The 48842-nt window shown below is 65.4% G+C and carries 45 protein-coding genes; 23 read left to right on the top strand and 22 right to left on the bottom strand.

What is annotated here, in order from left to right:
* Positions 1-466 precede the first annotated feature (466 nt).
* Together N5E02_RS06435 and maiA are read left to right on the top strand one after the other, a co-directional pair.
* The gene (locus N5E02_RS06435) at positions 467-1456 is read left to right on the top strand and encodes a fumarylacetoacetate hydrolase family protein (RefSeq protein WP_279946087.1); all 990 of its coding nucleotides are present in this window, start codon (positions 467-469) and stop codon (positions 1454-1456) included.
* A gap of 14 nt (positions 1457-1470) precedes the next feature.
* On the top strand, positions 1471-2139 hold the full coding sequence (gene maiA / locus N5E02_RS06430; protein ID WP_065179111.1) for a maleylacetoacetate isomerase: 669 nt from the start codon (positions 1471-1473) through the stop codon (positions 2137-2139).
* 44 nt (positions 2140-2183) lie between these two features.
* Here the strand turns inward: maiA and N5E02_RS06425 are convergent, their stop codons facing one another.
* The 3 genes from N5E02_RS06425 to N5E02_RS06415 form a co-directional block, all read right to left on the bottom strand.
* Positions 2184-3644 (bottom strand): UdgX family uracil-DNA binding protein, encoded by a 1461-nt coding sequence (locus N5E02_RS06425; protein WP_279946086.1) that lies wholly within the window; start codon positions 3642-3644, stop codon positions 2184-2186.
* Complete coding sequence (locus N5E02_RS06420; RefSeq protein WP_065179113.1) at positions 3625-4908, bottom strand: putative DNA modification/repair radical SAM protein; 1284 nt, start codon at positions 4906-4908, stop codon at positions 3625-3627. Before N5E02_RS06420 ends, N5E02_RS06425 begins: the two co-directional genes overlap by 20 nt.
* A 128-nt stretch (positions 4909-5036) precedes the next feature.
* On the bottom strand, positions 5037-6164 hold the full coding sequence (locus N5E02_RS06415) for a PilT/PilU family type 4a pilus ATPase (RefSeq protein WP_279946085.1): 1128 nt from the start codon (positions 6162-6164) through the stop codon (positions 5037-5039).
* A gap of 121 nt (positions 6165-6285) precedes the next feature.
* Here N5E02_RS06415 and N5E02_RS06410 point away from each other — a divergent pair, with 121 nt between their 5' ends.
* From N5E02_RS06410 to N5E02_RS06360, 11 genes are all read left to right on the top strand, one after another.
* The gene (locus N5E02_RS06410; RefSeq protein WP_005415160.1) at positions 6286-6651 is read left to right on the top strand and encodes a DUF4398 domain-containing protein; all 366 of its coding nucleotides are present in this window, start codon (positions 6286-6288) and stop codon (positions 6649-6651) included.
* The gene (locus N5E02_RS06405) at positions 6648-7532 is read left to right on the top strand and encodes a hypothetical protein (RefSeq protein WP_279946084.1); all 885 of its coding nucleotides are present in this window, start codon (positions 6648-6650) and stop codon (positions 7530-7532) included. The genes N5E02_RS06410 and N5E02_RS06405 overlap by 4 nt, the downstream gene beginning before the upstream one ends.
* A 324-nt stretch (positions 7533-7856) precedes the next feature.
* A complete protein-coding gene (locus N5E02_RS06400) occupies positions 7857-8093 on the top strand; it encodes a YdcH family protein (protein ID WP_005407964.1) in 237 nt (78 codons plus the stop codon).
* A 300-nt stretch (positions 8094-8393) separates the two neighbouring features.
* Complete coding sequence (locus tag N5E02_RS06395; RefSeq protein ID WP_279946083.1) at positions 8394-9764, top strand: pyridoxal-phosphate dependent enzyme; 1371 nt, start codon at positions 8394-8396, stop codon at positions 9762-9764.
* 123 nt (positions 9765-9887) lie between these two features.
* Entirely contained in the window at positions 9888-11060 is a 1173-nt protein-coding gene (locus N5E02_RS06390; RefSeq protein ID WP_253136782.1) for a cystathionine gamma-synthase, read from the top strand.
* A 42-nt stretch (positions 11061-11102) separates the two neighbouring features.
* The gene (locus tag N5E02_RS06385) at positions 11103-11891 is read left to right on the top strand and encodes an ABC transporter permease (RefSeq protein ID WP_081280921.1); all 789 of its coding nucleotides are present in this window, start codon (positions 11103-11105) and stop codon (positions 11889-11891) included.
* Positions 11881-13218 carry an ABC transporter ATP-binding protein gene (locus tag N5E02_RS06380; protein WP_065179116.1) on the top strand — a complete coding sequence of 446 codons (1338 nt, stop codon included), beginning with the start codon at positions 11881-11883 and terminating at the stop codon, positions 13216-13218. Before N5E02_RS06385 ends, N5E02_RS06380 begins: the two co-directional genes overlap by 11 nt.
* The gene (locus N5E02_RS06375; RefSeq protein WP_065179117.1) at positions 13208-13969 is read left to right on the top strand and encodes a class I SAM-dependent methyltransferase; all 762 of its coding nucleotides are present in this window, start codon (positions 13208-13210) and stop codon (positions 13967-13969) included. The genes N5E02_RS06380 and N5E02_RS06375 overlap by 11 nt, the downstream gene beginning before the upstream one ends.
* Positions 13962-16043 (top strand): glycosyltransferase, encoded by a 2082-nt coding sequence (locus N5E02_RS06370; protein ID WP_065179118.1) that lies wholly within the window; start codon positions 13962-13964, stop codon positions 16041-16043. Before N5E02_RS06375 ends, N5E02_RS06370 begins: the two co-directional genes overlap by 8 nt.
* Positions 16040-16906 (top strand): glycosyltransferase family 2 protein, encoded by an 867-nt coding sequence (locus N5E02_RS06365; protein ID WP_065179119.1) that lies wholly within the window; start codon positions 16040-16042, stop codon positions 16904-16906. Before N5E02_RS06370 ends, N5E02_RS06365 begins: the two co-directional genes overlap by 4 nt.
* Before the next feature lie 5 nt (positions 16907-16911).
* Entirely contained in the window at positions 16912-18051 is a 1140-nt protein-coding gene (locus N5E02_RS06360; protein ID WP_279946082.1) for a hypothetical protein, read from the top strand.
* Between the two features lie 117 nt (positions 18052-18168).
* On the opposite strand, the gene N5E02_RS06355 is transcribed toward N5E02_RS06360, so the two are convergent.
* The 4 genes from N5E02_RS06355 to N5E02_RS06340 all read right to left on the bottom strand — a co-directional run bounded on the left by N5E02_RS06355 (position 18169) and on the right by N5E02_RS06340 (position 22766).
* Positions 18169-19977, bottom strand: a complete 1809-nt coding sequence (locus N5E02_RS06355) for a DUF2142 domain-containing protein (RefSeq protein ID WP_279946081.1) — start codon at positions 19975-19977, stop codon at positions 18169-18171.
* Positions 19974-20957: a glycosyltransferase family 2 protein gene (locus tag N5E02_RS06350; protein ID WP_065179122.1), complete on the bottom strand. Its 984-nt coding sequence runs from the start codon at positions 20955-20957 to the stop codon at positions 19974-19976. The genes N5E02_RS06355 and N5E02_RS06350 overlap by 4 nt, the downstream gene beginning before the upstream one ends.
* Positions 20958-21078: 121 nt before the next feature.
* Positions 21079-22020: an electron transfer flavoprotein subunit alpha/FixB family protein gene (locus tag N5E02_RS06345; RefSeq protein ID WP_279946080.1), complete on the bottom strand. Its 942-nt coding sequence runs from the start codon at positions 22018-22020 to the stop codon at positions 21079-21081.
* Positions 22020-22766: an electron transfer flavoprotein subunit beta/FixA family protein gene (locus N5E02_RS06340; RefSeq protein ID WP_065179124.1), complete on the bottom strand. Its 747-nt coding sequence runs from the start codon at positions 22764-22766 to the stop codon at positions 22020-22022. Before N5E02_RS06340 ends, N5E02_RS06345 begins: the two co-directional genes overlap by 1 nt.
* Before the next feature lie 280 nt (positions 22767-23046).
* On the opposite strand from N5E02_RS06340, the gene N5E02_RS06335 reads away from it, so the two are divergent.
* From N5E02_RS06335 to rfbD, 6 genes are all read left to right on the top strand, one after another.
* A complete protein-coding gene (locus N5E02_RS06335) occupies positions 23047-23421 on the top strand; it encodes an EamA family transporter (RefSeq protein ID WP_279946079.1) in 375 nt (124 codons plus the stop codon).
* A 91-nt stretch (positions 23422-23512) separates the two neighbouring features.
* Positions 23513-24388 (top strand): class I SAM-dependent methyltransferase, encoded by an 876-nt coding sequence (locus tag N5E02_RS06330; protein WP_279946078.1) that lies wholly within the window; start codon positions 23513-23515, stop codon positions 24386-24388.
* Between the two features lie 131 nt (positions 24389-24519).
* Entirely contained in the window at positions 24520-25575 is a 1056-nt protein-coding gene (gene rfbB, locus N5E02_RS06325; protein WP_279946077.1) for a dTDP-glucose 4,6-dehydratase, read from the top strand.
* Positions 25576-25589: 14 nt separating this feature from the next.
* Positions 25590-26477, top strand: coding sequence for a glucose-1-phosphate thymidylyltransferase RfbA (rfbA, locus tag N5E02_RS06320; RefSeq protein ID WP_005415188.1), 888 nt, complete (start codon positions 25590-25592; stop codon positions 26475-26477).
* Positions 26474-27031, top strand: a complete 558-nt coding sequence (gene rfbC, locus N5E02_RS06315; protein ID WP_004141806.1) for a dTDP-4-dehydrorhamnose 3,5-epimerase — start codon at positions 26474-26476, stop codon at positions 27029-27031. The genes rfbA and rfbC overlap by 4 nt, the downstream gene beginning before the upstream one ends.
* The gene (gene rfbD / locus N5E02_RS06310; protein WP_164093341.1) at positions 27028-27921 is read left to right on the top strand and encodes a dTDP-4-dehydrorhamnose reductase; all 894 of its coding nucleotides are present in this window, start codon (positions 27028-27030) and stop codon (positions 27919-27921) included. Before rfbC ends, rfbD begins: the two co-directional genes overlap by 4 nt.
* Before the next feature lie 103 nt (positions 27922-28024).
* On the opposite strand, the gene N5E02_RS06305 is transcribed toward rfbD, so the two are convergent.
* The 8 genes from N5E02_RS06305 to N5E02_RS06270 form a co-directional block, all read right to left on the bottom strand.
* The gene (locus N5E02_RS06305; protein WP_164230059.1) at positions 28025-29428 is read right to left on the bottom strand and encodes a mannose-1-phosphate guanylyltransferase/mannose-6-phosphate isomerase; all 1404 of its coding nucleotides are present in this window, start codon (positions 29426-29428) and stop codon (positions 28025-28027) included.
* Positions 29429-29439: 11 nt separating this feature from the next.
* On the bottom strand, positions 29440-30786 hold the full coding sequence (locus tag N5E02_RS06300) for a phosphomannomutase (protein WP_164230057.1): 1347 nt from the start codon (positions 30784-30786) through the stop codon (positions 29440-29442).
* An 88-nt stretch (positions 30787-30874) separates the two neighbouring features.
* Positions 30875-31267 (bottom strand): GtrA family protein, encoded by a 393-nt coding sequence (locus N5E02_RS06295; RefSeq protein WP_049465333.1) that lies wholly within the window; start codon positions 31265-31267, stop codon positions 30875-30877.
* Positions 31264-32550 carry an NAD(P)/FAD-dependent oxidoreductase gene (locus tag N5E02_RS06290; RefSeq protein WP_279946076.1) on the bottom strand — a complete coding sequence of 429 codons (1287 nt, stop codon included), beginning with the start codon at positions 32548-32550 and terminating at the stop codon, positions 31264-31266. Before N5E02_RS06290 ends, N5E02_RS06295 begins: the two co-directional genes overlap by 4 nt.
* Positions 32551-32552: 2 nt before the next feature.
* A complete protein-coding gene (locus tag N5E02_RS06285; RefSeq protein ID WP_204324509.1) occupies positions 32553-33512 on the bottom strand; it encodes an NAD-dependent epimerase/dehydratase family protein in 960 nt (319 codons plus the stop codon).
* Positions 33509-34246: an SDR family oxidoreductase gene (locus N5E02_RS06280; protein WP_053505585.1), complete on the bottom strand. Its 738-nt coding sequence runs from the start codon at positions 34244-34246 to the stop codon at positions 33509-33511. The genes N5E02_RS06285 and N5E02_RS06280 overlap by 4 nt, the downstream gene beginning before the upstream one ends.
* 2 nt (positions 34247-34248) lie before the next feature.
* Positions 34249-35553: an FAD-binding oxidoreductase gene (locus tag N5E02_RS06275; protein ID WP_065179130.1), complete on the bottom strand. Its 1305-nt coding sequence runs from the start codon at positions 35551-35553 to the stop codon at positions 34249-34251.
* Entirely contained in the window at positions 35553-36995 is a 1443-nt protein-coding gene (locus N5E02_RS06270; RefSeq protein WP_081280926.1) for a UbiA family prenyltransferase, read from the bottom strand. The genes N5E02_RS06275 and N5E02_RS06270 overlap by 1 nt, the downstream gene beginning before the upstream one ends.
* A gap of 171 nt (positions 36996-37166) precedes the next feature.
* Between N5E02_RS06270 and N5E02_RS06265 the strand changes: the two genes are divergently transcribed.
* Together N5E02_RS06265 and N5E02_RS06260 are read left to right on the top strand one after the other, a co-directional pair.
* Complete coding sequence (locus N5E02_RS06265; RefSeq protein WP_065179132.1) at positions 37167-37898, top strand: CoA transferase subunit A; 732 nt, start codon at positions 37167-37169, stop codon at positions 37896-37898.
* A gap of 1 nt (position 37899) precedes the next feature.
* Positions 37900-38532, top strand: a complete 633-nt coding sequence (locus N5E02_RS06260; protein WP_065179133.1) for a CoA transferase subunit B — start codon at positions 37900-37902, stop codon at positions 38530-38532.
* A gap of 38 nt (positions 38533-38570) precedes the next feature.
* On the opposite strand, the gene N5E02_RS06255 is transcribed toward N5E02_RS06260, so the two are convergent.
* Positions 38571-40619 carry a glycoside hydrolase family 99-like domain-containing protein gene (locus N5E02_RS06255; RefSeq protein WP_065179134.1) on the bottom strand — a complete coding sequence of 683 codons (2049 nt, stop codon included), beginning with the start codon at positions 40617-40619 and terminating at the stop codon, positions 38571-38573.
* A gap of 118 nt (positions 40620-40737) precedes the next feature.
* On the opposite strand from N5E02_RS06255, the gene N5E02_RS06250 reads away from it, so the two are divergent.
* Positions 40738-41325 carry an alpha-ketoglutarate-dependent dioxygenase AlkB gene (locus N5E02_RS06250; RefSeq protein WP_279946075.1) on the top strand — a complete coding sequence of 196 codons (588 nt, stop codon included), beginning with the start codon at positions 40738-40740 and terminating at the stop codon, positions 41323-41325.
* A 75-nt stretch (positions 41326-41400) separates the two neighbouring features.
* On the opposite strand, the gene N5E02_RS06245 is transcribed toward N5E02_RS06250, so the two are convergent.
* Genes N5E02_RS06245 through N5E02_RS06230 form a run of 4 tightly spaced genes read right to left on the bottom strand, consistent with a single transcriptional unit; the run spans position 41401 to position 44919 of the window.
* Positions 41401-42042 (bottom strand): ABC-type transport auxiliary lipoprotein family protein, encoded by a 642-nt coding sequence (locus N5E02_RS06245; protein WP_065179136.1) that lies wholly within the window; start codon positions 42040-42042, stop codon positions 41401-41403.
* Positions 42039-42965 carry an MlaD family protein gene (locus tag N5E02_RS06240; protein WP_005415199.1) on the bottom strand — a complete coding sequence of 309 codons (927 nt, stop codon included), beginning with the start codon at positions 42963-42965 and terminating at the stop codon, positions 42039-42041. Before N5E02_RS06240 ends, N5E02_RS06245 begins: the two co-directional genes overlap by 4 nt.
* A gap of 3 nt (positions 42966-42968) precedes the next feature.
* Entirely contained in the window at positions 42969-43796 is an 828-nt protein-coding gene (locus N5E02_RS06235) for an ABC transporter ATP-binding protein (protein ID WP_061480218.1), read from the bottom strand.
* A 1-nt stretch (position 43797) separates the two neighbouring features.
* Positions 43798-44919, bottom strand: a complete 1122-nt coding sequence (locus tag N5E02_RS06230) for an ABC transporter permease (RefSeq protein WP_279946074.1) — start codon at positions 44917-44919, stop codon at positions 43798-43800.
* A gap of 92 nt (positions 44920-45011) precedes the next feature.
* Between N5E02_RS06230 and N5E02_RS06225 the strand changes: the two genes are divergently transcribed.
* Entirely contained in the window at positions 45012-46271 is a 1260-nt protein-coding gene (locus N5E02_RS06225) for a threonine/serine exporter family protein (protein WP_046428410.1), read from the top strand.
* 109 nt (positions 46272-46380) lie between these two features.
* On the opposite strand, the gene N5E02_RS06220 is transcribed toward N5E02_RS06225, so the two are convergent.
* A complete protein-coding gene (locus N5E02_RS06220) occupies positions 46381-46764 on the bottom strand; it encodes an H-NS histone family protein (RefSeq protein WP_005415203.1) in 384 nt (127 codons plus the stop codon).
* A 224-nt stretch (positions 46765-46988) separates the two neighbouring features.
* Positions 46989-48692 carry a proline--tRNA ligase gene (locus N5E02_RS06215; protein ID WP_065186252.1) on the bottom strand — a complete coding sequence of 568 codons (1704 nt, stop codon included), beginning with the start codon at positions 48690-48692 and terminating at the stop codon, positions 46989-46991.
* Between the last annotated feature and the right edge of the window lie 150 nt (positions 48693-48842).

The raw sequence follows: 48842 nt of genomic DNA, 5'->3' as shown, positions 1-48842 counted from the left end.
GACACTCCCGCCACCGGACCCACCCCGCCTTCGACAGTTTCCCGCGATCTGTCGGAATGGCATGGGGTCAGATCCGTTTTCCGCAGGAAAACGGATCTGACCCCGGAATTTCATTCGAAATCTGACAGATTTCATCCACGCATAGCGTGGATCTATTGGCCACCGGTCTACTGTCGAAGGCGGGGTACTGTGGGTTTGCGGGGTGTGAGCGGCATGGATGCCGCGACCAAGCCCCCATGGATGGGTTTACAGCGTCCCCGCAAACCCACAGTGCCTCGCCATCCCACGGAATGCCCGCTGTTGCTGTTGCTTCGGCTGTTGCCCTGGCTTGAAGCAGGTGCAGGGCTGCAAGCCCTGCCGAAGCCCCCACTACGGTAGGGTGGGCCGATGCCGCGCTGCAGCTTGGCGCCGCCGCAGATTTGATTACACTTGAAACTTGTTTGCCCACGACTCCGGACACCCACCCATGAAGCTTGGTTCTTTGAAGGAAGGCGGCCGCGACGGCACCCTGATCGTCGTCTCGCGTGACCTGCGCCACGGCGTGCGCGCCACCGGCATCGCCGCCACCCTGCAGCAGGCCCTGGAGGACTGGAGCCACATCGCACCGCGCCTGAACGCCCTGTACGAATCGCTCAACGCTGGCGACGCCGATGGCGTGTTCGACCTCGATCTGCAGGCGCTGGCCGCACCGATGCCGCGTGCCTATGAGTTCGTCGATGGCAGCGCCTACCTGCCGCACGTCGAGCGCGTGCGCCGCGCCCGCGGTGCCGAGGTGCCGGAGAGCTTCTATACCGACCCGCTGATGTACCAGGCCACCAGCGCAGGCTTCTACGGCCCGCGCGATGCGGTCAAGGTGGTCAGCGAGGACTACGGCATCGACCTGGAAGCGGAGATCGTGGTGATCACCGACGACGTGCCGATGGCGGCCACCCCCGAACAGGCCGCCGGCCACATCCAGCTGGTCGGCCTGGTCAACGATGTCTCGCTGCGCAACCTGATCCCGGGCGAGCTGGCCAAGGGCTTCGGCTTCCTGCAGTCCAAGCCGCGTTCGGCGCTGTCGCCGGTGTTCGTCACCCCCGATGAGCTGGGTGCTGCGTGGCAGGACAGCAAGGTGCACCTGCCGCTGCTGACCCACATCAACGGCCAGTGGTTCGGTGCGCCGGAGGCGGGCGTGGACATGCAGTTCAACTTCGCCCAGCTGGTCGCGCATGCGGCCAAGACCCGCCCGCTGGGTGCCGGCACCATCGTCGGCTCGGGCACCATCGCCAATGAAGACACCAGCAAGGGTGCCTCGTGCTTCGCCGAGCAGCGCGTGGTCGAGACCCTGCGTGACGGCAAGCCGAGCACGCCGTTCATGTCCTTCGGCGACGTGGTCCGCATCGAGATGCTCGACGCTGCCGGCAACAGCATCTTCGGTGCGATCGAGCAGCGCATCGAACAGGCGGCCAAGCCCTGAGCATGGAGGCGGCGATGGAGATCCCGGTCGACGACGGCATCGTGCTGTACACCTACTGGCGATCCAGCGCCGCCTACCGCGTGCGCATCGGCCTGGAGCTGAAGGGCCTGGCCTGGGAGGCGCGGCCGGTGCATCTGGTGCGCGACGGTGGCGAGCAGCACCATGAGGCTTATCGCGCGCTCAATCCGCAGCAGCTGGTGCCGACCCTGCTGCATGATGGGCACACGCTGACCCAGTCGCTGGCGATCATCGAGTACCTGGAAGAGCGCTTCCCACAGGTGCCGCTGCTGCCGGCCGATGCTGCGGGCCGCGCGCGGGTGCGGGCGCTGGCGCAGCTTGTGGCCTGCGATATCCATCCGATCAACAACCTGCGGGTGATGCAGTACCTGGAACGCGACCTGCAGCTGCCTGCCGACGCCCGCACGCAGTGGACCCTGCACTGGATCGCCGAAGGCTTTGACGCGATGGAAGCGATGCTGGCCAACAGCCGCGACACCGGCACCTTCTGCCACGGCGACCGTCCTGGCCTGGCCGACATCTGCCTGCTGCCGCAGCTGTACAACGCACACCGCTTCGGCCTGGACCTGACGCCGTACCCGACCCTGCGCCGCATCGAAGCGGCGTGCCAAGCGCTGGAGGCATTCGACCGCGCGCGCCCGGAACACCAGCCCGACGCCGCCTGAAAAAAAGGGGACGGAGGGGATTAAGTCGTATATGCACTTACGACTTAATCCCCTCCGTCCCCTTTCTGTTGCAATCGGGCCAGGTCATCGCGGAACAACCGGTAGGCCTCCTCGCGGCGGGCATCGTCGGTCTGTCGCAGCACCCATGCCGGGTGCACCGTGGCGTAGCCGCGCGTGCCGTCCTCGAGGGTGTGCCAGCGCCCGCGGTCACGCGAGAGGTCGAAATCATGGCCGAACACCGAGGCTGCCGCTGTCGCGCCGAGGCACACGATCACCTGGGGCCGCACGCGCGCGATCTCACCCATCAGCCAGGGCCGGCAGGCCTGGATGTGACGGCTCTCCGGCCGCTTGTGCAGCCGCACCTTGCCGCGCCGTTCATGGTGGAAGTGCTTCACCGCGTTGGTGAGGTACAGCGTGGCGCGATCGATCCCCAGTTCCGCCAATGCGCGGTCCAGCACCTGGCCGGCAGGTCCTGCAAATGGCTGCCCACGCAGATCTTCGGTGTCACCGGGTTGCTCTCCGACCAGCATCACCCCGGCCCCTGCCGGCCCCTGTCCGAATACGGTCTGCGTGGCCTGCTCCCACAACGGGCACTGGCGGCAGGCGCTGGCCTGTCCGCGCAGATTGTCCAGGCTGCTGGCTTCGGCTGCCGATGCCGGAGGGTTCGCTCGCAGCGGAATCCTGCGTTGCGGTGCCTGTGCGGGACGGTCATGCATTTCCTGCACGCGGTCGGCCGCATCGCGCACCAGGAGTGGCAGCAACTGTGCTTCAGGCAGATGGCGCCAGTACTTGGCCGGCATCTCCTGCATCATCATCCGCGTGTTGAGCCGGGCCGGATTGAAAATGCTGGCGTAGTAGGTCTGCCACAGCGACTCGCGTGCATCCTCGGCCGGGGCATCCTCGCACCGTGCACCGGGGCCGAAGGCAAGCGCCTGCCCATCCCAGGCGACGCTGCGCGAAGGCGTGAGGATGGCCCAGCGCATGCCGGTGAAGCGGCGCGCGAAGAACGGCGCGACCCGGTCGACGATGTGGTGCTGTGGCTCGAACCAGGCGATGAACGCATCAGGCTGGCCAGGCACTTCGCGGAAGCGCACGAACGCCTTCATCTTGTGCGTGTCGCGGCGGACCGCCTGTGCCATGGTCATCGCCCGCAGTACGTCGGCATCGGCAGGGTTTGACAGCACCGAGCGTTCGCCATGGGCGATGCGCCACAGCAACCGGTACAGGAGGGCCATGCGTTGTCCGTCGCGATGGCACAGGCAGGTGGCCGCCAGTTCCAGGAAGTCGCGCGGTACCGTCGGTGCGCCAGCATCGGCCTGTGCGGGCGCCGAGGTGACCGCTGGCGCGTCCAGCAGCGATGCGTCGCTGCCCTCGAGCCAGTCCAGCTGCTCCGGCGCGACGCCGCGCAGCAGGGCTTCGCGCGCACCGCTGCGCCAGGCCTCCGGCGACCATGGCGGATCCACCCGCAGCGACCAGCGCTGCGCGTCAGGCCGCGGACGGGGCATCGAACAGCGAACCCTGTCGCGGCGGCGGGGCCAGCTGCGCGCGCAGCGCCGCCGGGTCGTCCAGTGCTTTGCGCGGGTGATGGTCGGCCAGCAGCACGAACGGCAGCAGCTTGCTCATCGGTGCCTTCAGGCGTGCGAGGTCGGCCACGCGCAGCCGCCCGTGACGGCGCGCCATCAGCACGCGCTTGACGTTGCGCACGCCAAGGCCGGGCACGCGCAGCAGCATCTCCTTCGGTGCCCGGTTCAGATCGACCGGAAAGCGCTCGGGGTGGCGGATCGCCCAGGCCATCTTCGGGTCGATATCCAGGTCGAGCATGCCGTCCTGGGTGGTATCGGTAATCTCATCCACGCCGTACCCGTAGAAGCGCAGCAGCCAGTCAGCCTGGTAAAGGCGATGTTCGCGCTGCAGCGGTGGCGGCTGCAGTGGCAACTGCCGGCTGGCGTCCGGAATCGGGCTGAACGCGGAGTAGTAGACCCGGCGCATGCGGTAATTGCCGTACAGGCTGTCGGCGCTGGCCAGGATCTGCCGGTCGTTTGCCCCGTCCGCGCCGACGATCATCTGGGTGCTCTGCCCGGCCGGTGCGAAACGGGGAGGGCGCGGGCGAGTGCTGCGGCTGGCCGTCGGTGCCACCGCTGCGGGGGCCTTGCGAGCTTCCTTGGCTTCCTCGATGCGCCAGCGCAGTTCGCCCATCGCGCCACGGATGGAATGAACCGTCTTCTCCGGCGCCAAGGCGCTCAGGCCGGCTTCGGTCGGCAGTTCCACGTTGATGGACAGGCGGTCGGCATAGCGCCCGGCACTGGCCAGCAGTTCCGGCGAGGCCTCGGGAATGGTCTTGAGGTGGATGTAGCCGGCGTAGCGGTGTTCTTCGCGCAGCTGCCGGGCCACTTCCACCATCTGTTCCATGGTGTAGTCCGCATTGCGGATGATGCCGCTGGACAGGAACAGGCCCTCGATGTAGTTGCGCTTGTAGAAGTCCAGGGTGAGCGTGACCACCTCATCCACGCTGAAACGTGCACGGGGCACGTTGCTGGAAACCCGGTTCACGCAATAGGCGCAGTCGTAGACGCAGAAGTTGGTCAGCAGGATCTTCAGCAACGACACGCAGCGGCCATCGGGCGTGTAGCTGTGGCAGATGCCCATGCCCTCGGTGCTGCCGATACCGCCACTGGCGCGCGAATCGCGCTTGCCCGAACCGCTGGAGGCGCAGGAGGCATCGTACTTGGCGGCATCAGCCAGAATGGCCAGCTTGCGGATGGTTTCCATTGAGGAAACCTACGGATGAGCGGTCTCATTGGATGAGACCGCCCCTGAATTCTTCAGAAAAAGGGGACGGGGGATCAAGTCGCAAGTGCACAAACGACTTGATCCCCTCCGTCCCCTTTTTCGTGGGATCAGAAGCCGTGGGTGATGCTGGGTGCGCCTGCCGAGAAATCGGCGTACGGGTCGTGCTCGCCGCTACTGCCTTCGGACAGGCGGAACTTCAGGGCCAGGCCATCGCGCGAATCGGCCGCGCGCAGCGCTTCCTCCTGCTCGATGGTGCCGGCCTTGGCCAGCCGGAACAGGCACTGGTCGAAGCTCTCCATGCCTTCTTCCAGCGAGGCTTCCATCGCCGCCTTGATCTCGTGCACCTGGCCGCGGCGCAGCAGGTCGCGGATCATCGGCGTGTTGATCAGTACCTCGGTGGCCGGCAGGCGACGGCCCTCCTTGTTCTTCACCAGGCGCTGGCTGATCACCGCACGCAGGTTCAGCGCCAGGTTCATCAGCACGTTCTTGTGCGCGCTTTCCGGGAAGAAGTTGAGGATGCGCTCGATGGTCTGGTCGGCGTTGTTGGAGTGCAGGGTGGCCAGGCACAGGTGGCCGGTCTCGGCGAAGGCGATCGCCGCCTCCATCGTTTCCGCATCCAGGATCTCGCCGATCAGGATCACGTCCGGCGCTTCACGCATCGCGTTCTTCAGCGCGTTGTGGAAGGCGTGGGTGTCCAGGCCGACCTCGCGCTGGTTGACGATCGACATCTTGTGCTTGTGCAGGTACTCGATCGGATCCTCGATGGTGAGGATGTGACCGGTGGTGGTGCTGTTGCGGTGGTCGATCATCGACGCCAGCGAGGTGGACTTGCCGGAACCGGTGGACCCCACCACCAGCACCAGCCCGCGCGGGGTCATGATGACGTCCTTCAGCACCTGCGGCAGGTTCAGCTCCTCGATGCTCGGAATCCGGCTGCGGATGGCGCGGATGACCATGCCGACCTCGCCCCGCTGCTTGAACACGTTGACGCGGAAGCGCCCGGCATCGGGCAGCGCGATGGCCATGTTGAGCTCCAGCTCGCGCTCGAACTGCGGCACCTGGCCCTCGTCCATCAGCGAGTAGGCGATCTTCTTGACCATGCCCTGCGGCAGGCCGGTGTTGCCCAGCGGATAGAGCTTCCCTTCGATCTTGATGTAGACCGGTGCCCCGGTGGTCAGAAACATGTCCGAAGCGTTCTTTTCGGTCATCAGCTTCAGGAAGTAGCCGATATCCATTGCGAATTTTCCCCAACGAAACGGCCGACGCCCGTTGCCAGCACGGTGTCGGCTTGACGACAATGGCCGTGAACCGACAACCGGTACGGCCTCCCCAATGAAACGACTTAGCTTCGCACGAATGCGCCATGGCCTGTATGTGATGGCGTTTGCATTCGCACTGTCTGCCCCCGCCTGGGCGCAGGACGCTGCCCTGGAACTGGCGCAGGCCCGGCAGGCGGTCGACAAGGCCACCCAGGCCGATGCCGACCAGTACGCCCCGGACCTGATCGGGCTGGCCCGGCAGGGGCTGGAGCAGGCCCAGCGCGCCGCCGGCGACCGCCGCGAGCGCAAGAACGCCCCGGCGATGGCCCTGCGCGCCGCCGCCGATGCCGACCTGGCCCGCGTCCGCAGTGAGGAAGCCACCGTCACCGCGCAGCTGCAGCTGCGCCGCAACGAGGTCAACCAGCTGCAGCGCCAGCTGTCGACCGGGGAGGACCGCCGGTGAAGCCGATGACCGCCGCAACCCTGGCCGCGCTGCTGGCGCTGCCGACCCTGGCCACGGCCGCCGACAACCCGATGGTGGCGCAGCTGAGCCAGCGCCTGATGGTTATCCAGGCCAACCCCGATACCGCTGAGCTGGGCGCCTTCGAGCGCATGCAGGCGCAGCAGGCGATCGCCACCCTGGACAAGGCCAAGCGCCGCGACCAGGAGCTGGCCACGTACCTGGCCGAGCGCCGGGTGGAGATTGCCGAGACCGCCGTGCGCACCGCGCTGGCCGCGCGCGAGGTCGACCGCCTGGAGCGTACCCGCAGCGACCTGCTGATCGAGGCCAGCCGCCGCGATGCCGCCCGTGCCCGCCAGGAAGCCGAGCAGCTGCGCATGCAGGCGCAGATGCAGGCCGAGGAGGCCGAACGCCTGCGCCAGGCGGCCGAGGCCGAGACCCTGGCCCGCCAGGACGCCGAGAATGCCCTGACCAGCGTGGCCGGCAAGCAGCAGCAGCGTCTGAGCGCTGCCCAGCAGAACGCTGCCAGGCTGGCCCGGGAGGAAGCCGAGCTGGTGTCCGGGCAGAAGCTGCCCGGTTCGAAGTTCGACGCTCGCGGTGAGGTCTTCACCTTCGGTGGTGACGCGTTCGCCGCAGGCGCCTCCAGCCTGTCGGGGGGCGCCCGCAACCAGGCCAAGGCCCTGGCCGAGTACCTGAACATCGGCAAGAAGGGGCGCCTGCGCATCGAGGCCTACGACAGCGCCAACGGCGTGGGCCAGAAGCGTGCCGAAGCGCTGCGCGACGCCCTGGTCGCGGGTGGTGTCGCCAGCAACCGGATCCAGGTCAGCGGCAAGAAGGCTGCGTCCACCCGGGCGCGCTCGGCCGAGGTCATCATCGCGCCGTAATGCATTGATATTGTTTGTTTTTCGTTGCGATGAGCATTCAGCCTGAACCCCGCCCCGGCGGGGTTCGGTCTTTTTGACGCAGGGGTCTTGTACCCCGCCTTGAGCAAGCGTAGGGTCAATCGTCCGGGACGCAATGCCGCGGACCGGACGATGGGAGGGCCGGGCCGATGCAAGCAGGGCGCGAACCGCAGCAGATCGACGTGCGCAGGCCAGTGCCGCAGGTCGTTGCAGGCGTCCAGGTGGCCATCGGCCGGCACTCCTCCATGAACAACGCCCCGTGCCTTGTGGCCGGGGCGTTCGTGTATCTGTCGAAGGAGGTCCATCATGTTTGAAGATCAGCCCCAGAGCGAGATCGACGCACGTCGCGCGCGTGATCCGGAGTTCAGGGCACTCCATGACCAGCACCGCAAGTTGAACAAGAAGTGCATGGACGCGGAGCTGGGTGTACTCCCGATCGATGATGTCACCCTGGGTCGCATGAAGCGCGAGAAGCTGCTGGCCAAGCAACGACTTCTGCGAATGTACGAAACACCGCTCCCAACGACGTCCCCCACGCTTTGACGCACCCCGTCACGCCCGGAACGGCGTGACCCGGCCATCGATGGCCCGGCCGGGCGCTCCTGCCCCGGCATCGCGGCACCGCCGATGAGGCGGCCGCGCCAAGGCACCACAGGCGGTGGTGCCTTGGCCTGCGGGCACAACTCACCGATGCGGGCGGTACCGGTCTCCTCGTCGACCCGGGGCCGTCCGCATCCCTCTACGGGACGGCGGGCGGCATGCCCGCGCCGACCTGACATTCAGCGCCATCCGTCGGATAATCATCGGTCCGGCCCTGCGTGGCGCGAATCGAAAGTCCTCCGAATGCCCATCCATTCTTCCGTCCTCGAACTCATCGGCCAGACCCCGATCGTCAAGGCCCAGCGCCTGGACACCGGCATCTGCGAGCTTTACCTGAAGCTCGAGAGCGCCAACCCGGGCGGTTCGATCAAGGATCGCATCGGCCTGTCGATGATCGAGGCGGCAGAGCAGCGGGGTGACCTGAAGCCGGGCGCAACCCTGGTCGAGGGTACCGCCGGCAACACCGGCTTGGGCCTGGCACTGGTGGCCCAGCAGAAGGGCTACAAGCTCATCCTGGTTGTTCCCGACAAGATGAGCCGGGAAAAGATCTTCAACCTGAAGGCGATGGGCGCCGAAGTGCGCCTGACCCGTTCGGACGTCGCCAAGGGCCACCCGGAGTACTACCAGGACCTGGCCAAGACCATCGCCGAGCAGACCCCGGGCGCCTACTTCATCAACCAGTTCGGCAACCCGGACAACCCGGCAGCGCATGAGTTCGGCACCGGCCCGGAGATCCTCGAACAGATGGGCGGCGACCTCGACGCCATCGTGTTCGGCTGCGGCAGCTCCGGCACCATGACCGGCCTGTCGCGTGCGTTCGCCAGGCTGTCGCCCAAGACCGAGCTGGTGCTGGCCGATCCGGTCGGCTCGATCCTGGCCGAGTACATCAACGACGGCGTGCTCAACGACAAGTCGGGCAGCTGGCTGGTGGAGGGCATCGGCGAGGACTTCCTGCCCTCGATCTCCGACTTCAGCCGCGTCAAGAAGGCCTATGCCATCAGCGACGCCGAGAGCTTCCACACCGCGCGCGAGCTGCTGGGCAAGGAAGGCATCCTCGGCGGTTCGTCCACCGGCACCCTGCTGGCCGCGGCACTGAAGTACTGCAAGGAGCAGACCACGCCGAAGAAGGTGCTGGTGCTGGTCTGCGATACCGGCAACAAGTACCTGTCGAAGATGTACAACGACTACTGGATGCTGGACAACGGCTTCCTGGAGCGCCCGCAGCACGGTGACCTGCGCGACCTGATCCTGCGCCCGTACGGCCAGCGCGACACGGTGGTGATCGGCCCGAACGACCTGTTGACCACCGCCTACCAGCGCATGAAGCTGTATGACGTGTCGCAGCTGCCGGTGATGAACGGTGAGCAGCTGGTCGGCATCGTCGATGAAAGCGACGTGCTGCTGCATGTCTATGGTGACGAAGCGCGCTTCCGCGACACCGTGGCCACCGCGATGGTCAGCAAGCTGGACCGGCTGGACGTGAAGTCGCCGATCGAGGCCCTGCTGCCGGTGTTCGACCGCGGGCAGGTGGCGATCGTGATGGACGGTGACGCCTTCCTCGGCCTGATCACCCGCATCGACCTGCTGAACTATCTGCGCCGTCGCGTGCAGTAAACCTCTGATCGCTGCCGTTCACCGCTGAATTCCGGTTTATTCGCGTCAAAGCTCGTTAAGGCTGCGCTGATAGACTCCCGATCCTTTGACGGCGCCGCACGTCGGCGCCATTCAGGAAACGACATGTCCAACTCCTCTTCGCCCGACCGCGCGCTGGCCCTGGCCACGCTGGCCATCCATGGCGGCCAGTCGCCCGATCCCAGCACCGGCGCGGTGATGCCGCCGATCTACGCCACCTCGACCTATGCCCAGTCCAGCCCGGGCGAGCATCAGGGCTTCGAGTACTCACGTACCCACAACCCGACCCGCTTTGCCTATGAGCGCTGCGTGGCCTCGCTGGAAGGCGGCACCCGTGGCTTCGCCTTCGCCTCGGGCATGGCGGCCAGCTCGACGGTGATCGAGCTGCTGGACGCCGGCAGCCACGTGGTGGCGATGGACGACATCTACGGCGGCAGCTTCCGCCTGTTCGAGCGCGTGCGCCGCCGTACCGCCGGGCTGGACTTCAGCTTCGTCGACCTGACCGATCTGGCGGCCTTTGAAGCCTCGATCACGCCGAAGACGAAGATGGTCTGGATTGAAACCCCGACCAACCCGATGCTGAAGATCGTGGACATCGCCGCGGTCGCTGCCATCGCCAAGCGCCATGGCCTGATCGTGGTGGTGGACAACACCTTCGCCTCGCCGATGCTGCAGCGCCCGCTGCTGCTGGGCGCCGATCTTGTGCTGCACTCGGCCACCAAATACCTCAATGGCCACTCGGACATGGTCGGTGGCATGGTCGTGGTCGGCGACAACGCGCCGCTGGCCGAGCAGATGGCGTTCCTGCAGAACTCGGTGGGTGGCGTGCAGGGCCCGTTCGACAGCTTCCTGGCCCTGCGTGGCCTGAAGACCCTGCCGCTGCGCATGAAGGCGCATTGCGCCAATGCGATGGCGCTGGCCAAATGGCTGGAAACTCATCCCGAGGTGGACAAGGTGATCTATCCGGGCCTGCCGTCGCATCCGCAGCATGATCTTGCCCGCAAGCAGATGGCCGGCTACGGCGGCATTGTCTCGATCGTGCTGAAGGGTGGTTTCGAGGCCGCCAAGCGTTTCTGCGAGAAGACCGAACTGTTCACCCTGGCCGAGTCGCTGGGCGGTGTGGAAAGCCTGGTCAACCATCCGGCGGTGATGACGCATGCCTCGATCCCGGTGGCGCGTCGGGAGCAGCTGGGCATCAGCGATGCGCTGGTGCGGCTGAGCGTGGGTGTGGAAGAGCTGGGGGATCTGCAGGTGGATCTGGAAAGGGCCCTGGGTTGATGGCGGCCCTGTCTGCCCGATCCCTTTGGAGAACATGACTGAATGATTAGTGGCGCACAACGCAAGATCGAGCTGTTCTGGGCTCTGTCTCGACGGGAAATTACGGCCCGGTTCAAGGGCTCCTATGGTGGCCTTTCCTGGTATGTCATCCAGAATCTGCTGCTGCTGACGCTTTACTCGTTCGTGTTCGGAACGCTGTTCAAGAGCCGGTGGGCGCAGGGGGACCAACCCGCAGGCAACTTCACCATCGCATTGTTCATCGGCCTGATTGTCTTCAATCTGTTCGCCGAGTGTGTCACGCGTGCGCCGACGTTGATTCTGGCTAATGCGAATTACGTCAAGAAGGTTGTGTTCCCACTGGAAGTATTGCCCGCGGTCACACTGGCCACGGCAATCTTCAATGCCTTCGTCGCCATGCTCGTACTGGTGGCGGTTTCCTGGTATCTCGATTCACCGATCCATTGGCAGGCCTTGTGGATTCCCGTGATTCTGGCGCCGCTGATGGTGCTGATTCTGGGTGTTACCTGGCTGCTGGCCGCGTTGGGAACCTACATTCGCGACATCAACCAGATGGTGACGTTGTTGATCAGTGCTTTCATGTTTCTCTCGCCGCTCTTCTATCAGATCACCGCCCTGCCCAAAGTGGCGCAGCAATGGGTGATGTTCAATCCATTGACGCTGCCCATGCAGGAATCGCGAGCTGCGCTCATGCTGGGTCAGTCTCCGGACTGGTCGGCTCTGGGCATCTATATGCTGATTGCTGTTCCGATTGCGGCGTTGGGATTCGTATGCTTCCAGAAGTTGCGCGGAGGCTTCGCTGATGTCATCTGACGTATCCATCCGGGTCAGCAACCTGTCCAAGTGCTACCAGATCTATGAGAAGCCAGCTCACCGCCTCTGGCAGGGTCTGTTGGGTGGCCGTAAAAAGTTGTATCGCGAATTCTGGGCACTTCGTGACATTGATTTCAGCGTTCGCAAGGGCACGACGTTCGGCGTCATCGGCAAGAACGGTTCCGGCAAGTCAACGCTTCTGCAGATTGTATGCGGAACGCTCTCACCCACCGGCGGCACCGTGGAGCGCGTGGGTAAGGTCGCCGCGCTGCTGGAACTGGGAGCCGGGTTCAATCCCGAGTTCACGGGGCGCCAGAACGCGATCCTCAGTGGTGGCATCTATGGGTTGACCACCACTGAGATCAACGAGCGGTTACCGTCGATCATCGACTTTGCCGAGATCGGCGAGTTCATCGATCGCCCGGTCAAAACCTATTCCAGCGGCATGTTCGTCCGTCTGGCCTTTTCGGTGATCACCCATGTGGATGCGGATATCCTGGTCATCGATGAAGCGCTCGCGGTGGGGGATGCGCAGTTCACCCAGAAGTGCATGCGTTGGCTGCGCAAGTTCAAGGAGAACGGCACGCTGGTGTTCGTCAGCCATGACAGTGGCGCGGTGCGAAGCCTGTGCGACCACGCCATGTGGATCGAGCACGGCCGGGTGCAAGCGATCGGCGATGCCAAGAGCGTGACAGAGAAGTACCTGGCGTCGTTGTTCAACCAGTCTCAGAGCAGCGCACCGGAACGAGACCATGCGGTGCAGGATATCCTCTCGGCAGACGACTGGAAGGATCAGCGGCAGTCGATGATCAATGGCAGCACGCTGCGCAATGACATCCAGGTGATGCAGTTCACGCCGGAGAGCGCATCCTTTGGTCAGGGCGGGGTGGAAATCACCCAGGTGGTGCTGGAGGACCGCGAACATAACCCGCTGTCGTGGGTGGTCGGCGGCGAGGCGGTATCGCTGGTCGTGCAGGCGCACGCACTGGTTGATCTGCAACAGCCCATTGTCGGCTTCTTCCTGAAGGACAAGCACGGGCAAACACTGTTTGGCGACAACACGTACCTGACCTACCTGGATGCCCCCCCCATGGTCAGTCAGGGCGAGCGCTTCCGTGCGGTGTTCAGCTTCCCGATGCCGATCCTGCCGGTGGGTGACTACAGTTTTGACGTCGCTATCGCCGAGGGCACCCAGCTGGACCATCGGCAGCTCAAGTGGGGGCACGACGTACTGATCGTCCGCTCAGTGTCGACCAGCGTCTCCACGGGCTTGGTGGGCATTCCCATGCTGGAGGTCGCAATCGAGGTGGATGCCAATGAAGCTTGAAGATCGCGTTTCGCCGTACGACTACAGTTTCGATCCGGAAGGACCGAGTACCGCTGCGCGCATTTCGCGGATGGTGGGACAGGGACAGCGGGTGCTGGAACTCGGCTGCGGCTACGGTGTCATCTCGCGTCAGCTCAGCCAGGCACAAGGGTGCACAGTGACCGGCGTGGAGATCGATCCGGTCAGTGCCGATCGGGCGCGTCCCTACCTGCATGCGCTGCATGTTGGAACCCTGGAAGGTGACGAATGGTTGGCAGCGGTTCGCGGCACCTACGATGTGATCGTCTGCGCTGACGTGCTGGAACACCTGCGTGATCCTGCATACACACTCGGCCAGCTGCTGACCCTGCTGGCCCCGGACGGGCGCCTTGTAGCATCGGTGCCCAACGTGGGTCACGCCGGTATCATCGCTGCCTTGTTCTGCGGACGCTTCGATTACACGCCGACAGGGCTGCTCGACGAAACCCATCTGCGCTTCTTCACCTGGGATTCGCTGGAGCGCATGCTCAACGCACAGGGCCTGGAGGTTGCCAGGCGCGAAGCCGTCAATGCCGGCGGAAACCACGAGCAGTTCCTTGAGTACTGGCAGCCTCTGCCGGAACCGATCAAGCACATGCTCAATCGACATCCCACCGCCAACGTGTTCCAGTTCGTGCTGGAGGCACGTCGCAGTGAAACGCCGCAGCGCCCGTGGCGAGTCGAGGATGCCGAAGCGCTGCAGCGCTGGGCCGATGAGGTGGCGGGTGGCTGAAGTGACCCTCGCAGGCCACGCTGCGCCGCCACGCGTGAGTGTGGTAATCCCGTCCTACAACCACGCGCGCTTCATCGGCAAGGCCATCCAGTCTGTGCTGGCACAGACGATGACTTCGCTGGAACTGATCATCATCGATGATGGTTCCAGGGACGATTCTGTGTTGGTTGCAACTGCCATGGCGGCAGAGGATGACCGGATAAGAGTGGTGCGCCAGGACAACGCGGGATCGCACGCGGCGATCAACCGCGGGCTGTCAAAATCACGGGGTGCATGGCTGGCGGTCCTCAACTCGGACGATATCTGGGAGCCTGAGCGGCTGGAGCAGATGCTCAAGCACGCCGAGCGCGAAGATGCGCAGTTCCTGTTCAGCGATATCCGCTTGATTGATGCCGATGGCGAGTTCATCGATGACCCGTCTCATTGGTGGAACTTCAGCGTGCAGCGTTTGCGCGAGCGCGTACGCAGCGAAGGCGTGGTGAACGGGCTGCTGTATGGAAACTTCACTGTTTCCACGTCGAACTTCCTGTTCCGCAGGGAGTTGCTGGCCAGCGTTGGCCAGTTCCGGCGCTTTCGCTACAACCTGGACTGGGATTACGCGCTGCGCTGCCTGGATACCGAGGGCGTGAAGGTGGAGTTCGTCGACCAGCGCCTGATGCGCTATCGGTTGCATGGTGACAACGCCATTCTCAGTGGCATGCCCGGCGCTGCGGCCGAGGCCCAGCTGATCACGCGGCAGATCTACCGTCGTCGGATGCATGCACCGCAGAGCCTGCTGCTCAGTCACCAGCGGCATGATCGCCTGTTGCGTCGCTACCTGCAGGGCCAGGTCAACAAGTACCGCGAGTCATTCCATGCAGTTGAAGCAGATCGCGATGCCCATGCCGAACTCCTGCAACAACGCCAGCGGTTGATCGAGGCGGAGCGGTGCCAGCTTGAGCAGGCCAGCGAAGCCGAGCGCCGGAAAGCGCAGGCGGTCGAAGCAGAGCTGCGTGAGGCGCTGAAAGTGCAGCAGGATCACCAGGAGTCGCTGGAGCAGGTGCACGCGGAATATCGCAAGCGTGCGCACGCCCAGCGCATGGAGGTATACAGCGATTCTCTGCGGGTGAGGTACGAGCGAGACCTGCAGCGTTGCCGCGAGGTGCGGATGCTGGAACACCTTGAAGGGCGAAACCTTCCAGGCTCTCCAGCCTACGGAATGCCGTTGAGCTTGCGCCAGCGCGTGTCGCGCGCCATCAGGAGCGCGCGCCGCATCAACGAATCCATCGGCTTCCTGCGCAATGGAGTCACGGCTGGTACGGTCCGTCATGTTGCGCGTGATCCTCTGCCGATCGTACCCCTGGTAGCAGATGTGGCGGTCCATCTGCACATTTTCTACCGTGATCTTGCCCCCGAACTGATCGCCGATGCGCTGCGCATACCGAACCTGCGCAAAGTGGTCATTACCGGGCCCTGGAGTCGCGAGGACTTCGACGGTCCGCTGGATGAACTGGTTGCGCGCGGTGTGGATGTGCAGATTCTGGTCGTCCCCAATCGTGGCAAGGACGTGGGCGGATTGCTGGCGGCGATCCGTGATGGAGGTCTCCTCGATTCGGATCTTGTGCTGAAGCTGCACTCCAAGAAGAGCCACAATCCGGAAAGCTACTTCCAGGCGATTTCGGCGTTGTTCGGGCAGGAAATACGCGATGGCGATCATTGGCGCCGCGCTCTGGTGCAGCCATTGACCGGCAGCACCTGGCAGATCAACAACGTGCTGAAACTTTTCCAGGATGATCCGGCGATCGGCATGGTAGGTGCACGACCGTTCATCACCAGCGTTCCCGATGCCAATGCAGCGCTCAGCCAAGCGGCGTACGAGCGCTTTGGTGTGCCGCAGGGAGCTCCGTTCGTGGCGGGCACGATGTTCTGGATTCGATCCTCATTGCTCCGGCCACTGCTCGAGCTTGGCCTGTCGCTCGATGAGTTCAGCCTGGACAGCAGGGAGGTTGAGGGCGGCCTGGAGCATGTGATGGAAAGGATGCTTGGCGCCCTGGTGATTGGGCGCGGCTTCGACATCTTTGGAGTGGAAGGATGAGCGCACTGTCCAATCGCACCGTTCCGGTCTTCATCATTTCCTACAACCGGGTCAGTTACATCAGGGACGTGATCGAGCGGCTGGAAGCGCTGGATTTCCAGAATCTCACCGTGGTCGACAATGCGTCGACCTACGAGCCGCTGCTGGACTATCTCAACCACAGTCCGCATCGCGTGGTCCGGCTCGACAAGAACTATGGCCATCTTGCGCTGTGGCGCAGTGGTCGTTTCGACGACATCATCCAGCGCGAGCGTTTCATCCTGAACGACAGCGATGTCATGCCGGCCCATGATTGCCCGTCCGACATCACCGAGCACCTGGCTGAGCTGCTGGAGCGCTATCCACGGCACAACAAGGCCGGCCTGTCACTGAGGATCGATGACCTGCCTGACCACTATGCGTTCAAGCAGCAGGTGATCGCCTGGGAATCGCCGTTCTGGCAGAACCTGCTGGAGGACGGCAACTATGAGGCGGCGCTTGATACCACATTCGCTCTCTACCGTCCTGGCGTCCACTGCGACGAGGAGCGTTGGTGGCGTTCGATCCGCACCGCACCGCCATACTCGGCGCTGCACTTGCCATGGTATCAGGACACCTCGCTGATCTCGGACGAGGACATGTTCTACCAGCAGGCGGTTGCCGGCATTTCCAGCCAGTGGAGTATCACCGACCCGGTACTGCTGAAGAAACAGAACACCGAGCTGCAGCACGAGATCGCAGCGCTCAAGCGTACAATCAGCGAGCTTCGCGGTGAGGTTGCGCCGGCGGGCTCAACGGCATGGCGCAACGCTGTCCGATCCACCCTGGGTGCCACCGGGCTGTTGCCGCTGGTGCGCCGCTTGCGCGACAACATGAAGAAGTGAATCCCATGATCGAATGCATCTTTACCTCCATCAACAACGGTTACCTGCCGAAGGCGCGCATCCTCGCCGCTTCGGTCCGCCGCCATCACCCTGAAGCCAAGATGGCGCTCATGCTGAGCGATCATCAGGACCCGGCCCTGGATTACTCCGATTTCGATATCGTCCTGACCCCGGATGATGTCGTCGAAGGTGTCGGTGAACTCCAGTCATGGTTGTTCGATCACACCGTGGTGGAATTGTGCACGGCGGTGAAGCCATTTGCGTTTGCGCACCTGTTCCGGAAGCATGGCTTTGCCAATGTCGTCTATCAGGATCCTGATACGGTGTTGTATGCACGGCTGGAGGAGCTGGAGCGCGAGATGGTCACCCATCCGATCGTGCTGACTCCGCATGTCTCGGTGCCTGCAACGGATACCGATGACCTGCAGGACGGAGAAATGCTCGGTTGCCTGCGCCATGGCGTGTTCAATCTGGGCTTCCTGGCCTTGACCCGTGAAGGAGAGGGGCCCGCTTTCCTGCAGTGGTGGCTGGACCGCTGTCGCGACTACTGTTTCGACGACAACCAGCGTGGGCTGTTCACTGACCAGAAGTGGGTGGACCTGGCTCCCTGCTTCTTCCAGACGCTGGGAATACTTCGCGTACCGTCCTACAACGTCGCGACCTGGAATCTCTACTACCGCGAAGTCAGCACCCGCGCGGACGGTACGATTGTGGTCAATGGCAGCTATCCGCTGCGCTTCTATCACTTCTCCGGTTTCGACATCGGTACCCACGAGAAGATGCTGGGCAAGCACGATGCGGGCAACACGACCTTGCAGACGATGACCCAGTGGTATACCTCGGAACTTGAGCGACTGAAGAATCCGGCGGGCCTGCCTGACAAGTACGGCGTGTTTGCCAACGGTCGCAAGATTCCGGCCGATTGGCGCCGCTACTATCGCAGCCAGCCCGCACTCAAGCGCATGATCCCGCGCCCGTACGAGCAGTACGAAGCAATCATCGCGCATTTTGACTCGGCGCCGGACGAGGTCGCACTGGATCCTTCCTCGTCGTCGCTGGAGCGTTTTGTTCGTCGTCGGCCGGGACTGGCTTCTTTGGTGCGCAAGGTTGTTCCGGCGTCCGTGATCCGTCGTCTGCGCGGTTGAGCTGCCCTTCCCTGCGCACAACAGGATGGTCTCGCAGGCAGGCGCTGCGATGACCATGCTGTTGTGCCTTGGTTGACGACGATCGGCCAGGCACCCGGTCCGGAGTGGCCCCCGGTTCTAGGGCAGAGGGCAGCCCGGCGTAGTGAGACGGCTGCCGTTGGTGGTATGGACCATCAGACAGCTCGCCCGCTTGCCGCTGCCGTCAACGGCTTCCCATAGTCCCACTTCAGCTGTGCCATCGATCCGGACATCGCCCCTGACATAGGTAAGCGCGTCAACCGGCACGTCGTGGTAGTCGTCGTCCCCGATGCCGGCCAAAGGCAGTTCGAAGCGATGCTCGCTGCCGTCCGAGCCCCATAGGCGCAGGCTCGCCTTGGCCTTCGGATCAGTGATGGCTTTCCTGACGTCCAGCAGGATGGAGACCGAATCGATGGCCGTATCCGGTGCCTGCGCTGCTTGTGGAAGTTGTAGTTGGGTGGGCGCGTCCGTGGCGATCGCCTGTCCCGCCTCCAGCGAGAACACTGGCGAGGCCTCAGGGCGTACCGGCTGCATGTAGTAGCGGTCGGCCAGCAGTTTCGCGGTGCCATAGCCTGAGATGAGCACCAGGCAGGCCAGCAGCGCGTGTGATGCCAGGTGCAGTGCACGCGGACGCGGTTGCGGCTGGGCCAGAAGCGCGTAGGACAGGCAGACGGCAGGAATCAGGAAGTAGCGTCCCTGTACGCCTTCGATCAGGTGCGAGCCGGGCTCGGTCCATTGCACCAGCAGGGCAAGGAAGGTCAGCAGGATAGCCGAGAAGCAGACGACCACCAGCAGAGTGCGGGCCAAGGCCAGGCTGCGCCAGGCACCGGTGGCAACGGACGTGACCACTGTCGCCAGGAAGACCGTACCGGCCCAGAGATAGAACGAGGCAGGGAAGCCGATGTCGAGCCAGCCCAGCACGCCCAGGAAGGACTCCCAGTATTCGCTCATGCGGACCGGGTGCGACCAGGTTACCCAGAGCATGTGCCACAGCTCGGATGGGTGGGTGAGGTAGTGCATCAGGCGCGCTGCGTGGTCTGCGTCGCGTGGTCCGGGGGCGTACACCGTTGTCTTGATCGTCACCGCCGTCCAGCCCAGTACGAACACTGCCAGGGCCAGGGCGATCCAGAAGCGACGGCGGCAGCGCCCAAACCATGCGGCAGCAAAGGGCAATGCGAGCATCGGCAGCATGTGCGCACGGCTTGCACAGACAAGCAAGGTCGCCACTGCCAGCGCGATGAAAACGCGGGGATCGGCCCGGCGTTCGTCGACGGCAAGACGCATGAAAGCAGAGACGGCGACGAAGGTCAGTCCGGTGGCAACCGGATCCAACACGGCACCGCCAAACTGGAACAGCGTCATGGGCAGCACTAGCAGGGCCAGTGCCCCCGCAGGTGGAGCAAAGATCCGGAATGCCAGGGCCAGCAGGGCGATGGCTGCGGCCAGCGAGAAGTAGCGGGCCAGCCGGTAGGAATCGGCCACGCTCCATCCCAGCACCCTGCCGGCGGCCAGTCCAATGGCCTGGGGCAGATAGACGGCGGGGAAGTAATAGGCGGTCCCGGAAGGGGCCTGGTACAGCGTCTCACCCGACCAGGCGATCGACTCGGAGTGGGCAAGCTCCTCTGCGGTCAGCTTCTGCGCGCGCTTGCCCACGAGTTGCGTGAACTGCTGCATGTAGGACAGTAGGCCGGTATCGACGTCGCCGCCGGAGGGGTTGCCATCGCGTGCATGCAGCAGGAGTTGGCCCTTGCTCAACAGATAGGCACGCTTGACGTGATCAAGTTCATCCGGCGTCTGGAACGAAGGGGTCAGCGCGGAGAGAACGATCGACAGCAGCGTCGCGAACGCAAGGAAGAATGGCCACAGTACAGGCTGCTGCGGCGGTAATGCCGTCCGGGTATCGGTCACGCGCTCGGGCCCCGCAGCGCCGAACGGGCCAGGCGGCGATGGATCGCGCGGCGGGGTGTGCTGGCGATGTCCTGGCCAAAGAATGCAAGTAACAGCTGCACACCGACCAGGACTGGCATGGCGGCGAGCATGACGGTGCCACTGCTGGCGACCTGGCCGCTGTCGATGCTGAACAACCAGTGCTTGATGCCGTAGGCAAGGCCGAACAGCGTGAAGGCAAGTCCGAGCGGAAGCTCCAGCGAAGCCAGCGTCAAGTTGCGCAAATAGTAGTTGTAGAACACGCGCTTGCCGAAGTTCGCCAGGTTCTTGCCAAGAAACTCGGTCATTACCTTGGAGATCTTCAGGTTGCTCACTTCATCACCGTAGCGGGCGTGCATCGGCACATCGACCACGACTGCGCGCAGCGTGTTGAGCCGGAACAGCATATCCGTCTCGAAGAAGTAGCGGCGGCTGATCTTGGCCAACGGCAGATGCCGCGCGACGTCGCGGTGGATGGCCGTGTAGCCGTTGGTGGGATCGAACAGGTCCCAATAGCCGGATGAGAGCTTGGTGAGGAATGACAGGCCGCCGTTGCCGAACAGGCGCAGCGCAGGCATCTGCTGGATCTGTTCCAGATCGAAGAAACGATTGCCCTTGGTGTAGTCCGCTTCGCCGGCTACGATCGGTGCCACGAAATCCGGGATCAGCGCTGGATCCATCTGGCCATCCCCATCCACCTTGACAATGACATCCATGCCGTCTTCGATCGCGGCACGGTACCCCGTCATGACTGCTCCGCCCACGCCCTGATTCTCGGCATGCCGCAACACTTTCACGCGCGGATCCGTCGAGTGGGCTTCGATGTAATCACCACTGCCCACCGGGCAGCAGTCATCGACGGCATAGATGCGGGCAACTTCATCACCGATGCCGGCGATGACATCAAGAATGTGCTCCTTGACCTTGTAGCAAGGAATCACAATCGCAATCTGTACGGTCATTCAATGATCCAGGTGGTTTGCAGGGCTGGGCATGTGTGGCGTCTGCCGTGCTTGGGCAAGCACGTGGGAGCCAGCGCCAGGCGCGCTGGCCCCAACATGATTCAGCAGGACGGTACCAGCTTCAACCCAGCGCCGCTTCCAGCTCCGGCAGGATCGCAAACAGATCCCCCACCAGGCCGATATCGGCAATCTCAAAGATCGGCGAATCCGGATCCTTGTTGATCGCCACGATCGTGCCGGCATCCTTGATGCCGGTCAGGTGCTGGATCGCACCGCTGATACCCACGGCCACGTACAGTTCCGGCGCGATGATCTTGCCGGTCTGGCCCACCTGCAGGTCGCTGGGCACGTAGCCGGCATCGACCGCGGCACGCGAGGCACCGACGGCGGCACCGAGCTTGTCGGCCAGCTGGAAGATGACCTTGAAGTTTTCTTCCGAACCGACGCCGCGGCCACCGGAGACCACGCGCTTGGCGCTCTGCAGGTCCGGGCGGTCGCTGGCACCAGCGGCGAGGCCGACGAAGCGGGTGTGGGTCGGCAGGACAGCATCGACGCTGGCTGCTTCGATGGCGGCGCTGCCGCCCTGGGCCGCTTCCGGCCACGAGGCGGCACGCACGGTGGCGACCACGATCTGGTCGGCCGGGGCTTCCACGGTGATGATCGCGTTGCCGGCGTAGATCGGGCGCTTGAAGGTGTGGCTGCCTTCAACGCTCATCAGGTCGGAGACCTGGTTGACGCCGAGCAGGGCGGCCACGCACGGCATCAGGTCCTTGCCGAAGGTGGTCGACGGGCCGAACACGTGGGTGTAGCCCTTGGCCAGCTGCGCGATCTGCGGCGCCAGCACCTGCGCGATGGGCTGCGCGTTCGCAGCGTTGGCCACGCTCAGGACCTTGGCGACGCCGGTGATCTTCGCGGCCTCGGCGGCAACGGCGGCCGGGTCGGCGGCCAGCACCAGCACGTCGATGCTGGCACCGCCGATGGCGGCAGCAGCGCTGACGGTCTTGGCGGTGGCGGCGTTGAGCTTGCCGTCGTGGTGCTCGGCGATGACGAGAATCTTGCTCATTACAGCAGCCCCTTCTGCTTGAGTGCGGCCACCAGTTCGGCCGCGTCCTTGACCATCACACCCTTGCTGCGCTTGGACGGTGCGGCGTACTGGGTGGTCTTGAAGGTGTCGGCGGCTTCAACGCCGAGGTCGGCCAGCTGCAGGGTCTCCAGCGGCTTGGCCTTGGCCTTCATGATGTCCGGCAGCTTGATGAAGCGCGGCTCGTTCAGGCGCAGGTCGGTGGTGACCACCGCCGGCAGATCGACTTCCAGCGTTTCCAGGCCGGCGTCGACTTCGCGGGTCACCGTGGCCTTGCCGTCGGCAATGTCCAGCTTGCTGGCGAAGGTCGCCTGCGGGCGGCCCCACAGCGTGGCCAGCATCTGGCCGGTCTGGTTGGCGTCGTCGTCGATGGCCTGCTTGCCCAGGATCACCAGGTCCGGCTGTTCCTTCTCGATCAGCTTGAGCAGGGTGCGGGCGGCGGTCAGCGGCTGGATGGCCTGGTCGGTGACCACATGGACGGCACGGTTGGCGCCCATGGCCAGGCCGTTGCGCAGGTGCGCCTGGGCATCGGCCGGGGCGATGGTGGCAACCACGACTTCCGTGGCGATGCCCTTGTCGCGCAGGCGCAGGGCTTCTTCCAGCGCGATTTCATCGAAGGGGTTGGGGGACAGCTTGACGCCGTCGGTGACCACGCCGGAACCGTCCGGCTTGACCTGAATGCGGACGTTGTAGTCCACCACGCGCTTGTACGCGACGAGGATTTTCATCTGGTACGGGGTCCTTCAATAACGGGGAGAACGTCCGGTCCTGCAACAGCAACCGGTTCGGGGGTGGGATCCCGATTCTAGCCGGGTTGGGGTGACCATGCGAATGCGTATGGTGGATTCCGCGGCACGGCGGGGGCGCGCATTTCCGGATCTCCCGGCGCCTGTATATGCTGGATGACCTTGAACTGCTTGCGCAGGCGCGCGACCGCGCCCGGATGCGCAGGCCGCATGTTGCAATGCAACTGAACCATGCCCCTTGCTGTCCCACCAGGAATCGTCCATGCCCCGTTCTGCCGCTGTACTGACCCCCACCGTGATCGCGATGATCCTGGTCACATTGGCCATGCTGGCCAGCGGGCAGGTGCTGTTCAAGCTGGCCTCCTCGCAGCTGTCGTTCAGTCGCCCCGCCAGCTTCTTCTCCGGCACCCTGATTCTCGCGTTGTTCGTGTACGGCGCAGCCACACTGCTGTGGTTGGCGGTTCTGGCGCGTGTGCCGCTTTCGGCCGCATTTCCGTTCTATGGCCTTACGTTCCTGCTGGTGCCCGCGTTCTCCTGGTGGCTTCTGCATGAGCCGATCCGGCCGCAGACCTGGGCAGGATCGGTGGTGATACTCATCGGTGTAGTGATTTCTTCCTGGAGTGGTCGCGGCAGTTAGTTCGGCCCAAGGCATTTGACACCATCAGGTTCGCCGGTACGCTCTGCTCACTAGGCGCATGACTGCGCGGAAAGAACCTGAGGGGAAGACGGTGATTCGACGTGATGAACTCTGCCCAGGCTGTCATTCCACGCTCGAGGTGGGCCTCCGGCCATGGCACCGCGTCTGCGCCAACTGTACCTACGAAGGAAGCACACTCAGCGTCGATATCGACATCGATGGCAGCGTTGAAGTCGTCGATGAAGCCATGCGCGAGGAAGGGCTGGAACACCTGCGGCAACGCAATTTCCAGACATTGACCGCAGATCTGGGGACGCGGATCGCACCTGCCGATGGCATGCGCCCGCGCTTGCTGGACGTCGGATGCGCCCACGGTTGGTTTCTGGAGGCGACCCGGCCACATTTCGACGTGGTTGGAATCGAGCCCGATACCCGGATCGCGGCGATCGCCGAAGCCAAGGGCCTGGACGTGCGCAAGGGTTTCTTCCCTGACGCCCTGGCGGACGGTGAACGATTCGACGTGATCATCTTCAACGATGTCCTGGAACACATTCCCGACATCGATTCTGCGCTCGTGGCCTGCACCCGCCACTTGACTCCCGGAGGCTGGATCGTTGTCAATGCTCCGGCCCGGACGGGGGTGCTTTACCGTATATCCAAGGCAATGGCCGGCCTCGGGATGCCGGCCTCTTTCGACCGCATGTGGCAGAAGGACTTTCCCTCGCCGCATGTCCATTATCTGGACGACGCCAGCGTGGCCGCCATCGCCGCGCATCACGGCCTGCGCGTGTCCGATGTCCGCACCTTGCCGTCAATGAGCAATCACGGGCTGTACGCCCGCATCCGCACAGACCGCAGCGTTTCGTTCCTCAAGGCGGTGGCGCTCACGTCGGTGCTGACCCTGGCCAGCCCGGTCCTGTCCATGATGCCCGCTGACATCAAGGTCTGGCTGCTTCAGGTTGCCTGAACCCTTACCAGCGCTCTCTGTGCCGCGGCGGGGCCGTTCAATGCGCCAGTGCGCAGTCGTTGTATCCTTCTGCCTTGGAATCCGGCTGCCCACACGCGGTTGGTATGGAAATTTCAACAGGAGAACAGGTAGTGCCCACATGGCTTGTCACCGGCGGTGCCGGATTCATTGGCGGTAACTTCGTTCTCGAGGCCGTCGCACGCGGCGTCAAGGTCGTCAATCTCGACGCCCTGACCTATGCCGGCAATCTGAAGACCCTGTCCAGCCTGGACGGCAACCCGAACCATGTGTTCGTGCAGGGTGACATCGGCGACAGCGCCCTGGTCACCCGCCTGCTGGCCGAACACCAGCCGGACGCGGTGCTCAATTTCGCCGCCGAGAGCCACGTCGACCGTTCCATCGATGGCCCGGGTGCGTTCATCCAGACCAATGTAGTGGGGACCCTGGGCCTGCTGGAAGCCGTGCGTGATTACTGGAAGGCGTTGCCGGCCGAGCAGGGCGCGGCCTTCCGCTTCCTGCACGTGTCCACCGACGAGGTGTACGGCACCCTGGGCGAGACCGGCAAGTTCAGCGAAACCACGCCGTACGCCCCGAATTCCCCGTATTCGGCGTCGAAGGCCGCTTCGGACCACCTGGTGCGTGCCTTCCACCACACCTACGGGCTGCCGGTGCTGACCACCAACTGCTCCAACAACTACGGCCCGTATCACTTCCCGGAGAAGCTGATCCCGCTGGTGATCGCCAAGGCGCTGGCCGGCGAGCCGCTGCCGGTGTACGGCGATGGCAAGCAGGTGCGCGACTGGCTGTTCGTTTCCGACCACTGTGAGGCGATCCGCACCGTGCTGGCCAAGGGCAAGGTCGGCGAGACCTACAACGTCGGCGGCAATTCGGAAAAGCAGAACATCGAAGTGGTGCAGGCGATCTGCGCCCTGCTGGACCAGCGCCGCCCGCGCGCGGATGGCCAGCCGCGCAGCAGCCAGATCACCTATGTCACCGACCGCCCCGGCCATGATCGCCGCTATGCGATCGATGCGTCCAAGCTGAAGAACGATCTGGGCTGGGAACCGGCCTACACCTTCGAGCAGGGCATCGCCTTTACCGTCGACTGGTACCTGGACAACCAGGACTGGGTCAAAGGCGTGCTGGACGGCAGCTACCGTCTGCAGCGCATCGGCACTGCGGCCTGAACCCTGGAGACGACATGACGCAGCGTAAAGGCATCATCCTCGCCGGCGGCTCCGGCACCCGGCTGTATCCGATCACCAAGGGCGTCAGCAAGCAGCTGCTGCCGGTGTACGACAAGCCGATGATCTACTACCCGCTCAGCGTGCTGATGCTGGCGGGCATCCGCGAAGTTCTGATCATCAACACCCCGCACGAGCAGGCGCTGTTCCAGCAGCTGCTGGGCGACGGCTCGCAGTGGGGTATGGACATCCAGTACGCGGTGCAGCCGAGTCCGGACGGCCTCGCCCAGGCCTACCTGATCGGCCGCGACTTCGTCGCCGGCAAGCCGAGCTGCCTGGTGCTGGGCGACAACATCTTCCACGGCCACGGCCTGCGCGAAGTGCTGCGCAACGCCGACCAGCGAGAGCAGGGCGCGACCGTATTCGGTTACTGGGTCAACGACCCGGAACGTTACGGAGTAGCCGAGTTCGATAAGGACGGCAGGGTCATCGATCTGGTCGAGAAGCCGGAGAATCCGCGTTCGAACTACGCGGTCACCGGCCTGTACTTCTACGATGGCAATGCCAGCGACTATGCGGCCGAGCTCAAGCCGTCGCCGCGTGGCGAGCTGGAGATCACCGATCTGAACCAGCGCTACCTGCGCGAGGGCCACCTGCACCTGGAGGCCCTCGGCCGTGGCTATGCCTGGCTCGATACCGGCACGCACCAGTCGCTGCTGGAGGCCTCCAACTTCATCGAGACCATCCAGACCCGCCAGGGCCTGCAGGTCTGCTGCCCGGAAGAAATCGCGTTCGGCAAGGGCTGGATCAACGCCGAGCAGCTGGAAGCACTGGCTGCGCCGCTGATCAAGAATGGCTACGGCCAGTACCTGCACAAGCTTGCCCTGCGTGGAGTCGTTCCGTGAAAGTGATTGAAACCAAGTTGCCCGGTTGCGTGGTGATCGAGCCGGCGGTGTTTGGCGATGCCCGCGGCTATTTCTTCGAAACCTGGAATGCCGAGCGCTTCGCCGCGCTGGGCCTGCCCGATCGCTTCGTGCAGAGCAACGTGTCGACGTCCGCGCAGGGCGTACTGCGCGGACTGCATTACCAGTGGCCGCGCCCCCAGGGCAAGCTGGTCAGCGTGCTCGAAGGCGAGGTCTACGATGTGGCCGTCGACATCCGTCGCGGCTCGCCGACCTTCGGCCAGTGGGAAGCGGTGGTGCTGAGCGCGGAGAACAAGAAGCAGTTCTGGATTCCGGAGGGCTTCGCGCACGGCTTCGCTGTGCTGTCCGAGCGTGCGGTGTTCAGCTACCTGTGCACCGAGGTTTACCTCAAGGACTTCGATGCCGGCGTGCGCTGGAACGATGCGGACATCGCCGTGGACTGGCCGGTCAGTGCCCCGACCTTGTCGGCCAAGGACGAGAACGCGCCATTCCTGAAGGACATTGCTGAAGACCGCCTGCCGGTCTACGTGCCATGACCGTGCTGGTGTTCGGTGGCAATGGCCAGGTCGGCCAGGAGCTGCTGCGCGCGCTGGTGCCGCTGGGCAAGGTGGTCGCGACTACCCGCAGCGGCCAGCTGCCGGACGGCAGTGCGTGCGAAACGGCCGACTTCGGCCAGCCCGACAGCCTGCCGGCACTGCTGGATCGCGTGCAGCCGTCGCTGGTGGTCAATGCGGCCGCCTACACCGCCGTTGACCGAGCAGAGCAGGACGCTGATGCGACCTTCGCTGCCAACGCGCAGGCGCCGGGCGCAATCGCGCGCTGGTGCGCGGCCCACGGCGTGCCGTTCGTACACTATTCGACCGACTACGTGTTCGATGGCCAGGGCAGCGCGCCCTACCGCGAGGACGAGCCGACCGCACCGCTGGGCGTGTATGGCACCAGCAAGCGCGATGGCGAGGACGCGGTGCGTGCGGCCGGTGGCCGCCATCTGATTTTCCGCACGGCGTGGGTGTATGCCTCGCACGGCGCGAATTTCCTGCGCACCATGCTGCGCGTCGGGGCCGAGCGCGATGCGTTGCGGGTGGTGGCCGACCAGGTCGGCACGCCGACGCCTGCCGCGCTGATCGCCGATGTCACCCTGCAGGCGTTGCAGCATCCCGGGCAGCTGTCCGGGACCTGGCACCTGACCGCCAGCGGCCAGACCAGCTGGCATGGTTTTGCCGAGGCGATCTTCGCCGAAGCGTTGGCTACCGGCGTGTTGGCCAAGGTGCCGACGGTCGAGGCGATTCCCAGCTCCGAGTATCCGACCCCGGCCAAGCGCCCGGCCTGGTCGGTGCTGGACAACCGCAAGCTGCAGCAGGATTTCGGCATCGTGCTGCCGACCTGGCAGGATGGCCTGAAGCGGGTGATGGCGGAGATTGCCTGATGGCCGTAGCGCCGGGCCATGCCCGGCGATGCAGCGCGGCCGGGCCGATCAGGAACGGGTCAGAGCCCGCTGCGCAGCAACGGGTTCCGACCCCGGGCAAACCTCAGCTGCGCCCGTAGGTATCCTCGAAGCGAACGATGTCATCCTCGCCCAGGTAGCTGCCCGACTGCACTTCGATCAGTTCCAGCGGCAGCTTGCCCGGGTTGCGCAGGCGGTGGGTCACGCCCAACGGAATGTAGGTGCTCTGGTTCTCGCTGAGCAGGATCACTTCATCGCCACGGGTCACCTCGGCGGTGCCGCTGACCACGATCCAGTGCTCGGCGCGATGGTGGTGCATCTGCAGGCTGAGCGTGCCACCGGGCTTGACCGTGATGCGCTTGACCTGGAAGCGCTCGCCGTTGTCGATCGAATCGTAGGCGCCCCATGGGCGATAGACCTTGCGATGCCAGGTGGCCTCGCTGCGGCCTTCGGCCTTGAGCTGTGCCACCACGGTCTTGACCTCCTGCATGCGGTCGGCCTGGCCCACCAGCACCGCATCGTCGGTCTCGACCACGATCACGTCATCAAGGCCGACCATGGCCACCAGGCGCTGGCCGTAGGCATAGGTATTGCGGCAGTCGATGGCGATCACGTCGCCCTGGTGCGCGTTGCCATCGCCGTCCTGCTGCGAGACGTCGCGCAGCGCAGTCCACGATCCGACATCGTTCCAGCCCGCATCCAGTGGAATCACCACCGCGTCGGCGGTCTTCTCCATCACCGCGTAGTCGATCGAATCGGACGGAACGGCAGTGAAGGCGTCCTTGTCCAGGCGGGTGAAGTCGGCATCTCGGCGCGCCTGCTGCCAGGCCTGGCGGCTGCCAGCCAGCATCGCGGGCTGGAAGCGTTCCAGCTCCTGCAGGTAGCGCGAGGCCTTGAACAGGAACATGCCACTGTTCCAGTAATACTGGCCGCTGCTGACGTAGCCGGTCGCGGTGTCCAGGTCCGGCTTCTCGACGAAGCGCTCGACCGCGCGCAGGCCCTGGCCATCGGCGGCCTTGATGTAGCCATAGCCGGTTTCCGGGCCGGTCGGCACGATACCGAAGGTCACCAGCTTGCCGGCCTGGGCAGCGCCGGCCGCCGCCTGCACGGCGCTGCGGAACGCAGTCTCGTTGGTGATCACGTGATCGGAGGGCAGCACCAGCAGCAGGGCGTCGGCACCGTCGCGGGTGGCCTCCAGCGCGGCCACCGCGATCGCCGGGGCCGTGTTGCGGCCGACCGGCTCGAGGATGATCGCGGCCGGCTCGGCGCCAACCTGCTGCAGCTGCTCGGCGGCGACGAAGCGATGCTCTTCGTTGGCGATCACCAGCGGTCCGCGCGCGGCGATCGGCGCGACACGCTTCCAGGTGGCCTGCAGCATCGTCAGTTCACCCGCCAAGGGCAGGAACTGCTTCGGATACGCCTCGCGCGACAGTGGCCACAGGCGGGTACCGGATCCACCGGACAGGATGACGGGCTGGATGCTGCTCATGCGTTCCTCGGTTACTGCTGGATGAGGCGGGAGATGTCGTCGGTGCGCGCCTGCATCAGCGCGGCATCGCCCCGGGCTTCAACATTCAGGCGCAGCAGCGGCTCGGTGTTGGAGCTGCGCAGGTTGAAGCGCCAGTCGCCGAAGTCGGCACTGATGCCATCGGTGTGGTCCAGGGTGGGCGACTGCGCCGCGAAGTGCTCCATCACGCGCGCGACAGCGGCCTTTGCATCGGTGACCTTGAAGTTGATCTCGCCGCTGCAGGGGTAGGCCGCCATGCGGTCTTCGACCCAATCGGCCAGCGAGCGCCCGCTTTCGGAAACCAGCTGGGCGATCAGCAACCACGGGATCATGCCGGAGTCTGCATAGGCGAACTCGCGGAAGTAGTGGTGGGCGCTCATCTCGCCGCCGTACACCGCGTCTTCGGCGCGCATCTTTTCCTTGATGAAGGCGTGGCCGCTCTTGCACTGCACCGGTACGCCGCCGGCCTGTTCGACCATGTCCACGGTGTTCCAGACCAGGCGCGGGTCGTGCACGACCTTGCCGCCGGGGTTGCGCGCCAGGATTGCCTTGGCCAGCAGGCCGACCAGGTAGTAGCCCTCGATGAAGCGGCCGGTGTGGTCGAAGAAGAAGCAACGGTCGAAGTCACCATCCCAGGCAATGCCGAAATCGGCGCCGTGTTCGCGCACCGCGTCGGCAGTGGCGGCGCGGTTCTCCGGCAGCAGCGGGTTGGGAATGCCGTTGGGGAAGCTGCCGTCCGGTTCGTGGCAGATGCGGATGAATTCGAACGGCAGGTGCGGTGCCAGCAGGTCGACGATGGCACCGGCGCCGCCGTTGCCGGCGTTGACCACCAGCTTCAGTGGGCGCAGCTTGCCAGCATCGACATAGCTCAGCAGATGCTGGATATACGCGCTCTTGTCGTGCCGGGCGCTCTGCGCGGCACGCGGCGGTTGCGCCTCGGACGTGTCGGCGGCGACCGCATCGGAAATCGCGAACAGGCCGGTATCGGAGCTGATCGGCCGCGCGTTCTCCTTGACCAGCTTCATGCCGTTGTAGTCCATCGGGTTGTGGCTGGCGGTGACCATCACGCCGCCGGCCGCGCCCAGATGGTCGGTCTGGAAATAGACTTCTTCCGTGCCGCACAGTCCGATGTCGATCACCTCGCGCCCGGTACCGCGCAGGCCTGCGGCCAATGCATCCTGCAGCGCGGGGCTGGTCAGGCGCACGTCGTGGCCCAGTACCACCGGGCCCGGTGCAAGCTGCGCCGCCAGCGCCACGCCGATGCGGCGGGCCAGATCTTCGTTCAGTTCTTCCGGCACGCGGCCGCGGATGTCATAGGCCTTGAAGGCGGGCAGGGGCATCGATCGGGATCCTGGGTGAGGTCAGCGCCGTAGTTTACGGCCATGGATGTGTGGGAAGCGTTTTCCGCAAACGGCACCCCGGGAGCAGTCATCGGAACGACAGGTACTTGTGGCCGAAGTAGCTGGACACCACTGGCACCGCCACGCCCACCACGTGGGCGATCTCCAGGCGCAGCACGTCCACGCCCAGCCATGGCAGCAGGTGGTAGGCCAGCACGGTGGAAACCAGCCATGTCTGGGCCACCGCGAACAGGTTGACCAGCACGAAGTAGAACGCCGAGTGGTGCAGGGGCCGGGTGCTGCCGGAAAACACCAACCAGCGGGTCAGCACGAAGGCGGTGACCATGCCGGTGAGGTAGGCGGCGATGATCGCCGGGGTGAACGGCATCCAGTGGCTGTACAGCATTCGCGACAGGATGTTGGCCAGCGCAGCGATGCCGCCGGCCAGCAGGAACAGCAGGAACGGGCGGGACAGGGTCACGCCACCGCCTCGCGGGCCATGGCACGCCCGAAGCCGATGCTCTCGGAGATGCCGCGGTCTTCGGGGTAGTAGTGCGAGGTATCGGCCACCCACAGTCCTTCCACCGGCAGCCGGCGCGGCGGCTGCCGGTCCAGGAAGCCCGGCTCGCAGATCGGCTGCGCGTGGCGGTAGCGGCTGACCCGCACGTCGATGAAGTCATCCGCGCCCAACTGCGGATTGATCATGCACAGGTAGCGGCGGACCTTGTCGGCGAACACGTCGTCGCTGTCGCCATAACGCTCGTGCTCGCCGGGCATGTAGAACGGCACGTAGACGATATGGGCATCCATCGGGCGCAGGTTGGTGTACTCGACGATGCCGGGGATGTCCATGTCCGGGTCGTTGGTGTTGACCCAGAAGTTGGCCGAGACCGGCCTGCGCAGCTTGGCGATCACGCAGACCACCGCAATGTTGTTCAAGGCGCGGAACTTCGCCAGGATGGACTCCGGCAGGTCCGGCGCCAGGCGTGGCACGAACGGCAGCGGTACCGTGGAAATGACCTTGTCGAAGGTCAGATGCTCGCCGCCGACCTGGACACCGCGTACGCGGCCGTCCTCGATCACGATGCGTTGCACCGGGCTGGACAGCCGCACCTCGCCACCATGGCGCAGGATGTCCGCATGCAGGGCATCGAGCAGGGTGGATGAACCGCCTTCCAGATACCCGAGCTTTTCGCGCATCAGGCTGTAACGGGAGCGCCCGATGCGCCGGATCCGGCTCCAGATCCAGGCCGCGGACAGGTTGCCGGCATAGTCGTAGAACTTGTAGTCGAACAACCGGCGCCACAGCGTTTCGTAGGCTTCGGCGCCAACCCAGCGGCGGATCCAGGAGGAGGCTTCAACGTGGTCCAGCGGGCGCCAGTTGTTGCGACGCGTGCACAGGAAAGCATGCAGGCCGTAACGGATCTTCGCCATCATCCCCAGGCCCCTGAAGCGCAGCAGGGCGATCGGATTGCCCCATGGCTGCAGGCGCTTGCCGAACCAGTAGCCCATGCGGGTCTCGGTCCAGCGCATGCGTTCGCCCAGCCCCAGCTCGTCGAGCACGGTCAGGAAATCGTGATCGGAGGTGCAATGGAAATGGTAGTAGCGTTCGATCGGCATGCCGCCGAAGTCGAAGCTCGCGGTCATTCCGCCAACCCGGTCATCGGCTTCGAATACCACGGGCTGATGGCCGTCGCGGGCCAGCTGGTAGGCCACGGCAAGGCCCATCGGGCCGGCGCCGAGAACGGCGATGCGCTCGCTCATGATCAGAACTCCAGGGCGATGTCGCCGTACTCGGGGTCGTTGAAGGTGGCGTCGATGGCCTGCGCGAAGGGCGTCGGCCGTACGTTGAAGATCGAAGGCCAGTCGATGACTTCGAACTCATCATGGGCCACCAGTGCCTGCAGCTGCGCCGCGGTGAACGGTGGGTCGCGGTCGAACAGCGCCCAGGTCCTCAGCAGCAGGTGGAACAGGCGGTAGGGGATGTGCAGCAGCAGGGTGCGGGCACGCGTGCTGCGCTTGATCTGGCGGATGATGTCGATGTAATCGACCTTCTCCAGGCCGGTGATGTTGTAGCGCTGGCCAGCAATGCGCGAGCGCAGGCAGCTGGCGATGATGGTGGCGAAATCGCCGGCATACAGTGGCTGGCGCATGTAGCGTCCATCGCCAGGAATCGGAAATACCGGAACCCTGCGCATGAAGCGCGACAGCCATCCCAAGTGCTTGCGGTCGAACCAGCCGAACATCAGGGTCGGGCGCAGGATGACCGCAGGGATGCCGCGCGCGGCGACCCGTTGCTCCTGCTCACGCTTGGTGCGGGTGTAGTCGTCATCGGCCACCGAACAGACCACCGAGGAGCTGACGTGCACCGTGTAGGGCACGGCGTGACGCTCGATGGCATCGAGGATGAGGTCGGTGGCAGTGATGTTGTTGCGCACGAATGGCAGAGGATCGGTGCCGCCGATCTGCGCCTGCAGCATCACCACGGCGTCGGCACCAGCGAAATGGCGCTCCCAGGTGCCCGGCTCTGCCAGGTCGGCGTGTTCGGTCACCACATCCGGATGCAGACGCGCGAGTACCTCGAGATTGGCAGCGTGCTTGTCGATCACCACCAGTCGGCGGTAGCCCTGGCGCTTGAGGATGGCGACCAGGTTCTGGCCGACCAGGCCGGCACCACCGGGAATGATGATCTTCTGCTCCAGCTCGGAGTCCGTTGCAGTGCTCACAGCGAGATCCTGTTGAACAGGGCCTGCGGCAGCAGGCGGATCACCGTCATGATCAACCGCCAGAAGCCCGGGGCATACAGCACCGGGGTGCCGCGCCCGATGCCGGCGACGATGCGGCGCGCGACCTGGTCCGGCGTTGCCCACAATGGGCCCTTGCGCAGGTGGGCCGTCATCGGCGTGTCGACGAAGCCCGGACGAATGTCGACCACCGCCACGCCCTGCTTGGCCAGGCGTTGGCGCAGGCCACTCAGGTAGGTACTGACCGCAGCCTTGGCGGCGCCGTAGACGTAGTTGCTCTGGCGGCCGCGGTCGCCGGCCACCGAAGTGATCACCGCCAGCGTGCCGCTGCCGGCGTCGGCCAGCCGATTGGCCACAGGCCCCAGCAAGGCCAGCGTCGAGCTGCCGTTGGTGGCGAACTCGGCCATGCAGGTTTCCACCGAGGCCTCACACGCTGCCTGATCGGGCAGCGTGCCATGTGCAACCAGCACCACGTCCACCCGCCCCAGCGCCTGCCAGGCCTGCGCCAGCAGCTCGGCGTGGGCGGCCAGATCGTTGATGTCCATCGAAGAAGTGTGCGTGGCGCGTGCACCGCGCACGCGCAGGTCGTCGGCGATGGCGGCGAGCCGTTCGGAACGGCGAGCAACCAGGAACAGCGCCGCGCCGCGTGCGGCATAGCGCCGTCCGACGGCTTCGGCGATCGCGGACGTGGCGCCGATGATGAGGACGTTCTGCATGCTTACTCCGTCACCCGGCGCCAGAAGCCGGACGAGAAACGTGGATCGATGAATCGGCTGAAGTCCTGCCAGCGCGGGTACGCCTGCTGGAATGAGGCGGCGGTCATCCGCGCATCCTTGGCCGGGTACTGGGCACCGTCGGCGGCATCGACGATCTGGTCCAGGCGCCGCAGCAGGGCCCACAGTGCCTCGCCGGTATTGGGGAAGTCCAGGGCCAGGGTGGTACCCGGGCGCGGAAAGGACAACATGCCAAGGGACGGCCGCGTACCGAACTGCTTGAGCACCGCCAGGAACGAACCCTGGCCACTGCGGGCGATTTCCTGCAGCAGGGCGGGAACTCCATCCGCGGCCGCGTGCGGTGGCAGCACGCACTGGTACTGCACGAAGCCAGCCGGACCATACATCCGGTTCCACTGGCTGATGCCATCAAGCGGATAGAAAAAGGGCAACAGGTGTGAGACGTGGCGCCGGCGTTGCGCCGGCTGGCGCCAGTAATAGAGCGTATTGAACGGGCGCAGAGTGAGCCGGTTGACCAGTGATATCGGTGGTATCAGCGGCATCGACCACTGCCGCCGGGGCGTGGCTGGACGTTCGTCGGCCGGCTGCGCGGCATGGTTGGCACGGGTGAAATGCCCGCGGCCGAGGGCGCGGCCACGTGCCAGGCAGTCGATCCAGGCCACGCTGTACTCGTGGCTTTCGCTGCTGTCCTGTGACAGCGCAAAAAAATCTGCCAGGCTGGAGAAACGGATGGTCTCCACCTCCAGACAGCTGCCCGGCACGCGGCGCAGCAGCAGCTCGGCGTGGGTGATCACTCCGGTCAGGCCAAGCCCACCGAGGGTGGCTTCGAACCAGCCGTCGCCATTGCCAGGACGGCACACGTGGCGTTCGCCGTCGCTGCGCAGCAGCTCGAAGGACAGCACGTGGTGACCGAAGCTGCCGGCCAGATGATGATTCTTGCCATGCACATCATTGCCGATCGCACCGCCCACGGTGACGTGACGCGTGCCTGGGGTAACCGGAAGGAACCAGCCTTGCGGCAGAACGAGCGCGATGATCTCACCCAAGGTGACGCCAGCTTCGCACTGCAGCCGTCCGCTGGCCGGGTCAAAGGCGATGAAGCGGTCCAGACCGCGACATTCCAGCAGGGTGGCCCCCGGATTCTGGCAGCTGTCGCCATAGCTGCGTCCGTTACCATGCGGCAACGCAGTGCCCTCGAAGGTTGGCAGCGTGGCGAGCCGATCGTGCACCCTGATCAGCGACTGTGGCGCGCGCGGATACCGCCCCCAGGAATGCGCGTCGGCCCGCATCAGATCGCCACCAGGGCAAACCCGGCGCACAGCACGGCCACCACCTGGCTGGGCCGATCCGTGGCGGCAAACACGATCGGGTCATCGTGCATGTTGCCGCGATGGGCTATCACCCAGGCGCGGCTGACCCAGTACAGCAGGACCGGGCAGATGAACCACAGCAGCTTCGGGTTGCGGTACAGCTCCACGCTATCGGGGCTGTTGATGTACAGCGCCATCACCAGCACGGCGCAATAGCCGGCGGCAGCGCCCAGCGACTGCAGCAGCGGCAGGTCTTCCACGCCGTAGCCACGGCCGTTGGCGCGGGTCTTGCCACGTGCCAGCACCGCGTGCAGTTCGGTATAGCGCTTGAGCAGAGCCAGCGAGAGGAAAATGAACATGCTGAAGGCCAGCAGCCAGAACGACAGTTCCGCACCGATGGCCACGGTTCCGCCGATGATGCGCAGGGTGTAGAGGCTGGCCAGCAGCACCACGTCGAGCATGACGATGCGCTTCAGCCGCAACGAATAGGCGACGGTCAGCACGTAGTAGCCCGCCAGCACTGCGGCGAATGCCGGGCCGCAGGCCAGTGCAACGGCCAGCCCGCACAGCGTCAGCAGCGGGCCCGCAATCAGGCCGTGCAGCAGCGGCAAGCGGCCGGCAGCAAAAGGGCGATGGCGCTTGCGCGGATGGCGGCGATCTGCATCAAGGTCGAGCAGGTCGTTGAGTACATAGACGCCGGAGGCGCACAGGCTGAAGGCCGCAAAGGCCAGCAGCGCATCGGCCACTGCCGGTGCTTCCAGGAAGCGGTGGGCGGTCAACAGCGGAACGAACACCAGCAGGTTCTTCAGCCACTGGTGCGGACGCAGTGCCTTCAACCACGCCTGCGGCCTGGACGGTGCAGGCCAGTGCCCCAGTACCTGCGTGCGTTGCGCTGCGGCGCCCGCCAGTGCGCTGCCGTTGTTGACCACCCAGGCACCTGCAGCGCGGGCCCAGACCACCAGATCGACCGTGCCATTGCCGGCGTAGTCGAAACCACGCTCGCCGAAGGCATCCACCAGGGCCTGTGCCTTGTGCGTGCCGGACAGGTTGCGCTGGCCATCGCTGGCGATCACCTGCTCGAACAGGCCCAGGTGTGCGGCGATCGGCGCGACCAGCAGCTGGTCCGAGGCGGTACACAGCACCCGCGGGCGCTGCGCCGTGTCGCGCAGCAGTTCCAGAACTTTCGGGTTGTAAGGCAGGCGGCGTGGATCGATGGTGACGCGTGCAGCGATCTGCCGCTTCAGTGCGGCCTTGCCCTGCAGCAGCCAGAACGGCAGCAGGAACAGGTACAGCGGATTGCGCGCCAACAGCACCAGCAGCGATTCATACAGGAGGTCCGTGTCCAGCAGCGTGCCATCCAGGTCCACGCACAGGGCGCGGTCGTGGGCTGCAGGAGAGGGGGCAGGAGGCGCTGGGGGCATCGTTCGCGGGCTGACGCGGCGGGATCGTCCATTGTATCCGCGTTGGGGCATGGGCCAGAAAGCGGCATCCCGGCCCCGGGCCGCTGCATCCGCGCGGTTTGCTGCGCCGCAAACCCGTCGGGTGCAGGCCTGCGGCTAGAATGCGCTTATCCATTCGCAGGTACTACAGCAATGCAGCAATCGACTTCCGGCGGAAAGCGCGGCAAGCGCTTCGCCAGTGCGGCGGAGGCCCTGCAGGGGGTGGTCGCCGATGGGCAGACCCTGGCCGTGGGCGGCTTTGGCCTGTGTGGCATTCCCGAGGCGCTGATCGCTGCGCTGCGCGACAGCGGCGTCAAGGGCCTGACCGTGATCTCCAACAATGCCGGCGTCGATGGCTTCGGCCTGGGCCAGCTGCTGGAAACGCGGCAGATCAAGAAGATGATTTCGTCCTACGTGGGCGAGAACAAGGAATTCGAGCGGCAGTTCCTGGCCGGCGAGCTGGAGCTGGAATTCAACCCGCAGGGCACCCTGGCCGAGCGCCTGCGTGCCGGCGGCGCGGGCATCCCTGCGTTCTTCACTGCCACCGGCTATGGCACGGTGGTGGCCGAGGGCAAGGAAACCCGCGCGTTCGATGGCAAGCACTACGTGATGGAGACCGCGTTGCGCGCCGACGTGGCACTGGTCAAGGCCTGGAAGGCCGACGAGGCTGGCAACCTGGTGTTCCGCAAGACCGCGCGCAACTTCAACCCTGCCTGCGCGATGGCCGGCAAGGTCTGCATCGTGGAGGTTGAAGAGGTAGTGCCGGTCGGCGCCATCGACCCGGACCAGGTGCACCTGCCGGGCATCTACGTGCACCGCATCGTGCACAACCCGCATCCCGAGAAGCGAATCGAACAGCGCACCATCCGCGCGGAGGGCAACTGACATGGCGTGGACCCGCGATGAAATGGCGGCCCGTGCCGCCCAGGAACTGACCGATGGTGCCTACGTGAACCTGGGCATCGGCCTGCCGACCCTGGTCGCCAACCACATTCCCGAAGGCGTGGACGTGTGGCTGCAGTCGGAGAACGGCCTGCTCGGCATCGGCCCGTTCCCGACCGACGCTGAAGTCGACGCCGACCTGATCAATGCCGGCAAGCAGACCGTCACCGCACGTGCGGGCGCCAGCTACTTTGGCAGCCACGACAGCTTCGCGATGATCCGTGGTGGACACGTCAATCTGGCCATCCTCGGTGCCATGCAGGTGACCGACAAGGGCGACCTGGCCAACTGGATGGTGCCCGGCAAGATGGTCAAGGGCATGGGCGGCGCGATGGATCTGGTGGCCGGCGTGCAGCGCGTGGTGGTGCTGATGGAGCACACCGCCAAGAACGGCGAGCACAAGATCCTGGCCGAATGCACGTTGCCGTTGACCGGCGTGGGCGTGGTCGACCGCATCATCACCGATCTGGCCGTGTTCGACGTGACTGATAAGGGCCTGCTGCTGGTGGAGGCCGCGCCGGGTGTCAGCGATCAAGAGCTGAAGGAAAAGACCGGCGTTGCGTTCCAGCGCGACTGATCGATACGGGCGAGGGGGCGCGTTGTGCCCCCTCCATGTCAGCTGCGTCGGGCGTAGGCGTACTCGTCGCTGCTGGCATCGGCCTCGCCGAGGCAGGCTGCGGCTGTCGTGATGCGCAGTCCAGCGTGTTCACAGCACGCACCCAATACACGTTCAACGGCATGGGCCAGCGTACCATCGATCTGGCCCTGCTCGATGTCGAATGCGCTGCGATACAGGTGCGCGTCCAATAATGGGCGCAGGGCCTGAAGCCGCCACCAGCCCATACTGCCGGCGCCGAATCGACCGGTGTCCACGGGGGGAGGCAGTCCAAGCCGCGCCTGCAGCCGTGCCAGTAGGGGGCCATTGCCACCGACGAATTCGGCAACGGGAAGCAGATGCCCTTCGGCCACCACCATGCCCAGTCCGGGGTCGGCCTGGAAGGCGGCAAGGATGCGTGCGGCGCGTCCGCCCTGTACCAGCCGTTGCAGTAGTTCCTGCCGCCATTGGTCGCCATCTGCGCGATGGGTTGAGCGTTTCGTGTGCAGTTTCAGCACCACTTCGTGCCCTGCCTGGAGGAGCCGTTCGGCGACCTCCAGGAACGGCAGGATGTCGCGACCGTGATTGTCCACGGCCACCACCTCACCCTCAAGTCCGTGTGCCACCAGGGCCTGCCGAACCTGATCGATCTGCGTTGCCGGCGTGGTCACTACGATTGTCCAGTCCAGTGCTGCCTCGCGCAGCGCGGACAGCACCTCCGGCAGCGTTTCCAGGTACCAGGCATGGAGATGTACTGCCGGTGCCGGACGCGGTGCCGGCGCCGGCAACAGCGCCTCACGGGTGGCCTGCAGCCAGGCATGGCCGAGGCGGGCATCCGGTTCCAGCACGGCACCTTCAGCCCACTCGTTCCAGGCGTTTATGAACACCAGTCGCTGCGCCTGCGGTGCTGCGGAGAGGCGTTCATGGATCGTGGTGCGCAACCAGTCACGGTAACCACGTGGTGAAGCGTGCAGGTACACGCGGCCGCGACCGGAACGTCGGGCCTCGTTGTCCCAACCGGGGTTGACCCCGGGATAGAGCGGGTAATCGGGCAGCGGACGGGCGGCGATTCCGCTGGCCAGTTCGCGCCAGTCGCGCACGTCGCCATTGAAGTCGGGATTGAGCAGCCACTGCTGCGCCGAAAGTGAGCGCGGATTACTCATGTTGGGCGGGAACTCGACCGCCGCATCGAAGCCGATGTCGCGCGGGTCGGGGCGCTCGAAGCCCTGGACGTAGGCCAGGTGGATCTCGCCTACACCGTTGTCGCGGCACCAGCGGCGCCAGCGCTCGGTAGTCGCACTGGCGTCGGGCAGCAGGTTCGGGCGATAGACCAGCAGCATCGGCCGCCCCTCGACCTTCAATGCACGGCGGTCGCGCAGGTAGGGCGCGACATGTGCGATGAAGGCCAGATCGTCCTCAGCGCTGTGCTGCTGGCCGATCAGGATATCGTCGTCGCGGCCGTCCCAGCGTCGCGCCCAGTTTTCATTGGCCCAGCACAGGCAGAACTGCAGTTCGATGCTGTCGTCGGCCAGCCATTGGCGCAGCGGGTCTTCCATCAGCGTGCGGCCGCTGAACCAGTAGTAATAGAAGCAGAACGCGCCGATGCCATGCTCGGCGGCAAGCTGCGCCTGGTCACGCATCACCTGCGGGTTGCGCAGGTCATAGAAACCCAGATCGGCCGGAAGCCGCGGTTGGATGTGGCCTTCGAACTGTGGCAGCGCTCGGGTGACGTTGCGCCATTCGGTGAAGCCCTTGCCCCACCAAGCGTCATTCTCTGGGAAGGTGTGGAACTGCGGGAGGTAGAACGCGACCAGCGTGGCGGGCATCGGCTCCGGCAGCGCGGCCTTCTGGTGCCGGCGGTAGCCGATCGCGGCCTCGTCGGCGCGCCAGCGCAGTTGTGCGCTGGCCCGCAGCCCGCCCGTGCCCTGCTGTCCCTTCGGTGGCGGGGGCACCCAGTCGCCGTGCCGGGCCAGCCAGCGGGTACGCAGGCGGTCGCGCTGTGCCTGCGACAGCGGCAAGGCGCGGAACACGGCGCGCAGCAACGGGAACAGTGATTGACGCACGCTCATCGGGCGAGTACCCGCAACAGGTGGCAATCGGACGGTATCGGCATCTGGGCAACGGTCATGGAGCCATTCTCAGTGCTGGCGACGATGACGGCAAACGCCGCCGTGCTAGCGTGTGACCATGCTGTTTCCCCATGACCTGCCCGACGCCGACGTCCTGCACCTGCCGGGATGGCTGGCTGCTGCCGACGCCGACCGGCTCATGGGGGCGCTGCAGGCCGACGTGCGGTGGGAGGTCCACCGCATCCGCATGTTCGGCAACTGGGTGGATTCGCCGCGGCTGAGCTGCTGGATCGGCGACCCGCAGGCGCGCTACCGCTACTCCGGTGCCGAGTTCGTGCCGCATCCGTGGCCGCCTGTGTTGCAGGCCGTGCGCGAGCGCCTGCGGGCCGAAGGCTACGGCCGCTTCAACAGCGTGCTGCTGAACCGCTATCGCGGCGGCGGCGACTACATGGGCTGGCACAGCGATGACGAGCCGGAGCTGGGGCCGGCCCCGGTGATCGCGTCGCTGAGCCTGGGTGCGGCGCGCCGTTTCCTGCTGCGCCGACGCGACGATCCGGCGCGCAAGGCCGAGTTCGTGCTTGGCCATGGTGACCTGCTGCTGATGGCCGGGCAGACCCAGCGCTTCTACCAGCACGCGTTGCCGAAGATGACGCGGGTGCAGGGCGAGCGCATCAACCTGACGTTCCGCTGGATTACCCCACGTTGACGAAGAAGGGGTCAGATCCCTTTCCGGCAGGAAAGGGATCTGACCCCGCAACCACGTGCCCGGCGAATGCGGAGATCAGCGTGCAACGTTCGGCTGGTCGGCCTGGCCGCTGGTCAACGTCCAGCCCACCATGTCCTGCGCCAGCTGCTGCAGGCCACGTTCGAAGGCCGCGGTCACCGCCGGTACGTCGGTGCTGCCGACCGGCTGCGCCTGGCGGAAGGTGCGGTCGGCTACCACGCGCTGGTCGGCGACATGGATCAGCTTGGCGTTGACCTCGATCACCACGGTCGGCGTGGCCTGGCCCTGGTAATCCGATTCGAAGCGGCGCACGTCGGTGGACAGCTTGTAGTCGGCGCGGATGCCGGCAGTGCTGCGGGCCACGCCGCGGATGCGGCCGGAATCCTCGAAGCCACGCAGCAGGGTGTCCTCGATCATGTCGGTGGCCGGCTGCGCCCAGCTGGCCCCTTTGTAGATCTCAAGCTGGGAGGGTGTCGGCCGCACATTGATGCGCGGGCTGTCGACCATGCGCGCGGCGCTGGGCTTGGCCAGCACCAGCTGCCAGCTGGCCTGCGGCCATGCCGGGTCCGCCTTGACCTGCACGGACGGCGAGTACAGCGTCACCGCGGTTTTCTCGCTGCTGCCGAGGATGGAGCAGCCGCCCAGCAGGGTGACCATCGAAGCGGCCAGCAGCAGGCGCGGAAGGGTGGTCGGGCTCATTTGGGTTCGAACTCCTTCGGTGCGTCGCGGCCCAGCAGGTAGCGCGCGGGGTTGTTCTCGAGGCGGTCGCTGACCCGGCGCAGGTCGCGGATCAGGCCGCGCAGTTCGGTCAGCGTCGGGCCCAGCTGGCCAAGGCCATCGTTGGCAAAGCTGTTGATCGCGGCGCGGTTCTCGCCAAGGATCGAATCGGCGTTGCCGGCGGCCGAATCGAGCTTGGCCAGGGTCGTGTCGAGCTTGTCGATGATGCCGGGCAGCTGCTGCACCAGGTTCCTGTCCAGGCGCTCGATGGTGCCGTTGGTGGTCTTCAGCGTGGTGTCCAGGCTGCGGGCGGCATCGCGCGCGCTGAGCAACAGCGCCTGCGTGCCCTGGTCACGGTCGGCCAGGCCACCGCTGATCGTCTCCAGGTTGGCCAGCGTCGCGTTGATCGAGGCCACGTTGCGGTCGCTGAGGATCTGGTCCATGCGCTCGACGATGCGGTTGGCCACGTCGGTGATGTTCTGCAGCGCCGAGGGCGTGGTCGGGATGATCGGTGCCGGGTCCTTGTTGACCGTGGTCAGCGCCGGCGACTGCGGCGTGCCGCCGCTGAGCTGGATGATCGAAGGGCCGGTCAGGCTGGTGATCGCCAGCTTGGCGCGGGTATCGGTCTTGACCGGCGTGTTGGAGTTCAGGCGGATGCGCGCGACCACCTGGCGCGGGTCGTCCGGCACCAGGTTCAGTTCGGTGATCGAGCCCACCGCGATGCCGTTGTACTGCACCGGGCTGCCCACCGACAGGCCGGTCACCGCTTCGCGGAACACCACGCGGTACTCCTGCCAGGTGCGGTCGGAGGAGTACTTGGCCGCCCACAGGCCGAAGGCCAGCAGGGCCAGGCCGGTGATCAGGGTGAACGCGCCGATCAGCACGTAGTTGGCTTTGGTTTCCATGGCTCAGGCACTCTCGATCTGTTCGCCACGCGCGGCGCGCGCGCGGGGTCCGTGGAAGTATTCCTGGATCCACGGATGATCCAGTTTCTCGATGTCCGGCAGCGGCGCATTGGCCACCACCCTGCGGTCGGCCAGCACGGCGACGCGGTCGCAGATGGCGTACAGCGTGTCCAGGTCGTGGGTGATCAGGAACACGGTCAGCCCCAGCGCTTCCTGCAGCGTCTTGATCAGGCGGTCGAACGCCGCCGCGCCGATCGGGTCGAGGCCGGCGGTGGGTTCGTCCAGGAACAGCAACGGCGGATCCAGCGCCAGCGCCCGGGCCAGGCCGGCGCGCTTGCGCATGCCGCCGGACAGCTGCGAAGGCAGCTTGTTGATCGCGTCGGCTGGCAGGCCGGCCAGTTTCACTTTCAGCAGCGCCAGTTCGTAGTGCCAGCGCTCGGGCAGTTCGCGGTGGTGTTCCTTCAATGGAACCTGGACGTTCTCACCCACGGTCAGCGACGAGAACAGGGCACCGTCCTGGAACAGCACACCGGTATTGCGTTCGATGTGCAGGCGGCTCTCGGCGTCGTCGGCACGCGCATCGCGGCCGAGGACTTCGATCTGCCCAGCATCCGGCACACGCAGGCCGAGGATCGAGCGCATCAGCACCGACTTGCCGGTGCCGGAGCCGCCGACCACGCCCAGGATTTCGCCGCGGCGTACGTCCAGATCCAGGTCTTCGTGCACGGTCTGGCTGCCGAACCGGTTGACCAGGCCACGCACGCGGATGGCCAGTTCGTGGCCCTGGTCGTCGCGCATGTCGATGGATTCGGGGAGGGCGGATGTGCTCATGTCACCAGTCCATGTGCATGAACCACAACGCCGCGAAGGCGTCGATGATGATCACCAGCGAGATCGTCTGCACCACGCTGGAGGTGGTGCGCTCGCCGACCGACTGCGCGGTGCCCTCGACCTTCAGGCCCTCCAGGCAGCCGATCAGGCCGATCACCAGGGCGAATACCGGCGCCTTCGACAGGCCCACCAGCAGGTGCCGCACTTCCATCGTCTCGTGCATGCGCGCGATGTACATCTGCGGCGGGATGTCGAGGTCGAACGCACCGACGGTGATGCCGCCGGCCAGGCCGGCGATCATCGCGATGAAGGTCAGCAAGGGCAGGGTGACCAGCAGGGCGAGCAAGCGTGGCAGCACCAGCAGGTCGACCGGGTCCAGGCCCAGCGTACGCATCGCATCGATCTCCTCGCGTGCCTTCATCGCACCGATCTGCGCGGTGAACGCGCTGGCGGTACGGCCGGCCAGCACGATCGCGGTCAGCAGCACGGCGAACTCGCGCAGGAAGGCGATGTTGACCAGCTCGACCACGTAGATCTCGGCGCCGAAGTCGCGCAGGATGGTCGAGCCGAGGAAGGCGATCACCGCACCCACCAGGTAGGACAACAGCGCCACCAGCGGCACCGCATCCAGCCCGACCTGCTCCATCTGATGCACGGTGTCGGTCAGCCGGAAGCGGCGGGGTTCCTTGACCAGCCGCGCCGCCTTGACCAGGTTCTCGCCGAGGAAACTGCACAGGGCCTTGATGTTGTGGCCGGTGGCGTGGACGCTGACGCCCAGCCGCTCCAGCGCGGCCAGCACGCCGAAATCGCGCTTGGCCTTGGGCCGGTCATCGGCCACTTCCTCGATGGTGCACACCAGCGCCTGGTGGTCCGGGCGGAACTGCAGCGCGTCTTCGTGGAGATCGGCGCGATGGGCCACGCGCAGCACCTGCAGCACGCCGGCCGAATCGAGCTGCTCGATGCCGGTGGCATCGATGCCGGTCAGCGCGTCGGGAACGCCGCGCAGGACTTCGGCCGCGGCCAGCGCGGTCTTCAAGGTCCAGGTGCCGGACAGGCGGATCAGGCCCGGGTCGTGGGCATCCTGTTCGAGCTGGGGAGCGAGGTTCGGGGTGACGTGGGCCATTCGGGTCGCAGCATAACCGTTCTGTATCGGGCTTCGCGTCGAACTTGGATGAATTTCTCCGGCGGGCCCCAGCGTAGGTAATACTACGGCGCATGTCCGCAGATGCTCACACGATCCCCACGCCCCAGGCCACCTACGCACAGCGCGTGGCCTTTGTTTCCGAGATCGCCGGACGCCTGCACAGCTATGGCACCACGGCCCAGCGCCTGGAAACGGCGGTGGTGGCACTGGCCCGCCAGCTCGATCTGGATTGTGAACCGTGGTCGAATCCCACCGGCATCATCCTCAGCTTCAGCGATCCGGCCCAGGCGATCGGCTCCAGCGACATCACCCGCGTGATCCGCCTGGCACCGGGTGAGAACGACCTGCACAAGCTCAGCGTTGCCGACCACATCGCCGAAGAAGTGTCCAACGGGCGGATGAGCATCGCCCAGGGCCACACTGCGCTGCGCCAGCTGGACAAGGATCCGGGCCGGCGCGGCAAGCTGCGCACCATCCTGTCGTTCACCCTCGGCGCGGCGGGCGTGGCGGGCATGTGGAAGCTGCCGTGGCTGGACATCGCCACCGCCGGTGTCATCGGCCTGATGATCGGCCTGCTCGGCATGGTCACCGATCGCCGCCCGGCCACCCGCGAAGCCGCCGAGGCACTGGCCGCGCTGCTGGCCGGCATGGTCGCCACCCTGGTCGCGTCGTTCATTGGTGCGCTCAACCTCAATACGGTGATCATCGCCTCGCTGGTGGTGCTGCTGCCCGGCATGTCGCTGACCAATGCGGTCAATGAGCTGGCCAGCCAGCACTGGGTATCGGGTACCGCGCGCTTTGCCGGCGCGCTGACCACCATCATGAAGCTCAGCGTCGGCGCGATGATCGCGGTGACCCTGGCCGATGTGCTCGGCCTGGATCCGGTGATCCGGGCCGCGCGTCCGCAGGGGCCGTGGGTGGAGTGGGGCTCGCTGCTGACCGCCGCATTTGCCTTCGCGATGCTGTTCAAGGCCAATCGCCGCGATTATCCGTGGGTGATCGCCGCCTCGGTGGCCGGTTACGCGATCTCCAAGTTCGGCGGCCACGCTTGGGGCGCGCCGGCCGGCATCTTCCTGTCGGCAATGCTGCTGACCGCCGGTGGCAACCTGTTCGGTCGCCTGGTCGGGCGTCCGGGCGCGATCATCCGCCTGCCGGGCATCATCATGATGGTGCCCGGCAGCACCAGCCTGCGTGGCGTGCTGACCCTGGTCCAGCAGCAGGACGTGGGCGCCGGCCAGAGCGTGTTCCTCACCGTTCTGAACGTGGTGATGGCGCTGGTGGCGGGCCTGCTGTTCGGCAACCTGCTGATGCCGGCGCGCAAGACCCTGTAGAGCCGAGCCCACGCTCGGCTTTGCATATGGATAGCCGAGCGTGGGCGCGGCTCTACAAACAGGAAACGCCGGCTTTCGCCGGCGTTTTTTATTGCTCCCCGATCCGGCCTCAGGCCTTCTTGATCAGGAAATCTTCCGGCTTCTTGTTGCCCTTGGCGGTCAGTTCAGCCATCCAGCGCGGCTGCTTGCCACGGCCGGTCCAGGTTTCCTTGGGGTTGGCCGGGTTGCGGTACTTCGGGGCAACCTTGCCCAGCTTGCGGCCGGCGGTCTTCGACGGTGCCTTGGCGACCTTGGCCACCTTGCGCGCGCGCGGTGCCGGGGCGTCGCCGAACAGTTCCTCGATGGTGTAGCCCTCGGTCTTGGCCAGCTTGGTCAGCTGGGCGCGCACCTTGGTGATCGGCCGGCGCTTGGCGACGATGGTCTGCTGCTTCTTGGCGGTACGGATCAGGGCGCCCAGCTCGCGTGCTGACAGGCCGGTCAGGTCAATGCTCATTTACGGTTACTCCGGAAACTAATGTGTGGACGGGACAAGCCAGTCCATGGCGTCGGCGGACAGAATAGAGATGAATTAATCACAGCACAAATGCAGGCGGGTCATGGCGTGGCGGCATGCAGACGCTATCGCGGTGATTTTGACCGGATTATGTCCGCTGCAATATAGGGAAAGGCCGCGCGCCCCCAAAAAAAAAGACCGGGGCAGGCCCCGGTCTTTCCACGTCAGCCCTGCAGTCGCTGCAGCAGGGTGGCCTTGTCCAGGCTCTCCGCCTCGCTGGCGCGGCGCGCGCGGTACTCGTAGGTGCCGGCGGCCAGGCCACGTTCGCTGACCACCACGCGGTGCGGGATGCCGATCAGTTCCATGTCGGCGAACATCGCGCCCGGGCGCAGGCCGCGATCGTCGAGCGCGGCGTCCAGGCCGGCGTCGCGCAGCTCCTGCAGCAGATTGGCTGCAGCGTCGGCCACAACGGCATCGCCCTTCGGGTTGATCACGCACACCACGACCTGCCACGGCGCCATCGCGTCCGGCCAGATGATGCCGGCATCGTCATGGTTCTGTTCGATCGCGGCAGCCACCACGCGCGAGATACCGATACCGTAGCAGCCCATCGCCATCACCGCCGCCTTGCCGTTTTCATCCAGCACGGTGGCATCCAGCGCTTCGGCGTACTTGCGGCCGAGCTGGAACACGTGGCCGACTTCGATGCCACGGGCGATCTTCAGTTCACCGCCGTCCACGGCACGATCGCCGGCACGCACGTTGCGGATGTCGGCCACTTCCGGTTCCGGCAGGTCGCGGCCCCAGTTGACGCCGGCCAGGTGGAAACCGGCCTCGTTGGCGCCGACGACGAAGTCGGCCATTGCCGCCACTTCGCGATCGGCGACCACGCGGATGGCCTTGGCCGGCGCGACCGGGCCGAGGAAGCCTGGCACGCTGCCCAGGTGCTCGGCGATTTCCGCCTCGCTGGCGAAGCGTTGCTCGTCCAGCCCGGCCACCTTGGCCAGCTTGATTTCATTGACCTCATGGTCGCCACGCACCAGCACCAGCACGAACTGCTGTGCCTCGCCTTCGCCGGCGATCAGTGCCACCGACTTCACCGTGCGCTGCAGGTCGATGCCGAGCAGGGCCGCGACGTCCTCGCAGGTCTTCTGGGTGGGGGTATCCACCTTGCGCATTGTTTCGGTGGCGGCCGCACGCGGTGCCGGATCGGCGGCGATCGCCGCCTCCATGTTCGCCGCGTAGTCCGAACCGGTGGAGAACACCAGCGCGTCTTCGCCGGAATCGGCGATCACGTGGAATTCCTGCGAGGCATCGCCGCCGATCGCGCCGGAGTCTGCCTGCACCATGCGGAAATCCAGGCCGAGGCGGGTGAAGATGCGGCTGTAGGCCGACTTCATGTTCTCGTACTCGCGCACCAGGCACTCATCGTGCAGGTGGAACGAATAGGCGTCCTTCATCAGGAATTCGCGCGCGCGCATCACGCCGAAGCGCGGGCGGATCTCGTCGCGGAACTTGGTCTGAATCTGGTAGAAGTTCACCGGCAGCTGCTTGTAGCTGGACAGCTCGCTGCGCGCGAAGTCGCAGGCGGCTTCTTCGGCGGTCGGGCTGTAGCAGAACACCTGGTCCTTGCGGTCCTTGATCTTCAGCAGCTGCGGGCCGAACTTCTGCCAGCGGCCGGTCTGCTCCCACAGTTCCTTCGGCTGGATGGTCGGGATCTGGAATTCCACCGCGCCGGCCCGGTCCATTTCCTCGCGAACAATGCGCTCGACCTTGCGCAGCACGCGCAGGCCCAGCGGCGACCAGGTGTACAGGCCCGATGCCAGCTTGCGGATCATGCCCGCGCGCAGCATCAGCCGGTGGCTGGTCAGCTCGGCGTCGCTGGGGGTTTCCTTGGTGGTGTGCAGGTGGAACTGGGAGAGGCGCATCGTCGGCTTCGGATAACGGCAGAGACGTCTATTCTGCCAGCCCGGCCGGGGGGAGGGGTATCGGCAGGGCTGCGCCCTGCACCCGCCGTAGTGCCGGCCGCTGGCCGGCAACCTCAGAAGCAACAGCCGAAGCAACAGCGGGTTTCCCGT

Origin of the sequence: Stenotrophomonas sp. GD03777 (assembly GCF_029842485.1) — a bacterium.
Classification (GTDB): Bacteria; Pseudomonadota; Gammaproteobacteria; order Xanthomonadales; family Xanthomonadaceae; genus Stenotrophomonas; species Stenotrophomonas sepilia.
This window is presented reverse-complemented; position numbering and strand designations above follow the sequence as displayed.

What these genes read in the sequence shown, in the direction of transcription:
- N5E02_RS06435 (WP_279946087.1), top strand. Translation starts at nt 467, where the DNA reads ATGAAGCTTGGTTCTTTGAAGGAAGGCGGCCGCGACGGCACCCTGATC.
- maiA (WP_065179111.1), top strand. Translation starts at nt 1,471, where the DNA reads ATGGAGATCCCGGTCGACGACGGCATCGTGCTGTACACCTACTGGCGA.
- N5E02_RS06425 (WP_279946086.1), bottom strand. Translation starts at nt 3,644, where the DNA reads ATGCCCCGTCCGCGGCCTGACGCGCAGCGCTGGTCGCTGCGGGTGGAT.
- N5E02_RS06420 (WP_065179113.1), bottom strand. Translation starts at nt 4,908, where the DNA reads ATGGAAACCATCCGCAAGCTGGCCATTCTGGCTGATGCCGCCAAGTAC.
- N5E02_RS06415 (WP_279946085.1), bottom strand. Translation starts at nt 6,164, where the DNA reads ATGGATATCGGCTACTTCCTGAAGCTGATGACCGAAAAGAACGCTTCG.
- N5E02_RS06410 (WP_005415160.1), top strand. Translation starts at nt 6,286, where the DNA reads ATGCGCCATGGCCTGTATGTGATGGCGTTTGCATTCGCACTGTCTGCC.
- N5E02_RS06400 (WP_005407964.1), top strand. Translation starts at nt 7,857, where the DNA reads ATGTTTGAAGATCAGCCCCAGAGCGAGATCGACGCACGTCGCGCGCGT.
- N5E02_RS06395 (WP_279946083.1), top strand. Translation starts at nt 8,394, where the DNA reads ATGCCCATCCATTCTTCCGTCCTCGAACTCATCGGCCAGACCCCGATC.
- N5E02_RS06390 (WP_253136782.1), top strand. Translation starts at nt 9,888, where the DNA reads ATGTCCAACTCCTCTTCGCCCGACCGCGCGCTGGCCCTGGCCACGCTG.
- N5E02_RS06385 (WP_081280921.1), top strand. Translation starts at nt 11,103, where the DNA reads ATGATTAGTGGCGCACAACGCAAGATCGAGCTGTTCTGGGCTCTGTCT.
- N5E02_RS06380 (WP_065179116.1), top strand. Translation starts at nt 11,881, where the DNA reads ATGTCATCTGACGTATCCATCCGGGTCAGCAACCTGTCCAAGTGCTAC.
- N5E02_RS06375 (WP_065179117.1), top strand. Translation starts at nt 13,208, where the DNA reads ATGAAGCTTGAAGATCGCGTTTCGCCGTACGACTACAGTTTCGATCCG.
- N5E02_RS06365 (WP_065179119.1), top strand. Translation starts at nt 16,040, where the DNA reads ATGAGCGCACTGTCCAATCGCACCGTTCCGGTCTTCATCATTTCCTAC.
- N5E02_RS06360 (WP_279946082.1), top strand. Translation starts at nt 16,912, where the DNA reads ATGATCGAATGCATCTTTACCTCCATCAACAACGGTTACCTGCCGAAG.
- N5E02_RS06350 (WP_065179122.1), bottom strand. Translation starts at nt 20,957, where the DNA reads ATGACCGTACAGATTGCGATTGTGATTCCTTGCTACAAGGTCAAGGAG.
- N5E02_RS06345 (WP_279946080.1), bottom strand. Translation starts at nt 22,020, where the DNA reads ATGAGCAAGATTCTCGTCATCGCCGAGCACCACGACGGCAAGCTCAAC.
- N5E02_RS06340 (WP_065179124.1), bottom strand. Translation starts at nt 22,766, where the DNA reads ATGAAAATCCTCGTCGCGTACAAGCGCGTGGTGGACTACAACGTCCGC.
- N5E02_RS06335 (WP_279946079.1), top strand. Translation starts at nt 23,047, where the DNA reads ATGCCCCGTTCTGCCGCTGTACTGACCCCCACCGTGATCGCGATGATC.
- rfbA (WP_005415188.1), top strand. Translation starts at nt 25,590, where the DNA reads ATGACGCAGCGTAAAGGCATCATCCTCGCCGGCGGCTCCGGCACCCGG.
- rfbD (WP_164093341.1), top strand. Translation starts at nt 27,028, where the DNA reads ATGACCGTGCTGGTGTTCGGTGGCAATGGCCAGGTCGGCCAGGAGCTG.
- N5E02_RS06305 (WP_164230059.1), bottom strand. Translation starts at nt 29,428, where the DNA reads ATGAGCAGCATCCAGCCCGTCATCCTGTCCGGTGGATCCGGTACCCGC.
- N5E02_RS06300 (WP_164230057.1), bottom strand. Translation starts at nt 30,786, where the DNA reads ATGCCCCTGCCCGCCTTCAAGGCCTATGACATCCGCGGCCGCGTGCCG.
- N5E02_RS06290 (WP_279946076.1), bottom strand. Translation starts at nt 32,550, where the DNA reads ATGAGCGAGCGCATCGCCGTTCTCGGCGCCGGCCCGATGGGCCTTGCC.
- N5E02_RS06280 (WP_053505585.1), bottom strand. Translation starts at nt 34,246, where the DNA reads ATGCAGAACGTCCTCATCATCGGCGCCACGTCCGCGATCGCCGAAGCC.
- N5E02_RS06275 (WP_065179130.1), bottom strand. Translation starts at nt 35,553, where the DNA reads ATGCGGGCCGACGCGCATTCCTGGGGGCGGTATCCGCGCGCGCCACAG.
- N5E02_RS06270 (WP_081280926.1), bottom strand. Translation starts at nt 36,995, where the DNA reads ATGCCCCCAGCGCCTCCTGCCCCCTCTCCTGCAGCCCACGACCGCGCC.
- N5E02_RS06265 (WP_065179132.1), top strand. Translation starts at nt 37,167, where the DNA reads ATGCAGCAATCGACTTCCGGCGGAAAGCGCGGCAAGCGCTTCGCCAGT.
- N5E02_RS06260 (WP_065179133.1), top strand. Translation starts at nt 37,900, where the DNA reads ATGGCGTGGACCCGCGATGAAATGGCGGCCCGTGCCGCCCAGGAACTG.
- N5E02_RS06255 (WP_065179134.1), bottom strand. Translation starts at nt 40,619, where the DNA reads ATGAGCGTGCGTCAATCACTGTTCCCGTTGCTGCGCGCCGTGTTCCGC.
- N5E02_RS06250 (WP_279946075.1), top strand. Translation starts at nt 40,738, where the DNA reads ATGCTGTTTCCCCATGACCTGCCCGACGCCGACGTCCTGCACCTGCCG.
- N5E02_RS06245 (WP_065179136.1), bottom strand. Translation starts at nt 42,042, where the DNA reads ATGAGCCCGACCACCCTTCCGCGCCTGCTGCTGGCCGCTTCGATGGTC.
- N5E02_RS06240 (WP_005415199.1), bottom strand. Translation starts at nt 42,965, where the DNA reads ATGGAAACCAAAGCCAACTACGTGCTGATCGGCGCGTTCACCCTGATC.
- N5E02_RS06235 (WP_061480218.1), bottom strand. Translation starts at nt 43,796, where the DNA reads ATGAGCACATCCGCCCTCCCCGAATCCATCGACATGCGCGACGACCAG.
- N5E02_RS06230 (WP_279946074.1), bottom strand. Translation starts at nt 44,919, where the DNA reads ATGGCCCACGTCACCCCGAACCTCGCTCCCCAGCTCGAACAGGATGCC.
- N5E02_RS06225 (WP_046428410.1), top strand. Translation starts at nt 45,012, where the DNA reads ATGTCCGCAGATGCTCACACGATCCCCACGCCCCAGGCCACCTACGCA.
- N5E02_RS06220 (WP_005415203.1), bottom strand. Translation starts at nt 46,764, where the DNA reads ATGAGCATTGACCTGACCGGCCTGTCAGCACGCGAGCTGGGCGCCCTG.
- N5E02_RS06215 (WP_065186252.1), bottom strand. Translation starts at nt 48,692, where the DNA reads ATGCGCCTCTCCCAGTTCCACCTGCACACCACCAAGGAAACCCCCAGC.